This window comes from Exiguobacterium sp. GL_137 (assembly GCF_057834585.1).
In genome coordinates this window covers 1129983-1187653 of record NZ_CM174406.1, presented here as the reverse complement: position 1 = coordinate 1187653, position 57671 = coordinate 1129983, and the positions used below count along the sequence as shown (strand labels likewise).

Here is a 57671-nt window from a genome sequence, read left to right as displayed (position 1 = left end):
ATGTACAGCGTCGTCGACAACCAGCGCGGACTGTTGAACCAGACGAGTTTAAAGGTGATACCGAAGACCGCAATCAGCATGACGATACTGAACAATACCCAGCCGGTCGGTCCGTTCAGACTGATCAGACAAAACGGGGCATACGAGCCGGCAATCAGCAGATAAATCATCGAATGATCAAGACGTCTCCACGTCGCAATGGCCCGGTCACTCGCAAGTACCATATGATATGTCGCCGAGACTGCGTACAAGGCAATCATACTGACACCAAAGATGATTGCCGCGACAATCGGTAGTCCGGCTCCCCGCTCCAGTGCCGCTTTGATGACCAAGGCGAGCAATCCGATAAAGGCGAAGACGGCTCCGCCAAGGTGGGTCAGACCATTGATCGGTTCTCTCATATACGTTTTCATAATTTCCCTCCATTTTTATGTAGTTTTAAATACTACATGGCGTTATATGAACATTCTATCATACACTAGAGAAATAGGAAGTCATTCCGCATTATTTTTTTGGAGGTATTTTCATGACACAGTCAGAACACCCGAAACCATCACTCGATCGCCAGTTGGAGTTAACGGATATCCCGAACATCGATCTCTACATGGACCAAGTCATTCAATTGTTTGAACGGACGTTTGAAGAGACGACGCGAACCGAAGGCGAAACGATTTTAACGAAGACGATGATTAACAACTACGCCAAGAAAAAATTGTTTTTCCCGGTCACGAATAAAAAATATACGAAAAACCATCTGATCTTAATCAGTTTGATCTACCAGTTGAAAGGAACGTTCTCCATCAATGACATCAAAACGATTTTGACGGACTTGAATACCGGTGTTACGGAACAAACGATTGATTTGGAAGATTTTTATCAAACGTATCTCGATGCGACAGCGGTCAATCAGACCTTGTTCGAGGAGCAGCAGCCTCCGACGGATGACTTGGATCATCTCGAACAGTTGCAACTGATTTTATCGCTCGCCCATATGAGCAACTTGTACCGCCGGGCAGCCGAACGATTGATTGACCGATTAGAAAAGTAACCGTCTTTCTTTTGTGTGTCATGGTAAAATAGGGGAAAAAGGATGAGGTGCAGGAAATGGAACTCGAACAACGTTTTTTACAACGTTTAGATGAAACAGGACATTATTTCGTCACTTACCAGGATGGTATTTTAATCGAACTTGCTTTTGATGCTGTCGTTGGCCGACATCCCGCACCTTTTCCGGAGTTGGAGAAGACAGCTCGGTTTTTGGAAGAGCATCTCCGCTCCCACCAGACACAAGCGTTATTGCTTGCTTCAAAAATTCAGGCATACGACATGGAACCGGCTGAACGGATTGCTCCGATGATGTCAATCTATAGTTTTTTTGCAACACATCGGCTCGTCCATCCGCTCAATGCTTATTCCACCGCTTTATTGATCAGCCGCTTACAGCCGACGGATGTCCAACTTGAGCGGACCGTCTCGTTATACCGCCTTTGCAAAACCTCACACCGGTTCATCGTCTCTCCCCTGCTGATCTCGTTTCTGTTTTTAAACAGTCTCCGCCGGGGCGAGTTATCAACAATCCATGATCAGATCGAATCGCTGTATGACATGTTGAAAAAGCGGTTCGGGCGGTCTCAGCAAACGTATGTCACGGCACTCTTATTTGCCTTATTACCGGACGAGGACCATCACCTCTATCTCGATCAGCTCGTCCAGTCCCGGAACGCTTACCGTAAACACGGGATTCCACTTTCGTTTCATGCGTTGCTTGCGCTACTCGGTCAACCGGAAGTACACCGCGCAGCACTTGAACAGATATCAGACCGTTTGCGGCAAAATCCTCACTTTAAATACCGGAAGGATTTAATTTTCCTGACGGCGGTCCGGCTCTATCTTGCGGATCATCCGACGTTGCACCAATTGTTTGCTCCGTACAGCCCGGCTGACTGGACGAATTCGACTGATTTCATTCCCGTTTTCCTGTTCCCGGTCGACTTGACGGATACGTCCCATGCGACAGACGGCGGGATGGCGGACGGTGGATTTGACGGCGGCGATGGCGGTGGGGGTGGCGATTGAACTCGCCCATCCAGTGCCTGTTTCCGTATAAGATTTTCTAAAAAAATAAAACGGGGCTGACTCAAAAAAGAATCACTCGTTCTTTCATGCCCTTTCCTCAAGCGAGACACAAGCCAGTTTTCCTGCCTCATTTAGGCAGGAAATCGGGTCTTGTTTGTCTCTGACAGCGCAAAAATGCGCTTTTTCCTGTAGGAGTTGCGTGAAGCGAGTGATTCTTTTTTTTACGAGATCAGGGTGGCAGATTATCATTCCGCCACCCTGATCTTTGTAGAGAGTGACTTTTGAGTCAGACCCATTGGTATAAAAGCCGGCACAAGTGCCCGATTATTTTTGTTGATCGTCTGCATCAGACGGTGTCACATCGCCGTCTTCATCGGCTTCGTGAGACAAATCAGGTGCTTCGTCAGATGATGGTTCAGAATCCGGTTGATCTGTTGATTCTGAATCCGCTGACTTCTTGTCTTGATTGTCGGACTGCGGCTCTTTTTCGTGGTGCTCGGATTTTGAATCCGACTCGTTTTGTGCTGCTGTACCGGATTGATCACGACCTGCGATATCGTCGTTTGTCATGCGATTTCCCGATGTAATCGGATCCGTTTCTTTTTCGTGTTGCTCTGACATGGTAACATCCCCCTCGAATCATGATGATTAAAGTATTCCCTTACGAGAGACGGTTAAACATCCTGGGTATGCGTGATCTTTGAAAAATCGGCAATCAAGTTCGTGATCGGTTGCGGATGATGCAGATAATGTCCTTGTACATACAGGGGATTTCCCACCGCAACGATATGCTGGAACTGAGCGCTTGTTTCGACTTCCTGAATGACAAGCGAAATTCCAAGTGCCTGTGTCAACGAATAAACAGACTGGACCATCGACTGTTCGAGCTGGTTTTGAACGAGACGCCGTGTAAAGATTGGATCCAACTTAACGGATTGGACCGGTAAACGGAGTAAGGAGTTGAGCGAAGCATAATGACTCCCGAAATGGTCGACACTCAGTCGATAACCTGCCCGGCGTAACATTTCCAGACGCTCGATGGCTTTCCGTTTTCCGATTTGTAAGACTTCTTCCCGGATTTCAAGCACAATCCGCTCTTTCTTGAACGACGCACAGTTTGCGAACTGTAACAGATCGGCAAGCATCGCATCCGATTTGAATTGACTGGCGGAGAGATTAATTGAAATTGTCACGGGACGTCCCAATTCTGTCTCTAACCGGACACTATCCGAAATCGCCTGTGCAATCGTAAAGTGACCGATTTGACTAAACTTCCCTGTCCGTTCCGCAATCGGAATGAAATCGGCTGGACTGACGAATCCTAAGACCGGATGATTCCAGCGGAGTAGTGCTTCGACGGCAACCGTCTGTCCCAGTTTGGCATTTAAAATCCGTTGATAATACAATTCGAACTGACCACGTTCCAATGCTTGCTCCAATTCCTGTTCCAATACACGGTTAAACGGATGTTGTTCGACCTCGCGTTGCTGATCGACAAATGATATACCCGCTTTTCCGTCCAGTTTGACCTGTTGCATCAGGGCTTCTGCTGCATAGACCTGTGTCTGGCGGTTCATGTGATCGCCCGTTAACAGACTGACACCTGACGAAGCCGTCAAACGAATCGGTTCGTCCGCAAGGTTATTGATTGGCTCCTCAATCGTCTGAATGATGGATTCAGCGAATGTCCGGCCTTGATCTGTAAAATCAGCTTGTTCCAGAGGTGCGAGAACAATGAACTCGTTCCCCTCCATCCGTCCGACGACGTGTTCCGGAATCGCGACATACTTTAAGCGTGACGCAATTTCCTGAAGCACCTGATTTCCAATCCGGTATCCGTACTTCGCATTAATCGCATGAAAGTTATCGAGATTGAGGACCATCAAAAAGGTCGGCTGGCTCGAGACACTCGAAATCAATCGGTTCATATATCGTTCGTTATAGACATCTGTCAATGCATCTTTGATGACGTAGGTCTCGACGCTGATTGATTTACTGATGATGTTCGCGTAATTTTCAATCATCTCTAATTCGGTTTTACTGAATTCGTACGGTTGATCATCAAAAGCGCATAACGTCCCGATTTTCTCGTTATTGGCATTTTTAATCGCGACGCCAAGAAAACTGCCGTTACCCAGTGTTTGGGTGACCGGATGATGACTTGTCATTGGATTCGTCAATAATTCATTAATTTGAATCTTACCGTCTGTTTCATCGATGACGAGTTTACAGAGGACATGTTGGAAGATGTGTGTCGTTCCCTCTTCAATCAGTTCCTTTCCATGATTGATTGCCTTGACGATAAAGTTACTGTTTGAGTCATTTAATGCGAAAAACAGTGTATTGACTCCGATTTTTTCACTCAATTGATTTAAGATATCTTCGACAAGCGGGTGTAAGGCTTCATATCGCATTTGCGAGTTATCCACGGTCCCGTCCCTCCTTTCTTCGTTAGTCCTCTGTCATTTCAGTCGAAAATTGAAGCGTAAACGTACTGCCTTTTCCTTCTTCTGACTGCACGGCAATCGATCCGCCATGATCCATGACAATCATCCGGCAGATCGCTAAACCAAGACCGGTTCCGCCAATTTTTCGCGTGTCCGAGTTATCAGCCCGGTAAAATTTATCAAATACAAACGGTAGTGCTTTTTCCGGAATTCCGATTCCTTCATCTTCAACCGTCAAGACCATGTGTGATCCCTTCATGTGCCCCCGAACTTGAATCGTTCCTCCGTCCGGTGAATATTTGATGGCATTCATGATCAAGTTCGTGAAGAGCTGTTTCATCTTCTCTTCGCTCGCCGTCATCTGATAATCGCCCGCTTCAAACAGAACCCGAATCCGGTGTTTACTGCTCGCAAGCTCGAACATCGGTCGCATCTCATATACCAATCGTTTAAGGTCCAGCCGTTTTTTGACGGTGCCTTGTGAGACATCCTCACCTTTTTGGATTTCTAAAATATCATCAATCAGCTCTGCCAAACGAACGGTCTCGGAGTGGATCGTCTCGAGGTATTTTTTTTGACGCGGACCATCGAGTGAACGACGCATCAACAGTTCCGTAAAGCCCATAATCGACGAGAGCGGTGTTCTTAATTCATGCGAAACAATCGAGACGAACTCCGACTGTTTCAAATCCAGTTCTTTTTCTTTCGTGACATCTCGCAAGACGAGCATCATTCCCCACTCGACATTGGCGATGGCGATTCGTTCGGCATAGGCATTCAGCAACAGATTCCCGCGAAAAGCCGATAGTTCAATCGTCTCTCCGGGAATCTCCCCGTTCATCAATTGACCGATATAGTCATGCAGCGCATCCGGCTGATCAACGTGTTCGAATAAGGAAGTCGCCCGTTCGTACGCATGGCGGAAGCCTTGAGATTGACTGACGAGCTTTGGCGGGAACATGTTCAACAATGCCTGATTGGCATAAATCTGTTCCCCGCTGCTTTCGATATATAAGACCGCTTCCCGAATCGAATCGAGTAATTGATACGTTTTGATTTTTTCATGCTCCATTTGATGGAACAACAGGTGACGTTCAAGCGTCATCCCGAGTTTACGTGACAAATCCAAAATATCCCCGACCTGTTCCAAGTTGAACTGCTCGAATGGATGTTTGAGATAGATGACACCGACGACACCGCCATTGCTTGGTGACTGGACAGGAATCGCCGATTCATACATGTTTTCTGCTACAGGGAGCTGAACCGATTTTCGCATGACAAAAGCACGGCGTAACACAGAATATTGATCCAAATCTTTTTCGATCAATTCAATGTCTTCCACCCCTTGCGTCACAAGGTGACTCAATTGTTCACGGCGATATAACAGGATGGCCCCCGCCTCAAGATTGATGAGTTTCAGCAACTTAACGAGTAATGTCTCACATGCTGACTCGACGTTTTGGGTTGCCAATGCTTCCATGATTTCGTTGCGGTGTTTCAATTTATGTTCAACTTCCGCCAAATCCTGTGTCAGTTGACCGATCCGTTGACGGTCGGTCGTCTGTAACGTCTTGACTGGAAATGGACTGGTCTTCAGACGATACGGTCTCGTCTTCTTTTCAGGACGATATCGTACGATTTTTTTCAATGGGCTTCCTCCTTCCGATTCATGCATTCATGTTTAAAATTATAACACGAGATTTTAATTTTTCGTCGCTCATTCGACTTAAGAACGTGCTGCCGTTTCTGCCAACAAACGTTTAAATGCCTGTTCGAACGCAACATCTTCCTGACGCGTCCGTTTTTTGGGTCCCTTCGTCCGTCCACCTGCCCGCCGGATTTCTTGACCGACATGTCGTGTATGTAGAAGAAAATCTATGTTTTCGTTTGTAAAAATCCGACCATTCTGATCGACGGCTCGTCCATTGCGTGCGAGGGCGAGGGCAGCCAGACCGTAATCCTGGGTCACAACGATGTCTCCCGGCGCCATCCGGTTGACGATGGCAAAGTCGACGGCGTCCGCTCCTTGACCAATCGTGATCGTCGTCGCCCCTTCCCGATTAAACTGATGTGCTGTATCACAGACTAAAAAAACCTCGTATCCTTTGCTCAATCGAATCGTCAAATCGACGACCGGACAACCGTCTGCATCAATCCATATTTTCATATCACGTCACTCCTTCCTTTACTTCGCTTTCATTAAGTGTCCGTGACGACCGGAATCACTGTCAAGTCCATCACTCGAAGTTGACCGTAACTGCCGTAGAACCGACAATAGAAAGGAAAGGATGTGCCGAATTGAAACCTGCAACATTTACCTCATTTTTATCCTTACTAAAGAAAAGTGAACCACCGGTCGGACTGCTGTCAGCTGCCGTGACGGTTTCAATCATTCAGGCACTCGCTGCTTTGATGATTCCCTGGTTTTTGAAATCCCTGATCGACAACTTCTCCATCGATCAGGTCACACCGGGCTTGGTCGCCCTCTTCATCACGGTCTTCATCGTCCAGATGATCAGCAATGCTTTTTCCATCTACTGGCTGCAAGTCGCCGGGCAACGGATTGTCGCCAACTTGCGGACGATGTTGTGGAAACACTTGCTAGCTTTACCCATTCCGTTCTATGACGAAACGAAGTCAGGCGAACTCGTCTCACGTCTCAACAACGATGCGACGACCTTACAACAATTATTATCGGAGCAACTCGTTCGTCTGTTGACCTCAATCGTCTCGATTGTCGGTGCGATTACGATTTTATTTTTCCTCGACTGGCAAATGACGCTCGTCATGGTCATCGCCGTCCCGTTGACATTATTGATCATCATTCCGCTCGTTCGGAAACTGCATCAGATTTCACGGGAGACGCAAAAAGAGCTCGCCGGCTTATCGGGATTTTTTGCAGAGATGCTCGGTGAAGTCCGCTTGGTCAAATCACAGGCGACAGAAACCTATGAAATGGAACGCGGAAAAACGCGGATTGAACATCTGTTTGGCTTCGGTGTCAAAGAAGGGAAGATTCAGGCAATCTTACTGCCCGTCTTCAACGTCGCCCTGACCTCGATGTTGATTGTCATCATCAGTTTCGGTGCTTACCGCGTCTCGACGAATCAGATTACAGCGGGCGAACTCGTCGCCTTTTCGTTATATCTGTTTCAAATCATGACGCCGCTCGTGACGATGACCGAGTTCGTCTCGAAATTACAAAAAGCGCGCGGGGCAACGGAACGGATTTCGGAACTGCTCGAAGAACGACCGGAACAGGACGGTACCCGACAGGTTGAGCGTCCGTTCGCAGCCGTTCACTTTAATCATTTGTCGTTCGGCTATGACGACACGACACTGTTGCACGACGTCACCTTCTCCTTGCCGCGTGGTCAAACCACGGCAATCGTCGGTCCGAGCGGCTCCGGTAAATCGACCTTGTTCGCTCTACTCGAACGCTTTTATCTGCCGACGAACGGTCAAATCGAGCTCGGTCCTCATGCAATTGATCAGTTTGAACTGGCCAGCTGGCGTAATACGATCGGTTATGTCGCCCAGGACTCACCCGTCTTGTCGGGAACAATCCGCGACAATCTGTTATACGGCTTGACGCAAGATGTCACGGAACAACAAATCCGCGACGCCGCCGAGATGGCGAATGCCGATGAATTCATTTCTTCGTTTACACTCGGATATGACACGGAAATTGGCGAACGCGGTGTTAAACTGTCCGGCGGTCAACGGCAACGGATTGCGATTGCCCGCGCCCTCCTGCGGGATCCGGAATTGTTATTGCTCGACGAAGCAACTTCGAGCCTTGACTCGGAATCGGAACGGGTCGTCCAGGAAGCGCTCGAACGCCTGATGGAAGGACGGACGACATTCGTCATTGCCCATCGCTTAGCGACGGTCCGTCACGCCGATCAAATCGTCGTCCTCGAACAGGGACGTGTTTCCGGTATCGGGACACATGATACCCTCGTTGAGACAAATGTTTTGTATAATAAACTCGTAACGCAACAATTCATCGGTCACACCGAAACGACCAGGGGGAGTAACACATGACAAAAACAATTGGTTTCATCGGACTCGGCGTCATGGGGCAAGGCATGGTCCGCAACTTACTAAAAGCCGGTTTTTCCGTCAAAGGTTATAACCGGACGAAAGAAAAAGGCTTGCCGCTCGAACAGGACGGCGCTGTGATCGTCGATACGATTCAGGAAGCCGTGACGGATGTCGATGTCGTCATCTCGATTGTCGGCTATCCGCAGGACGTCGAACAGATTTACTTGGCGGAGGACGGGATTTTAGCATCCGCTAACCCAGGGACAATCGTCATCGACATGACGACATCGAGTCCTGCGCTCGCCATCCGGATTGCCGAACAGGCTGCTCAAAACGGTCTTTCTGCGCTTGATGCACCGGTCACGGGCGGCGATCTCGGAGCAAAAAACGGTACGCTCGCGATTCTCGCCGGTGGCGACGAAAAAGCATTTAACACGGTTCAACCGTTATTTGAAGCAATGGGAAAATCAATCGCCCGTTTCGGAGGTCCGGGACAAGGACAATCGGCCAAGCTCGCCAATCAGATTGCGATTGCCGGATCGATGATCGGGACAGCCGAGATGTTGCTGTTCGTCACGAAATCGGGAATCGATCCGACACAGTTCGTCGAGACGATCAAAAGCGGCTCCGCCGGCAGCTGGTCACTTGAAAACCTGATTCCGCGTGTCATTGCGGAAAACTATTCGCCGGGCTTCTTCGTCAAACATTTCATCAAAGACATGAACCTTGCGCTCGAACGGGCCGAAGAGATGGGGATTGCAACACCGGGACTTGCGCTCGTCAAAGACTTATATGACGAGCTGGCAGCATCCGGTCATGCCGAATCCGGGACACAGGCCCTCTACTTGTTGTTAAAAGAGAAAACACCGTCCCGTTAAAGGATTAAAAACAACAAAAACGAGTCTGACGCTTCCGCACAGGGGGAAGTCAGACTCGTTTTTTTACGCTGAACGCGTTGCTGTCTGTTGCTCTTTTTTTAATTGTTCATAGAAGTGCGCCATCGTCGTATCAAAATACGGCGTCAGCAGAACAACTCCGACGGTACTGAGCAGCGCAAGAATCCCCCAAAGGATGAAACTGAGATAAAGTTTCGCCAGCCGCCACTTATGCCCATGCATCATCCGGCGGCTTTCACCAAGGACCTGTATAAACGACAGATCCGGTCGGTCGACCAATAAAAACGGCACCAATCGGTACATCAGATAAAAGTAAATTGCCGGAAGGATCAAAAAAGAACCGATGTAAACGAGTAACGTTACCAGTGTATAGGCTGCCATCGTCTTCAGGTAGAAACGGATCGACGCAAACCCTTCAAATAACGTCCCGATACCGGCTGATTCTCCGCGGACGAATCGTAAGTAGGCAATTGTCCGTCCAAGCGTGACGGGGGACAGCACAATCGTCACGACGATGTTCAAGGCGACGAACCGTAACATGCTGTCGAGATTATCCTGGTCAAACGACATCCGGCTGGCAGCAAGTGCAAAGATGACGAAGTAGATGATTGAGATGCTGAGCGCTGTCAGCCACTTCCCTTTTAATGTCGCAAGTGCAGCTTGTTTGTACTGTAAATTTGTCATAATGAACTCCTTTATCTTTCAACATTCCTGTTTTAGTGTACCGTAGTCTGCTTTGAAAAAATAGCAATCATCTCCTCACAAGGCTGAAGATGTGACGATTTTTGGACAGCTTTGACGATTGGTTTCTCCAAAATAAAAAAAGAGGAACAGATTCAAATCTGCCCTCTTTTCTCATAAGGTTAACTGTTACGCCAACGAATAACTTTGATTAACGTGCCAGCAATTGTTTTAACGCTTTGACCTTCTCCGGATCGACTTGACCGTCGACGAGGACAGCGGATCCGACATGTAACTCGGTTGCGTTCGTTGCATTAAGTAATTCTTCCGCCCGCTCGACTGTGATACCGGAACCCGGCAAGACAATCAGGTCCGGATGCTGTTCGATCAGTTCGGCGATGACAGCCTGACCTTCCAGTGCCGTCGGTTGTGCCCCGGACGTCAAAATCCGGTCGACTTCCGGAAAATCAGCCAGGACTTCCGCTGCTTCCAGGATGTCCCGACTGCTGTCGATGGCCCGGTGGAACGTCAACGACAAGTCGCCTTTATGTTTAATAATCCGTCCGAGGAATCCTTCATCGACACGACCGTCCGGCGTCAAGGATCCGACGACGATGCCTGCTGCTCCGAGTTCCCGGACTAAATCGATATCGGTGATAATCGTTTCCTGATCGGCTTTCGAATAGACAAACGATTTGCTGTGCGGACGCACGAGGACGTGGACCGGAATCTCGACCGACGACAAAACTTGCCGGATCAAGCCGTAACTCGGTGTCAGCCCGCCTTCCGATAAGGCGGATACGAGTTCCAACCGGTCAGCTCCCGCCCGCTCGGCTGCTGTTGCTTCTTCGACTGTTGCTGCAATGATTTCTAACATGATACATCCCTCCCGCCCTAGTGTATCACGAGACGACTGTCCAATTCACCCGTTCGTTGAACAGTTTCATTTCCCATGACGGCGGATAGGTCGAGGGACTGAGGACGATTTTAGCCCGCCGGAATTCGGCGACTTTGTACTTCCGGTTTCCTTCAAACTCGTCACACGCCAAAAAGGCATACACGTCCTTCGTCCGTCCGATGATCGCTTTTTGAATCAGGGACGATTCGATGTCATCGCTGACGAATCCCCGCTCGATTTCGGCGCCGTCAAATGTCAAAAACGATGCATCAAAGGCGTAAGCATCAAGCGCTTGTAACACTTCGACACCGACCGTCTGTCCGAATGAATCGACGGTTCCGCCGAGCAAGCGAATTTCACCATGAAACGGTCCGGTTTCCCGGCATTGTTCCAGATGACTGGCAATCGATAAAGAATTCGTCACGATGGTCGCTCCCCCACTGAGGTACGGCAACAGATGTTCGACCGGTTCCCCTTTTCCTAAAAAGATGCAGGAATAGTCACTGAGCCAACCTTTGGCATACCGGGCCAGGCGCCGTGATAATTGGTCCGTCCGTCGTGAAATCGACGACTCTTGTTTTCCGCCGTGATAGATTGCCCCACCATACACCCGCTTCAGTTGCCGTTCCCGTTCGAGTTCCTCAAGATAGCGCCGGACCGTCTCACCGGAGACGTCTAAACGATCGATCAAATCTTTCGTCATGACTTTCCCTTCTTCTTCGAGCCATTGCATGATTTGTGATTTCCGTTCCTCTCCTAATAACGACACATGACCTTCCCCCTTCACAGACAAGTACTACTTCTAGTGTAGCGAACGTCTGTAAAGGTCTTGTAAATCCGGTGTAAAAAAACGTGTAATTCCTATGAAATGTTGTTGAATTCGTTCATTTTTCAGATTAACAAGATATTCACAAAAAAACCGGATCCTCCTGTCCTTCTTTTATAGAAGAACAACAGCATCCGGTTGAAATCAGTCGGTGTCTTTTTTATCTTTCACAAACATACCAATCTTTGATTCCGTCCCTTGACGGATCCGGCTGATGTTTTCGCGGTGTTTAAAGATAACGAACAGTGCAAGAATCGTAAAGAACGTCGGGACGATCCAGTCCTGCTCGATGATGCCGATCGTAATCGAAACAACGATGCCGATGCTTGCCGCAACGATTGAGCTGAGTGAAACCATCCGGCTCAGTCGTAATGTCGTTAAAAACGAGACGAGCAAAAAGAGGAACAAAATCGGACTCGTCACGAGCAGCATCCCGCCGGAAGTCGCGACCGCTTTTCCGCCTTTGAACTTGGCAAAGACCGGATAAATATGTCCGATGACGGCCGCTAGACCAGCAAACAGCGGATGCAGTTCGGAAGCGAGCAGGATCGGGACGAGACTGGCGACTGCGCCTTTACCGAGATCACCAATCAAGACGATAATCCCTGCCTTTTTTCCTAAAACCCGGAACGTATTCGTCGTCCCGAGATTCCCACTGCCGTGCTGCCGAATATCAATGCCATGTCCCCATTTTCCGACAAGCAGAGCAAACGGAATCGAGCCGAGTAAATAGCCTAAAATTAAAATCCCGATGATTTCAATCATGGTCAACCTCCAACGTATTAGTGACCGACCTTCATATATTCTTCGAGAGTCTGTCCATTATTTTTAATTTGTGTGGCTGGACCGACACCAACATACCGGATGTGCCATGGCTCATACGTGTACCCAGTCCGTGACTGGAACCCACGGTCGTACCGGACGATAAATCCATACTTCGCTGCGTTGTTCGCAATCCATTTTCCTTCTTTTGTATCTCCAAGTTCTGCCGTCAATCCATTCCCGACACTCGGTGCCGAGATATCAAACACAAGTCCGGTCTGGTGCTCACTGTGACCAGGACGGGCAGAATATTGATCGGCTGCCACTTTTCCGTCACGGGCGACGTAGTTGTTATAAAGGACCGTCTGACGTGAACCAGAACGGAATCCACTGACGGCATTTAGTGTCACGCCGTCGGCTTTCGCATCAGCAAACATTTTTTCCATCTGTTTCGCTGCCGGTGCCCGCATATAACTTTGTTCAAGGACACCTGAATACGAGAAGCTGACGTTTGGTACGACTAAGTCCGACGGTTTGTAATCAATCGGTAAGCTGTATTTTTTATTGACGACGACTAACTCACCCAGTGATAAATCGGCTTTTGTATCCGATTTATCGACGTCCGGTGTTTCGGACTCCGGTTTAGACGGTTTGGCAGGTTCCGGATCCTGAGCGGAATCGGTTTTCCCATCGTCTTTTTTATCGGCCGATTTGTCTTCTGTCGAAGATTCGTCCGATGACTTCTCTTCCGTCGTTTTCTCTTCAGCTGCTTTATCGGCCGCTGTTTTCTCTTCGGCCGCTTTTTCATCGGCTGCTTTTTGATCGGCCGCTGCCTGTTCTTCTGCTTTTTTCTCAGCTTCCGCTTTCGCATCGGCTTCTTTTTTCGCTTCTGCTGTTTCTTTTTCTTTTGCTACTTCGGCATCACTTTTTTCAGAATCTGAAGTGGCCTTTTCGTCTGCGCTTTTATTCGCCTGTTCGGTTTTTGAGTTGTCTTCCGCTTCCTGATCCCCAGGGTTACATCCTGCAAGGAGGAGCGCCAATGTACTGACTGCTACGATTTTTTTCATTTTTAATTCCCCGCTTCCTTGGTGCTATTCTATGTTACCTCTAATCGACTGATTAGAAAAGCCCTCACGCAAGAAATCCTGCTGAGGGCGGAGGCTTAATTTGAGATGAGTGCAGCATCTTCGGTACGCATTTGTTCGTAAATCGCGTGCCAGTTCGGAAAGACTTTTGGTAAACGGATCGGACGGAAGTTCTCTTTTTTGACGACGACATGCGACGTTTTTCCTGCGACCGCCAGTTGACCGTCGGCATTCTTGACTTCATAACCGTAAATCGTCCGCAGACCGTCGTAATGATCAACCCAGACGGAAACCTGTGCCACGTCACCGTATGTTAACGACCGTTTGTAATCGAGATTCACATTCGTGACCGGCGAAACATATCCGGCTTCTTCCATTTCCTTGTAATCAAGTCCAAGTGACTTGATCAGTTCCGTCCGTGCAATCTCAAAATAAACGAGATAATTCGAATGATAAACGATGCCCATCATATCGGTTTCAGCGTAACGGACTGGTATTTCAATCGTGTACATGAAGCTTCCCCCTTAAAAATCCTCTTTTTCAAGATAGGACCATTCTGAACCGCTTAAGCTAAGTTTGTCAATTAATCTGACGGATTGCTTCGCGATTGCCCGTTCGACAATCGTAATCGCGGCACGGGCATTGCCGTTCGGAACCGTCTCAATCATCTGCTCAAGCGTCTGTTTCGCTTCATCCGTCAATTGATACCCGTATTGGGCAGCATAATTGATGATGATTTCAATCAGTTCTTCCTTCACATAGTTCGGGAAATGGAACTCCCGTTTAAAACGTGACTTCAGTCCGGGATTGCTTGCAAGCAAGGCCTGCATCGGCTGTTCGTAACCGGCGAGGACAACGACGAGATTATCGGCATGTTTCGTCATCTCGTCGACCAGCGTATCGATTGCTTCTTTCCCGAAGTCGTTGGCACCCCCGTTCAGCGCATAGGCCTCGTCGATGAACAAGACACCGCCGAGGGCATCCCGGATCACGTCGCGGGTCTGTTGCGCCGTTTGTCCGACGTATCCGGACACGAGATCGGCCCGGCTGACGACTTTTAAGTGCCCCCGCTTCAAGTAACCGCACTGACGGAGGACATCCGCATAGAGAGCTGCGACCGTCGTTTTTCCGGTCCCGCTGTTCCCGCTGAAGACAGCATGCAGTTCAACCGGCAAGACTTTAAAGCCTGCCTCCTGTCGACGCTTCTGCATCGATAATAATGCCTGGATTTGTTTGATTTCCGCTTTCAACGGCTGTAATCCGACAAGCTGTTCAAGTCGTTCTTCGACAGTATTATCGTCTGAAGCGACGAGTTCAAAATCCGTTTGTTCGAGCAACGCAAAATCTTCGTGACTGGCACTTTCCCCGAGACTCGCCCCTTTTTTAAAGATCGCATCGAGAACGATATTGCGGACGGCGCGCCCGTTCCCGAAACTCGCGTCGACCCGTTCCCGTTCGAGCCGGGACAACAACGCCCGCTCTGCCTGCTCCGTCAGGACATAATCGTTGACGGTCGCAATCGAACGGCCGATTTCAAGCAGTTCCGTATCCGTATAGTCCGCAAGCAGGTAATGATTCGATTCCGGGAAACGGCTCCGCAGTCCGGGATTCGCTTTCAGGAAATCACGCATTTCTTCCGGATAACCGGCAAGCACGACGGCAAACCGACCGGCGTATTCTCCGCTCGTCATCGCTGCAACGAGGGTATCAATCGCGGCTTGACCGTAATCATTGCCGCTTTGACCGGCCCGTTTTAAGGCGTAGGCCTCGTCGATGAACAGGACACCTCCGACCGCTTCGCGGACTTTACTCATGACCTGTTCTTCCGTCTGACCGACAAACGCACCGACGAGCGACGAGCGGTCCGTCTCGACGACTTCCGGCCGTTCCAACAGACCGAGTTCGTGATAGATTTTCGCCATCAACCGGGCAAGTGTCGTTTTACCGGTCCCGGGATTCCCCATAAAAATCATGTGGAGGGACGGCTGATCACTCGAGCGATAGCCGTCCGACGTCCGTTTTTGCTGATACTTCAAGAACCGGTACATCTGATGGACACGCAACTTAATGTCTTCCAGTCCGATCATCGCATCGAGTTCCTCGAGCGCCGACCGTTCGACCTGTTTGATTTCTGCCGGAAGCAGCGCAACGACCCGGCGTAAATCCTGCAGTGCCGTCGCTTTCAGTTCCGTCATCTCCCGGAACGCGTCACGCGAATAAAATCGTTCCTGCAGACTGTTAAGGAACTCCGTCGCAATCTGCTCAAGCGTCGCACTCGACAACAATAAGGCTTTTCCGGCTTCGAACAATTCCGACCAGCGCGCAGCATCCAGCCGGCGCAACCGTTCCGTCTGTTCGACGACCTGTTCCGTCTCGTGCAGGATTTGACCCGCTTGTTGAATCAGTTCCTTTGTCGCTGACCGTTTGGCATTGGCATTGTCCGTCTCGCGGATCGTCGGAAAAGTGTTAGCGACGAGCAATTGGTAACTGCTCTGGAGCTGCTGTTCGATCAGCAACTGTTCAAGCCGTTCCGGCAGCCGGTCGTGCTGGCGGATTTCCTGCATCCAGCTTTCGGCCAGGGCATCGATCCGTCCCGTCATGATGTAACGGTGTTCGACGAGTAAAGCTAAAATCCGGACTAATGCTTCTGTTTCCTGTAATAGGCGACTGCTTTGGGCATAACGTAAGGCGAGAACTTCTTCGACCTTCGCCCCGTTTTCCCAAGCCGTAATTTGTTTGAACATCTCCTCTTTTGAGAACGTCTCCATGTTATCTTGATTCCTCCCGCTTCTCGAAAAAACCGACTGTGGTCGTCACGGTGTGACGCTCCAGTCGGTCTGTCCTCATTTAGCTTTTAACCAGTTTGGATCGAATGTATCCAGTGTCTCGATTTTTTTCATCTTGACCGAATAAAATAGTTTTCCATTGTTACGTGACTCGGCTCCAAGTACTTTCGACCGGTCGGACGCGACATAGTAGGTCGCTTCTTCCGCATTGTCGTCCTTATCGAAGAACGATGGATACTGTTTAATCCATTCTTTCGGGACTGTGCTTGCCGGCTCTTTTTTGACGTAAACGTCAGCCGCATTTCCGGCGATATCGGCTTCGCCTTCGACTTGACCAAAATCACCATTTTCGATGAACTTGATGATCTGTTCGTTAAAGCCGCGTGACAAGAACGGACGCGGTGCACTGACACTCTTCGACGCTTTCGTCTCATTCAACAATTTTCCGTCGGCAGCGTATTCGCGGAACATCTTCCCGTCCCAAATCGCCATCGTTCCTTTAGATGGTCCGTCGATGACTTCTGTCCGGAAGTGGCCTTTATCATCAAAAACGACTTCATATGTCCGCGTCTCGAGAGCGTCTTCCGTCGTCGACAGTTTCTTTTCGACGTACTGAATCCGCGACATCGTGTAAAACGGTTTGACCGGAGCAGCTTTATCTTCATTAGCGGTCTGTGTCTTATTCAAAAGGTAAAAATTATAGGCAAGGAGTATCGCCATTGCCACGATTGCGACTGCAATCCATGTGCTCGTTCGTTTCGTCATGCCATGTACACCATCCTAAATTTGTCTCGTTTCATGTTAATGGTATCGGTTTTAGGCATAGAATACAAAGGGTTTGTCCAAGATTCCCGCATTTCTGAAGAAATGCGTCAGACTTTTGAACAATTGATTCTGTTTCGAATCGTTCTGATCCCTTCCTTGACGAAACACAAAAGGTGAACTGCCCGTCGATCCGGCAGCCCACCTTGATTTAATCTGTTTTCGGTTCGAGTGAGACAATCATCGACTCATCGACGAGGTAATACGTTTGATGGGGCAACTCCCGTAAATAGCCTTGCTCAAACAGCTTCGCACAATCGACCTGGAACGTCTTCGAGTACGGTTTGAGGGGTAATTTCCGTTCTTTGTCAAAATACCGGTCGACCGCGACCTGAACATGATCCATTTCATAGACCGTCAAATGATCTTTCGCTTCCATGATCGTAAACGTTTCCCGTGACATATAGAAGACCTGCGTCGAGCGGGCACCGAGATAGGGCGCAAGTTGCGTTAAATCAATCCGTTGTTCTTCATCGAGCAGAATCGTCCGGTTCGTCCCTTTCGGCAACGCCAGTTCAAAATCGTGCGTCGCCCGTTTGACTTCATCGAGCGTGACGTCGCGAACCGGCAGCTCGGGTTCTTCTTTTGCTTGAAACCATTTCTTGAATCGGTTCACGGTCTCGCCCCTTTCTGCATCAAAAAAGGTGGGGTTTACCCCCACCTCAAACGTTAATGTAAACGGTTTAGTTTTGCAAGCGTTCGCGGAGAACCATTGGTAAGATTCCGCCGTGACGGTAGTAATCGATATCGACTTCCGAATCAAAACGAGCGATTGCTTCGAACTTCGTGACTTTTCCGTCTGCAGCTGTCGCTGTAACTTCGACGACGTCACGTGGACGAACCGACTCGTCGATCGCGATACTGATTGATTCCTCACCTGTTAAGCCGAGCGATTCAGCTGATGTGCCGGCTGCGTATTGAAGCGGCAGGACACCCATCATGACGAGGTTCGAACGGTGAATCCGCTCAAAGCTCTCTGCGATGACGGCTTTGACACCAAGAAGGTTTGTCCCTTTCGCTGCCCAGTCACGTGATGAACCCATCCCGTAATCTTTACCGGCGAGGATGACAAGACCTGTACCATCTTCTTTGTACTTCATCGCAGCGTCGTACATCGCCATCGTTTCGCCTGTCGGCCAGTACGTCGTGAAGCCGCCTTCTGTACCCGGAGCGACCTGGTTACGGATCCGGATGTTCGCGAATGTTCCGCGCATCATGATCTCGTGGTTACCACGGCGTGAACCGTATGAGTTGAAGTCTTTTGGTGCGACACCTTTGCTGACAAGGTATTGTCCGGCTGGTGTCGTTTTCGAGAATGAACCGGCTGGTGAGATGTGGTCTGTCGTGACAGAATCCGCAAACTTACCGAAGACACGGAGATCGTTCAATGCTTCGACGTGACCGGCTTCTTTCGCCAAGTTCTCGAAGAACGGCGGGTTTTGGATGTATGTCGACTCTTCGTCGAAGTCATACTGATCGCCCGTCGGCACATCAAGGTTGTTCCAACGTTCGTTTCCTGTGAAGACCGAATCGTACTCGGCACGGAAGCTTTCCGGTGTGACGACCGTGTTGATGATCGTTTGGATTTCGTCACGTGACGGCCAGATGTCCGCGAAGAAGACTTCTTGTCCGTCTTTGCCTGTTCCGAGTGACGCGTTCATGATGTCGACGTCGACCGTTCCGGCAATCGCGTACGCGACGACGAGTGGTGGTGATGCCAGGTAGTTGGCTTTGACGAGCGGATGAACCCGTCCTTCGAAGTTCCGGTTTCCTGAGAGGACAGACGAGACGAGCAGGTCTGATCCGAGGATTGCGTTTTCGACGGCAAGGTCAAGCGGACCTGAGTTTCCGATACATGTCGTACAACCGTAACCGACTGTGTTGAAGCCGAGTTGATCGAGGTACGGTTGAAGTCCTGATTTCTCAAGGTAATCCGTTACGACTTTCGATCCCGGCGCAAGTGATGTCTTGACGTATTTCGGAACCGTCAATCCGAGATCGATTGCTTTTTTCGCAACGAGTCCGGCACCGATCATGACGTACGGGTTTGATGTATTCGTACAGCTCGTGATCGCTGCGATCGCAAGGTCTCCCGTACGCATCTCAACCGCTTCGTCTTCGTATTGTACGACAGCGACTTTGCTAGCTTCTTCTTCAGCAAGACCAAAACCGGCGTTTCCTTGTGGTGCTGTCAACGCTTTTTGGAACGACGTGTGCACGTCCGTCAAATCAATCCGGTCTTGTGGACGTTTCGGTCCGGCAAGTGCAGGAACGATTGTCGACAGATCAAGTTCAACCGTCTTCGTGAACGTAGGATCTTCGTTTTGCGGCGTGTAGAACAAGCCGTTTGCTTTTGAGTAATTTTCGACTTTTTCGATCAATGCTTCGTCGCGGCCTGTCAAACGGAGGTACGTCAACGTTTCCGTATCAACCGGGAAGAATCCGCATGTCGCACCGTATTCAGGCGCCATGTTGGCGATTGTCGCGCGGTCAGACAATGACATCAAGTGAAGTGATGGTCCGAAGAACTCAACGAATTTACCGACAACGTTTTGTTGACGTAACATTTCCGTCACGCGGAGCGCAACGTCCGTTGCTGTTGTTCCAGGGTGCATTTCACCTGTGATGCGGACACCGATAACTTCAGGAACCGGGAAGAATGAAGGTTGTCCGAGCATTCCTGCTTCTGCTTCGATTCCACCGACACCCCAACCAAGGACACCGAGTCCGTTGATCATCGTTGTGTGCGAATCTGTTCCGACGAGTGTATCCGGGTAGACATCAACCGAACCGTCTGCTGTTTCTTTTTCAAGAACGACAGATGCCAAGTACTCGAGGTTTACTTGGTGGACGATTCCTGTTGCAGGCGGGACAGCACGGTAGTTATCGAAAGCGGTTGTTGCCCAGCGCAACAATTTGTAACGCTCTTCGTTCCGTTCGAACTCAAGGTCCATGTTTTCAGCAAGTGCTCCGGCAAATCCGTAAGAATCGACTTGAACCGAGTGGTCGACGACGAGATCAACCGGAACTTCCGGATTGATGACCGACGGATCTCCACCGAGGTCCTGCATCGCTTTACGGAGTGACGCGAGATCGACGACGGTCGGAACACCCGTGAAATCCTGTAAGATGACGCGTGACGGTTTGAACGGCACATCGATATCATTCGATACTTGGGCAGTTCCCCATTTCGCCAAGTTTTCGACATGCTCTTGTGTAATCGAACGACCGTCTTGTTGACGAAGGACGGATTCAAGCAGCACACGGATTGAATACGGAAGGCGTTTGACTTCCGTCAGACCGAGTTCTTCCAATTTTTCAAGGCTGTAATAGTTGTAATTTTTACCGTTAGCTTCAAACGAACGGCGTGCACCAAACACGTCTTGCGTTGGTTGCGTTTGCTTCATGCTGATTCCCCCTTTAAGTGTTGACGACATCAAGCCCCTGATACCGCTTACTTGTACAGCTCTATCATAGTATAATATGAGCCCCGTTACAATTTGAAAGAACAAAAGACCTTCAATAAGTTTTACTTATCACCTAATTGAGAAACTATATCAATCATATGCTTATGATGACACGCGCTTTCTAGTTTTTAATGGTTCTGTTACGGGTACAAGTAAATTGTAGAACGACATCAGAACTTTCTGGAGGCGGAAATTATGGCACAATATAAAAACAACGAGGCAACGCACGTCGTCACGACGATTATTTTCAACGATCTGGAAAAAGCCAAAACCGGTTTTGAGATGATCAAGGATCTCGAAGCAATCAAAGAGATTGAAATGGAACAGATGGTACTCGCCGAGCGCAACGAAACGGACGGCTTCTCGTTCATCGATGCGATCGACTTCACGCAACAGGATCAATCGTTTAAAGGCTCGTTGATCGGAATGGCGGTCGGCGTTGTCGGCGGACCGTTCGGCATGCTCGTCGGTTCCGTCGCCGGATACCTGATTGGGGCAAACCGTGACGAAAAAAACGAACGCGATTCGTTTGATTTGTTTAACCGGACACTCAACCAGATCAATCCCGACCACTACGGCGTCATCATCATCAGCGAAGTCAACGAGGATTCGGAAGCGATCAATGCGATTGCCGCGGAACTCGGAGCGACCGTGCGCCGGACAGGTGAAACGTTTACGGATGAGACGGTGTGAACTAACAATATAAGGTGTACGTTTCGTCCCCGCTTTTTCGGGGACGTTTTTGATTTCAAAGATTTTAATAGATACATATTTTCTACATTCATCGGCAAACATATCGAATGGTGCCACATCCTAAATAGTCCAAATCCATCTCATTTTCATTATTCTGCTCCTGTGTTATAATTTACTTAGCTTGCTAAATAAATAACTCGTAAATACTGATTCTTGGATGATTATTTATTCGATTAGTTTTTTTATTAATTTAAATCATACAAGTTTCTTTATAGGTGGTGAAGAAGGCCATGTAAATGCACTTAGTACAAAAGGACATTTAACGAAAGTTTGTATAGATTGGATTTAATAAAGATTTTATTAACTAAAGAAAAAAATATGTATGCGATTGCCTTAACCCAAAACATTCTATCAGAGCGTTGAAAATATTTTATTCTTTGTTATTTAAAAGATATGAGACGCTGTTTTCCGGATATTAAACATTATCTGGAAGGAATTTCTTAAGGTTCCCTCACTAACCAACTTCAGAAGTCGGAACAAGACGGAGTACTCCATCGGAAAGTATATCCAACCGTTCCACCTAAAGTAGAGTACGGCCTTACTGAAAAAGGTATAAAGTTACTTTCTGTATTAGAAATGATGAAAGCTTTCGGTAAAGAACATATAGAAAAAACGGAAGTGGAGAAATTTCAACTATAGAACGACTACTATATATGAAATCACATTAGGAGGAGAAATTATGAAATTTGGAATTATAGGTGCGGGCCCTATCGGGGCAAGTATTTCTAGAAAGTTAGTTGAACAAGGACACGATGTTAAAATTGCCGATGCTCGAGACATAAAACATTTGGAAGGAAAGGATCTTGCAGGAGTGCCTGTAAATATACAAGAGGTCATCACCAATATTGATGTTCTTTTACTTGCTCTCCCTCTCCATGTTGTTCCAAGCATTCGTTCCATCATCGATCAAGTTAGGGAGGAAGTCATCATAGTAGATACGTCCAATTACTATCCCTTTAGAGATAATGCAATTGGAGAAATTGAGAATGGAATGGTTGAGAGCGTTTGGGTTTCGAAGCAATTAGGAAGACCCATAGTCAAAGCTTTCAGCAATCAGTTAGCATATACTTTAGAAAATAAAGGAACACCTGAAGGAACTAATGGTCGCATTGCTATGGCAATTGCCGGTGATAATCTAGAACAAAAGCAATTGATTTTTGACGTAGTGAATGAACTTGGTTTTGACACAGTCGATGCCGGCTCCTTAAATGAGTCTTGGAGAGAGCAACCGGGAACTCCTGCCTATTGCACCGAATTAACAAAAGAAGAATTAACAGAAGCATTGAAAAAAGCTGATAAAGAACTAGCAGCTATTCAACGAGATAAAGTAATGGAGAAATTCTCAATGGGGATGACACATGAGGACATTGTGAGGATGAATCGCGAAACATATACCCTCTAATTCAAGTACCCTTAATTGTCCTTTCAATTAAATCAAAGTCATCGTGTGCTAACTAATGAATGAATCTAAGGTTTTTTCAACTGACCTTAACACCCTTAGTTGATCACGTTTCATTTATTCCTCAATATGAGTGGAAAATGAAGGTCTGTAGCTTAAACGACAGCTACAGACCTTCATTTTTTGTATTTTCCTTTTTTTAAAGTGAATTTCTCACTAAAAATCAATTACTTAAATGCTTGACTGAATAAAATCAATTTGCTGTAACTTAACACTTTTCTTAAGCACAATTTAATATTCCATATTCCGAGCCCTTACATTCTCCTCTATCAATGTGACGAATTTGTTAATTGACGTCGAATTACGACACGACGGATAAAGAATCCTAAAAGCAGACCCACCAATGCAACTACTGTCGCAAATATAAAGACATTGTGCAATCCTGAAACCATCGCATTGGCGATTTCTACTGGATGAGTTGGTTCTGAAGAACTGTGTAGATAATTATCCATACCACCTGTCAAAATACTAACGGCTACTGCCGTACCTACTGCCCCAATAACTTGTTGGAGCGTATTCATAATTGCTGTACCGTGAGCATATAATTCCGGTGGCAATTGATTTAATCCGTTCGTTTGAGAAGGCATCCAGATCATTGCAATCCCAACCATTAAACCGACATGTAAAGCTACAATAAATATTACGGATGAAGCAATGGTTAACGTAGTAAAAAACCATAACATCGTCGTGACAAGAAGAAGCCCTGGGATGACGAGCCATTTCGGTCCGAATTTATCAAACAACCGACCGATAAATGGGGAAAGTAGCCCGTTTAACGCACTGCCAGGTAGTAGCATAAGCCCCGCAATAAAAACAGAAAGTCCAGCTCCTGTTTGCAGGAACATAGGCAGAATAATCATGCTAGACATAATAATCAACATACTCATCATTACCAGAAGTAGTCCTAACACATACATTGGATACTTGAAAACTTTCAAATTCAGCATCGGTTCTTTCATCGAGTTCTGGCGTAGCACAAAGAAGAATAAGGAAATAAGCCCAATGACGATAGATGTGACAACGATCATACTGCTCCATCCTTCTTCCCCTTCCCCAGCTTTACTGAAACCAAAAACCACTCCTCCAAAACCTACCGTTGATAATAAAACAGATAGCAAATCGATGTGCGGTTTCGTTACTTCAGTCACATTTTCTAAAAACTTAAGGCCGATTAAAAGCCCAACGACTAGGAAGGGAAGGGATATCCAGAAGATGTAATTCCAAGCTAAGTATTCGATTAAAAGTCCACCAATAGTAGGTCCCGTTGCCGGTGCAAACATGATGACTAGTCCGACAAACCCCATAGCCGCTCCCCGTTTTTCAGGTGGATAGATGACCAAAATAGTATTAAACATAAGTGGGAGAAGCATGCCCATACCCACAGCCTGTAGGACGCGGGCAATCATAAGCATTTCAAAACTGAAAGCAAGGGCCCCAATCAATGTGCCTGCTATTAAACTGATCAATGAATATACGAATAGTTGTCTTGTCGTAAACATTTGTAATAACAAGCCGCTGATTGGCATCAAAATACCGAGTGTTAGCAAGAATCCAGTCGTAAGCCACTGTGCCGTTGCCGCTGAAATTTGAAAGACGTCCATTAAATTTACCATTGCGATATTTAAGGCGGTTTCACTGAACATACCCACAAAACCGACCATGAGAAGCGATGCCATGATGGCACGCGTATTGTATTGTTTCTTCATTTTTATCTCCTATTAATTTAATATTTTTTACAACTCATTCTTCATTAGAAATAGAAAATCTTAATCAGCTAGTTATTAATTTTCATGTATTTTCAATACCTGAAACAACTATCAAGAAGGATTTCTTAGAACTTTCTTCTTTACTAAATTATTTATTTTCCATACTTCCATACTGATAAGGGACACCCATATTTTCGCGCAATGTATTTCCTTCGTAATCCTTATGGAACAATCCTCGTTCCTGTAAGATTGGTACAACCTGCTCCACGAAATCCGCTACGCCATCGTGAGCGATATCTGGAACAATCGAGAATCCGTCACAAGCACCGGCCAAGAACCATTCTTCTAAGAAATCAGCCACTTGTAACGCTGTACCTGCTACTACCGGATGATAATTGATGACACCATGTGCCAAAACATCTCGAATGGACAATCCTTGTTTCAGCAACTGCACAGCTCTAGGAGATCTTGGATCCTGTGGGTTAGCATAGGCTCGATGTAGCAAGTCAATTGGCAAGGGTTGGTCGATATCTATTGTATCTACCGATAGTCGCAACCCCACCATGGAGCCTAGATAGCTCACCCGGCTTGGAATTTCCTCCGGATTAAAACTCATCAATTGTCTTCGGCGTTCTAATCCTTCTTCTTCCGTGGCGCCTAAAGAGAACATAAAACCGGTATACATTTTAACGTCATCCGGGTTTCTACCAAAACGAACCGCACTTTGTCGAAGGGCTTGTCTGTGTTGCCGTGCCGACTCGATATCATAAGGGTTCGCATAGACACCGGATGCATATTTCCCCGCTAACTCCAAGCCTTCAGTTCCACCACCGGCTTGGAAAATCACTGGCTGTCCCTGTTCCGATGGCGGAATGGGTAATGGACCACGAGAGGCATAATACTGACCTTTGAGATTAATTGGCTGAATCTTATCCATGTTAGCAAATTCGCCACCTTTTGGATCCAATGTCCAAGCGTCTGGTTGCCAACTTCCCCAGAGTGCCTGGACAATTTGAATCGATTCATGCGCTTTGTCATATCGTTCTTTTCGATTGGCAACCTGCATACCAAAGTTCGCTGCCGCTGCGGGAGTGGATGATGTCACAGCATTCCAACCTACGCGTCCATGACTAATGACATCCAGTGCCTTGAACTGGCGAGCTATATTATAGGGATAATTGAACGTCGTGGAATAGGTTGCCACAAGTCCGATATGCGTTGTTTCCCTTGCTACAGCCATGAGGGCCAGCATGGGGTCCATCGGGAAACTGGGTGTCTGTGGACCCAAATCAACAGTCAAGGCAGGTGTATCTGCTATGAAAATCATCTGAAATTTTCCTTTTTCAGCTATCTTCGCCCGCTCTACATAATTGTCCAGATTGGTATAGGCTGCCGGATCCGTTCCTGGTGTTCTCCAGGCACTAAATTCAGCCCCATAACCAGAAACCATTTGTAGTGCTAATTGCATTTCTTTATGTTTTGTCATACTGGTATTCTCCTTTGTTTTTTGATTATCTTTAATTATCCTGCACTTAAATCTTACGTTCATTTCTTTCTGTATAAGCTAGTTGAATAAGCTTTATCGGACAAAATATTCCGTTAATTATGCCCTCTGCCATTTCGTTTCGAGGTCTGAAGTTGCTGATAGATACAAACTTCTGAAGTAAGTTCTACCGCAGGTAATCGGGTACTCTTTTTGAGTGTATATACCTTAAATTTTTTTTCGGACTTACTCTTAAACTACCCCGAATTTATTTAGTCTGCTAAATAAATGTTTTCTAGTCATTCAAAATAATGGTTCTACATGACTAATACTAACTGTTTTTATTTAGCTTACTAAACAAATAACTAGAGAGAACTTAAAATAAATTTCTCTCCATCCGTTTCATTAAATCTCTTAATATCAGCCTTTCTTCCTTGGAAATTCCATTAAGTAATTTTTCTTGTTGTTGCTTCCATTTGAAATCCACCGGTTTTTCTAACTTTTTTCCTTCGTCCGTTAAATAAATCCTCATAACCCTGCCATCTTTTTCATCCCGTTTACGCATTATAAAGCCATTTTGTTCAAGCGATTTAACCATATTGGTGACCGTAGGTGGTTCGCATTTTAAATGATCACACAATTGCATTTGAGTAATTCCATCTCCTGTCCATAAACGGGCGAGCAGGTTGTCCTGCCCAACGTAGAGATTAATTTCTCTTAAGCTTTCACTATAATCCCGACGCATCTTGGATGATACTTTATCTAATGACTCACGGATATCACAATCTACGGAGACCTTCATATATTTACCCTCCACTAGTGATGATATATTTAGCTTACTAAACATATCATCATAAAAATCTACTGTCAAACAATATTTATCGACCGTTTTATATAATGATTTTTTAATTTTCAGTTCTAGAGAAAATCAGTGTTTAACTTTTTAAAATTGATTTTGAAAAATTGAAAGGGAGAGATTGCTTTTTTAGCGTTCTCTCCCTTCGAGGTGAAGTGTTAGTTCATCTTTTTGTCATATAGGTAATAGTTTCAATAACTGTATATTTTTTTCTTAATTATTAATTTAATCATTTTTGCTCTCTTAGGAAGTAATCAATATTTCTTTTGATTCACAAAAATAGAAACCACCAGTATAGAAATAAGTGTAAATAACGTCATGAACCAAATTTTGCTAGAAAACTCATTAGTAGTCGAGAGAATTAAAGATAAGCCGATCGGCCCTCCGATTTGATGCATGGTATTTGTAACACCACTCGCAATACCAGCCAGTTCAGTTGGCGCTTCATGAACGCCTGCTGAGGTGACCGGTGCTAAAATCAGTCCTTGCCCCAATCCCAGTATCAGCATAGGAATGAGAATAGTACGCCAATAACCATTGGCTGGATTAGAGAAAGCAAGTAAAATCAACCCAGTTACTAATATCACCTCACCGATAAGCAAAACTTTCCCATTCCCGAATTTTGAGATTAATCGTGGTAATTGCATGGCTATGATAAAATTGACGATTGTCAGAGGTAAAAATGCCAAACCCGACTGTAAGGCCGAAAAGCCATATTGATTCTGCATCATTTGCGGCAAAAAGAACCAGAATGGCAACATTGCCATCATAAATAGAAGTCGTGTGACATAGGCACCAGATCGTATCTTATTTTTAAAGAGAGATAATGGCAAAATGGGATATGGAGTGTTTCTTTCCCATAAGATGAATAAGCCTAAGATAAGCATACCGCCAATGACGAATAAACCTTTGCTTTCTGCCAATCCATATATGATACCAATTAGCCCTGTGATTGATAATAAACTACCTAAATAATCAATGCGTTCTTTTCGTCGTTCTGAATTTTCTACGTACCTTACAGTTAAGAAAAACAGAAGAAGCGTGAACGGTACATTGATCAGGAAACCGGCCCGCCAAGAAATCAAACTAGTCAATCCACCGCCAACTAATAAACCGACACTCGAACCAATTCCTGCTGTTGCGCCATAATAAGAAATAGCACGCTGTCTCATCTTGTTCTGATACGCATCCATGATCAAGGCAAGGGTTGTAGGTGCAATAATCGAGCTACCAATCCCTTGAATCGCACGCATCGCAATCACCATCTCAGGTGTTCTTGATAGACCTATGATTAGTGAACTGAATCCAAAGATGAACAGCCCAAACAAAAAAACACGTTTTCTTCCAAACAAATCAGAAAGCCGCCCATTTAGAAGTAAGAAGCCTCCGAATGTGAGCGTATATGCACTCGATACCCAGGAAAGTGATGCGGCAGACAAGCCCAAGATTTCTCCCATCTCAACTGAACTAGTAAAAATAATCGAGTTATCCATTAATATTAAAAAGTAAGATAGTAATGTAATTGGTAAGATGGCTCCAAATTTTTCTGTATTCAACTTTTCTAACTTCTTTCTATCTTTTTAATTGTTTGATTCTCTCTAGCCAAACATCGATTTCCTTTGATACCTTTGCTTTATTTTCACCTTTAATTGCAAGCATGATCCCGTTGGTTTCTTCTCCCCCTTTTACAGTATATCCGTCTAGAACTTTCGCTCCTTGAGTACCGGCATTTATCTGTCTAAAAGTTGAGCCAGGACCGTAACCGCCATTCGTGTTAAATGGAATCACTGTTTTCCCTTTGAAATTATAACTATCTAAAAATGAAACTACTGATTGAGGTAAAGCCATGTTCCATGTGGGCGTTCCGATAAAAATACGATCATAGTTCTCAAAGTTAGGAATGGTTGTTTTTAATCCTGGTAGGGTGTCAACCTCTTGTTCTTGTGCATTCTGTTCTACTTCCATTCTGTAATCCGTTGGTCTTGCGTCCTTTGTTTCAATCTGTACGAGATCTCCACCCACTTTTTCTTTGATAAGTTCAGCAACTGCCTTAGTATTCCCCGTCCTTGAATAATAGACAATCAATGTTTTGGAATTTTTTATAGTTGTTCCTTCCTTTTCCTTCTCATTTATTGTTTTTGATAGAAGAATGAACCCAAAGATAATGACGCATACAACTGTTATTAGCAAGAAAATGTATTGTTTCTTAATTATCTAAATCGCCACCTTTGTACCGTATTTCCACCTCTATAAAAAGGCTGTGACATAGTCACAATAATGGACTATGTCACAGTTTTTTCTATTCATCTTACTGATTATTTTACATCCATCAATAAAAATCAGGTTTCGGTTTATTTTCTGAACCAGGTTCCCATAATCCGATACTTGCTCGGACATCGTTTCGTTCACCTATAATATTATCGATAATAAATTGAGCAATCGCCTGTCTTGTAATTTGAGCGCCTAAAAATGGTTCACCTTTGGGACTTGCGACATAATCCTTTAGTTTGCCGTTATATAACCAAGTCATCCGCATATACGTATAATCTAAATCACTTGCTTCAAGTGCTTATACTCCACGGTTATGAGCAACCGATCCACCCATCATTCGACTATTCCATGTGGCAAAAGGTTCCGCAACTTCGCCGTACACGCTTAATACACCGGCTTGAATAATACGCTTAACACCAGTTTGATGCATGGCTTCAATGACTGCTCTTGTTATTTTTTTATTATCAAAATTCATATAGATAACCTCTTGGTTTTTCATGGCATTCACCAACTCTGATACATTCCCTGCATCACCAGAAATCTTTGTTACGTCCGGATAGGATAGACTAGTTGCCCGCCGACCAAACAATGTTACGTTTAGATCAGCTTGTTCTAGCAATAGTGGTATCAATACTTCTGGAATTTGTCCACCTGCGCCAATGATTAGGATATTTTTCATCATTTTTCTGTTTCCACCATACGATTCATGAACCATTCAACTTGTTGTGGCGCATCATGATCAAAGAAAGCTGATTCTTTCATATCTAAGGCAGCTATTTTTTCAATATCTTCTTTTGAAAGTTCAAAATCAAAGATGTTAATGTTTTCAGCCATTCGTTCCGGACGAACAGATTTAGCCAGTGCGACAATTCCTCGTTGCATTAACCAGCGAAGCACAACTTGTCCAATAGTTTTGCCATACTGTTCTCCGATTTCTGCTAATACAGGATTTGTGAATAGATCGTGAAGTCCTTCTGCAAAAGGAGCCCAAGCCTCTACTTGTACATCAAATTTTTCATGCCATTCTTGATCTTCCATTCTTTGATTCCAAGGATTCACTTCAATTTGATTGATTTGAGGCTTCACTTCATTCAGCCCAATGAATTCAATCATCTTAGCTGCTTTGAAATTTGAAACACCAATCGCACGCAATTTACCTACTTTTTGTGCTGCAACCATTGCTCTCCATGCTCCATAAACATCACCGTACGGTTGGTGAATAAGATAAAGATCAAGATAGTCTAACCCCATAGTATGAATAGAGTGTTCGATCGTTTCAGTTGCTTTAGATTCCGGTGCTTGTAAAATAAATAACTTAGAGGTAATGAAAAGTTCTTCGCGTGTAACAAGCCCTTCGTCAATTGCTCGTTTAATTCCCTCGCCCGTCTCTTTTTCATTTCCATAAATAGAAGCCGTATCGATTAAACGATATCCTACTTTGATTGCTTGATAAACTGCTTCAGCTGTTTCATTCAATGGAATTTGATAAACGCCAAACCCTAATTGTGGTATTTCCACGCCGTTATTTAATTTGATAGTTTGCATGTTGATTTCCTCCTCTAGTTTCGATTACATTATTTATCCTAAACCTTGTAGTTAAGTCCATAGCAAGGGAAACGTTTTATTTTTTCCACTCCCACAATTTTTCGGCTTGATCTGCTGACATTTCACCCGTCTTGAATTTTGCAATATGCTCATCATACGTTTCAATTTTATAAACGAGTAACTCCCTCACTTCTTGCATTACAGATAACTTTTTATCCAGCTCCTCCAACTGATCAAATAAAATCTGTTTCTGAGCTTCTTCTACATTTTGCGTTTTTCTTAATTCGGCCAACTGGGCAAACTCAATTAAGGATTCAACCGTTAATCCGGCACTACGCAAATTCTTAGCTAAATAAATCCAATTTAAATCGTTTGTCTTATAGTCACGATATCCACTAGCATTTCGGTGAACAGGTGGGATAACACCTACTCGTTCATAATAACGAAGTGTATCCACACTTAAACCAAACATTTTAGCTGCCTTTTGGATATTCATCGATTATTCCTCCTTGCTTTTCATAAACCATAATAAACCTTTGACCTAACTCCAATGCAAGACCATAGTTGTAATTAAAAACCGCATTCTTATAAGGTCGATTTCTTTATTCATACGCCCATTTAGAGAATGTTTTATATCTTTCAAAGAATAGAAAGTTGTATGATCTTTTATCTTTTTAAACATCAAACCACCGTTTTATATAATTACAATACAAGATAATAAAGGATTAGTTTGCTTTTGCTCTTTTATTATCAAGAGAAATTATTCTCCTTAAAATTCCTTATAACTATCTATCTTCACCTTTTTTTATCCCCCCAAAAAAGAGTACCGTTTTGAAAACGGCACTCTTTTCAGATTGTAGACAAACCCTCATTTCAACGTTGAAATGAGGGTTTGTCTACAATCTGATACACCTTTTAAAAGGTGTATGATTACGATTCTGCAAATCTGTAAATGGACAAATGTAAAGAAGTACAAATATGTAATCCGTCAAAAATGCATGTACGGAGGCAGAATCCCCCTTGTTTTCAATGAATGAGGTTTAAAGCGTAGTAGGCTGCACCTAAGAAATGATGAAGAAATGTTACCAGAGCCATTAACCCGGTTAGCAGTACAGAGAATATCTTCACCATCCGCTTAAAGAAATTTAGTTTCTCCATAAGGGAATCACTTTCCTTTCAGTAGTTTCGCAATATCCTACTAAAATCAAATGGAGAATAATCGGACTAGAGCTCCTTAAACCGTTCTATATATCGTTTACGCATAGTATGAATAGGCACAGTTTAACATTCTACACGAGGCGTTATGCGTTTTTTTGTGTTTCAGTTAGGTGTTGCACTTAATATTACAATTCATCTTATAATAAATAATAAAAACTATGAAATGAGGAATTCCTTTCCATGAAACTATTGCCCCCAAAATCTTTCTATTACGAAAGCGGCGAACGAGCTGTTCTGCTCTTGCATTCCTTCACCAGTAATCCGAACGACATGAAAAAGCTTGGCCGCTACTTGCAACAAAATCAGTATTCCTGCTACGCTCCGATACTGAGTGGACACGGTTTATCGGCAGAAGAACTTCTGAACTACGGACCAGCCGACTGGTGGCAAGATGTTCTCGACGGTTATCAGCTGTTGAAAGACAAAGAATTTAAACATATAGCGGTCGTCGGTCTCTCACTGGGTGGTGTTCTTGCTTTAAAAACGGCACAGGAGTTGCAGATAAAAGGTGTTGTCACTCTGTCCGTACCGATGGATAAAGAAGCAGCCGTCCTAAAGAAACGAATCGTTTATTACGCCAAGCGCTATAAACAGATCGAAGGAAAAGAGGACCCACAGATTGCCTCTGAAATGGCTGAACTGGATCTCCTGCCTTTTGAATCGCTGACCGACTTCGAACAACTCATTAACCGGACGCGAGACCATTTAGCCTCCGTAGTATCTCCTGTTTGCGTGATGTACGGGGAAATGGATGATTCCTCATACAAGACGAGTGCCGAAACGATTTTCGAAAGCGTAGCTTCGGATCAAAAGACGATAAAAGGATATGCGAATTCAAAACATTTAATGACGTTAGGAAAAGACATGAACGCAGTCAATCAAGACATTCTTGCGTTTTTAAATAAACTGAACTGGTAAAATGTTTACCCACTCTAAAGGCAGCCCGGACTTTGCGGGTTGCCTCTTTTCATACTGCTGCATTAATCCAATCCATATCAGGCATTAGACAAATGAACTGCCTGCAATCAGAAACCAATCAAAACGATTGACGTACCAAAATATAGATGGTATATTTATCTCGAATTAAAGATATATGAATTGAAGATAAAAAGAGGTGAACGAAATGAAACAGCCGAATCCGAACCTAAAAGCATTGACTGTCATGGTACGTGCAGTCGACGCGCTTCATGAAGTCATTAAACAGGATGTTGCGAAGTCCGGACTAAATCCGACAGATTTTTCCGTACTCGAGTTGCTGTATCACAAAGGAAGGCAGCCAATTCAACTAATCGGGAAAAAAGTATTGATTACGAGCGGCAGCATCACCTATGTCATCGATAAGCTTGAAAAAAAAAATTACGTCGCCCGCAAAGCATGTCCGGAGGATCGGCGTGTGACATTTGCGGAACTCACCACAGAAGGTCAAAGCTTAATGGATACGATTTTTCCGGAACATGAAAAAGCCATTAATCAGGTTTTCCAAGGTATTGATCCATCGGAAATCGAATCGTTTATTAAGACCGCTAAAAAAATAGGCTATCAGGCACAAAACCATTAAAAAATTTTAACGATATATCTCGAATTCGAGATAAAAAAAGACTAAGGGAGAGATTTATATGAACGAATTAAAAGGAATCCACCACGTAACAGCCATCACGAGCAGTGCAGAGAAAAATTATGCATTCTTCACAAACGTATTAGGCATGCGTTTAGTCAAGAAAACAGTTAATCAGGATGACATTCAGACGTACCATTTATTCTTCGCCGACGACAAAGGATCTGCCGGTACCGATATGACATTCTTTGATTTCCCGGGCATCCCGAGAGGAACCCACGGCACAAACGAAATCTACAAAACCGCTTTCCGCGTGCCGACGGACGAAGCACTTGCCTACTGGATCAAACGTTTTGACAAATATGACGTTAAGCATCGCGGCATTAAAGAACAATTCGGTAAAAAGACCCTCTCGTTCGTTGATTTTGATGATCAACAGTACATGCTGATTTCGGATGAACACAACGAAGGCATTGCATCCGGCATTCCGTGGCAAAACGGTCCGGTTCCATTAGAATTTGCGATCACCGGCTTAGGTCCGATTCACATCCGGATTGCCGAATTTGACCGGTTAAAAGAAGTGTTGGAAAAAGCGATGCTGATGCGGGAAATCGATAAAGCCGGATCCCTGCATCTGTTTGAAATGGGCGAAGGCGGAAACGGCGCGCAAGTCATCGTCGAACATAACCTCCTCCTTCCAAGTGGACAGCAAGGATTTGGTACCGTTCACCATGTTGCGTTCCGAGTCGAAGATACAGCCGCTTTAAATGAATGGATCAGCCGCATGCAAAACTTACGATTCAACACATCCGGCTACGTGGACCGCTTCTTCTTCGAGTCGTTGTATGCACGCGTCGCCCAAGGTATTCTGTTCGAATGGGCAACGGATGGTCCCGGCTTCCTGGGCGATGAACCGTATGAAACAGTCGGAGAGAAATTGTCCTTGCCACCGTTCCTCGAGTCGCAACGCCAGCAAATCGAACAAACGGTCCGTCCGATTGATACCGTCCGCAGCACGCGGACCATCGAAAAAGAATACCTATAAAACGGAGGAATTCACTTGAGTCTATTCAGTAAATTATTTGGTTCAAAGGAAACACCACAACAAGAGGAGGAAACGAACATGACAAAGTTAAACATTGGAATCATTTTGGGATCAACACGTGAAGGCCGCTTAAGCCCACAAGTCGGAAATTGGGTGAAAGAGCTCGCGGACAAACGCGGAGATGCCAACTATACGATCATTGACATCGCCGACTACAAATTGCCACTGCTCGGCGAAAAAGACGGCGATGCATCCGGTGCAGCTGCCTGGTCTGAAGCGATTGCCGCTCAGGATGGATTTGTGTTCATCACACAGGAATACAACCACTCGATTTCTGCTTCGTTAAAAAACGCCCTCGATTATCTCCGTGTCGAATGGAACAATAAAGCGGCCGGTATCGTCTCGTACGGTTCGGTCGGCGGTGCCCGGGCAGCAGAACATTTACGCGGGATTTTGGGCGAATTGTTGATTGCAGACGTCCGCGTCCACCCTGCCCTCTCGCTGTTCACTGACTTTGAGAATGGAGCTGTATTAAAAGCAGCACCCGTTCAGGCAGATTCCGTCAACCAAATGCTCGACCAGGTCATTCCTTGGGCCGGTGCTTTAAAAACGATCCGCTGATTATTCCATTTCCCTTAAAAAACGTTTGAAATAGAGATTAAAAATGAGAGAACTCCTTCATTCGGGAGTTCTCTCATTGGTTTTATTCGTTATCTTCCGTCCACGTATCAACATACGAAACGACGTACTCTTTTTTCGTTTGACTGTACTTTGTCTCGAAGTAATACAGGACATTCTCTTTCTGATTCAAAATGGAATACGAGTACGTCTTGTACGCCTTTGGAAAAACAGGTTGTTGTTTACCGGATTGCTTCCCGACTTTCGAATAGTCGATATACGAGACTCTTTCATGTTTCCCGATTCCTGTTCCCGTCATCACCGCATCCAACTGTTTTTTCGTCATGCCTTTTTTAATCTTTTGATCGTTATAGACACGTTTGGAATTGACAGCGGATGAGTCAAACCAATTTTTTTCAACGAGCTTTAACTGCTTACTTTGCTCTTTCGACTTAAATACAAGCAACATGCGAACGGTTTGGAACGTCATTTCATCCGGATTGTCCGATTCATTCGGTACCTTTGAATCTGGGTAAAGATAAAATTCATACTTCAAATATTTTAGCTTCCCGCTTTTATCGTATGTATTGGAATCGTTCAATTCACCACTGCATAAAAGATTAACTTTCACCTCATCCTCCGAGCGGTCACACAGATGTTTTTTATAGTTCTTGCCATACATGACTTCCGCAACACTCGTCATCGAGGCATTCAATTTCAGCTTTTTAAAGATATCGTGCTGCGTTTCTTTTTTAGTTTTTGCCGCGACTTCATTTGGTGGATAACTTGTCAATAACAGACATAACGATACAGATAACACAGTCAATACTTTAACTACGTTTCTCATGTTAAAAACCTCCTTTACTTTGCTATGCACACCTCTAGCTTATTGCTTCACGCTGATAAAAAAGTCCATGAACGTAACGAGTAACCCAACAAACGATACTGTCATTCCAATTTTAATACCCAACACGTCATTTAATCCTATCGAGCTAAAGCCGACCATCAGCGCAATTCCAAACAAAATAATGCTGATTCCCATCAAAATTAATTTCACGTTACTCCATTCCTCTCAAGCTGATTCATGATGCTTTCTGTTCAAAAGTACCAGTCAATTACGAGCTAAGTCATTGAATTGAACAATGTCACTGCCCTTTTTCGCGTAGTATTCAATCATTTCCGGCAGTTTCTTTTTGTCATAACTTGTGATGCCGTCCGTGATCACCGTCACGTCATAATCCAGTTTACGTAAATTAAAGCACGTCGATTTGACGCAAGCCGTCGCATCTCCGCCGGTCAGATAAAAGCCGGTGATGTCATGTTGCGCAATGAATGCTGCGAAATCTTCGCTTGTTAAGGCGTTCCCCTTATATTTTGTAAAAATGTGATCCGACACAATCTTTAAATCAGGTGCCAACTCGGCACCGCGTGTTCCGGTCTTAAACGTTCTGGTTCCAGCCGATAAATTCTCATGCCGGATATAGACCACATGCATATTTTGTTCGACTGCCCAGTCAATCGACTGATTAATGGTCCCGATGACTTCTTTGTAGTTTTTTGTCATGTCATTTTGAATATCGATGACGACTAAAGCTTTTTTGGACATGTGAGTTCCTCCTGATGAATAAACGGATTTTTCGTTCTGATGAATGTTTCCGGTTCCAATCGAATAACGTACACTTGAGATAAGAAACAAATTAAAGGAGGCATGCCCCGTGAAAGAAAAATACTATTTTGACGTCTTTCCTGAACTGACGAGCGAACGGCTCCTGTTAAGGGAAATCCGGTTAAGCGAAGCAAACCAAATGATTGAGATTACGGCCTATGACGGGCAACAGGCAGAAAATAGTCGCGACGTCGTCCGGATTTTGAGTCAAATTGCTCTTAATTACCTCAACGGGGATGGCATCACGTGGGGACTGTATTTAAAGTCGACCGGCGAATTCATCGGCAATTGTTGTTTTTGCAGAGGCTACCAAAACAACATCGCCGAGATTGGTTATGTACTCAAAGCGGACTTTCGGGGCCACGGCTACATGACGGAAGCCGTCAAAACAGTTACCCGCTTTGGACTGCAGGACATGAAGGTCAGACAGGTCTGTGCCTATACCGCACCTGATAACCTTGCCTCACAGTCCGTTCTCTTAACAGCCGGGTTCACGACAGGGATTTGCGACCAAGACAGTCATCAGTTCATCTGCCAGTAATATTATTCGTACTTCGTCCCATCATTTCGCTTTAAAATTATAAAGCGGCTTGATGACTTTTAATAACTCAACCGTGTCCTCTGTGTTTCGGATGATTTCTTCCATCGGTTTGTAGACAAACGGTGACTCATCGCGCGTCGATTCGACGACCGAACTCGACCAGACCTCCTGCATCGTCTCCTCAAATTCCTTCAAGTCCACTGATTTGAAGGCTTTTGAGCGGGACATGATACGTCCTGCTCCGTGTGGCGCCGAATAGTTCCAGTCCGGATTGCCTTTTCCTTTGACAATCAGTGAACCGTCGCGCATGTTCATCGGAATGATGGCGACTTCACCGGCTTGCGCTGAAATCGCACCTTTCCGGAGAATCATCTGCTCGAGATCGATGTAGTTATGGATCGTATCGAACTGTTCCGTGACCGACCAGCCCATCGCTTCAACAATGACGTCGGTCATCGCTTGACGGTTCAATGCCGCGTAGCGTTGGGCGATTTTTAAGTCATGCAGGTAGTTGTCCATATCGGAACCGGACACGTACGCCAAATCTTTATTTGTTTCATTGAACTGACTCTTCAACTCGACCAAAGTCGATTGGATATCTTGTTCACGTCCCTGTTCTTTCAGCGATGTGACGATTGTTTCTGTATCGACAGTGAATTGTGAGCTTTCCGCCAGCTTTTGATAATGCTCGGCAATCGTTTTCCCGAGGTTCCGGCTGCCGGAATGAATGACGAGATACAGATTGTTTTCCTCGTCCGTATTTAGCTCGATAAAGTGATTTCCTCCGCCTAACGTGCCGATCGATAACCGGGCGCGTGTTTCGTTAAACGGTGCCAATACTTGATCAAATGGAATCTGTTCCGACAAGCGGTGCGGCTGATTACGGACCGACATGCCACTCGGCACCAGTTCCTGAATCGTCGCATCCAGTTTGTCATAGTCGATGCCGGCTGTGTCGTTTCGTGTAATCTGTGTACATAACATCCCGCAACCGATATCCACACCGACGAGATTCGGGACAACTTTATCGTGAATCCGCATCGTTGTTCCAATGACCGACCCCTTGCCGGCGTGACAATCGGGCATAATCCGGACATTCCCGTCGACGGCAATATTTTCATTCAGCATGCCTGTCACCTGCTCAATCGTCATGTCATCGACGTTGTGGGTAAAAATCTTCGCTTCACCGTATTTTCCGCGAATCGTCTTCATATCGTCATCCCCCTATGTGTTCCTTTTTAATTATCCTACAAAATCCCTTTTTTAACAATTTATTCTCGTTCGTGAACAATCTTCAGGAACTGTTGCATCAGTGCCGACTGACCATCTTCCGTCAACCAGACAATAGCCGTCGTACTCGTCGCGTCCGGTAACCGTTCTTGAACCAGTCCTGTCATATCAAGCTCGCGAAGTGTACTTTCCGGCAACAGCGTCACCGCCTGCCCGCAACGAACAAGTCCAATCAAGGTCAAGACGTCGGAACAGGTTTCCTGCGAGACGACTCCGAACTGCTGGCTGAGCGTCTGAAAGACACCAAGTCCTTCCTGACTCGGAATGATGATGTCGGCGTCCGCAAATTCCGGATGACGAACTTGATAAAACGGTTCTTCCTCCATCCATTCGATCGTGACGCCTTGTGCATCGATCGGCAGTCGGACAAGTGCCACGTCAATCGCATGATCCTTCAGACGGTCAATTAATACACCCGACTCTCCCTGATGAATTTGAAGCGTAATCCGGGGATGCCGTCGTTTCATCTCTTGAACCCAGCCAGTCAGTCGACCGGCAGACAACGTATTGACCCCAATCCGTAAAATCCCGGCTCGTCCTTCCTTAATGTCACTGACTTCAATCCGGGTTTCCGCTTCGTAACGCAACAAGGAGACGGCCCGTTCATACAGCCGCTCGCCGCTTGCCGTGATCCGAATGCCGCGTCCTGCCCGTTCAATCAATCGGACTCCTAGTAACTCTTCCATCTTCCGAATTTGTTGCGTCAAAGCGGGCTGGGCCATCCGCAGTCGTTCCGCCGCCCGTGTGACGGATTGTTCTTCGACAACTGCACAAAAATACCGATATTGGCGTAAATCCATCTTCATCATCTCTTTCATATGTTTTCAGTCATAAATATGTATTAATCATAACATCAATCATATGATATGATGCTGAAATCAGCGATTTTCAAAGGAGACGATTTTTGTGAAACGTACGACGTCCACGGTCCAGTGGATCATTTTTTTATTAGCCAACACGATTGCCTTGCCAATCGTCGTCGCGAGTCTGTTTGACCTCTCAAGCGTCGAGACGGCCGCACTTGTTCAACGATCCTTCTTTGTTGGAGGAATCGCCTGTTTCCTTCACGGAACGTTTGGTCACCGGTTACCGATCGTATCCGGTCCGGCCGGTTCATGGGTCAGTATCTTTGTTGTCATCGCCGCGTTGCCGGTCGATTCAAAGACCGCCTTCACGATTGCGATGGCCGCGGTCGTCATTGCCGGCGTTGTCTTGATTTTCCTCGGGTTGACGGGATGGACCCGCTTTTTATTACCGGTCTTTACGCCGCTCGTCAGCGGAACGTTTTTGCTTTTATTATGTATTCAACTGACCGGCGTCATGCTCGGTGCCGTTCTCGCCGTTGAAGCAACACGCTTCGCCGGAATGCTGACGTTCCTGCTTGTGCTCGGACTCAGCCAGTTTGGTCCGGCACGTCTCCGGCCATTCGCCTTGATGATCGGAATTGTCGTCGGCTGGTTGGTCAGCCGTCCGTCGTTACCGGCAGCGTACGGTATCTTCGCCGTTCCGACGGCTTTACCGTTCGGGATGCCGCAATTTGACGGCAGTGCTTTTTTGGTTGCGATTCCATTTGCGATTCTTTTAATCGTCAACTTAATTGCTGCGCTCAGCGCCGTCGAAGCGACGATTCAGAAAAAAGGGGCCTTGAATCAGGGGCTGACGGTCGAAGGGATCATTCACTTGATTGCGGCGACGTTCTCGACGCTCGTCCCGGTTCCATTGCCGATTACGAGTGGTTTCATCGCTCAGACGGGAAGTAAGGAACGCCGACCGTTTTTGATTGCCTCCCTTGTCATTGCCCTGATCGGCTTTTTCCCGAGTATCATCGGGATTATCGCGACGTTGCCGCGCAGTGTGGCCAGCGCCGCTCTGCTTGCGACGTTACCGCACATGTTCCTGATTGCCTGGCAGTCCGCTGAAAGCAGCATGACGACGAGCCGCCGGAAACATGCTTTTGCGATTTGTGCCGTCATCGGAATCAGTATTTTGTTACAATCAACGGTCCTGGCGGAAATCCTGCCGTTGACGTTACGTCCGTTCTTCAGTAACGGCTTATTGATCGGCACGATGCTTGTGCTCGGTTTTGAAGTCATCGAACGTTTGCGTTCACGACGTGATGCTAAATCAGAACGGCTTGCCAGTTAATCTATATCTCAAAGTAAAATCCCCACTTTCTCGCAAAATGCGACAAAGTGGGGATTTTTTCTTCCTGATCATTTCAGAACACGGTAATTTATTTTTTCAGACACGATCTATCTCTTTTAGCACCGGCTTTTTCACGTGACTCCTATGGGAAAGAGCGCTTGCTTTTTGCGCTGTCAGAGACAAACCAAACTGAGGAAAGCACGGGAAAATAAGACGAGTTTCACTTAACTTAACTTCACCGTACCTCACGCCACCATCTGCGGGTCTCACTTGCAGCGGTGACACTTTCGCCGATCATCGGTGTTACGACCGGCACGTCGTGTTTTTTCGCTTCCTTCAACACCCGTTCGACCGGTTCAAACCACGGATGAAACGCCAGCGTAAACGCCGACCAGTGGACGGGAATCATCACGTCCCCTTTGACATCGAGATGCGCGGCAAGTGTCTGCTCCGGCAACATATGTGAGTTCGACCAACGGGTATCGTATTGCCCGCATTCCATGATCGTTAAATCAAACGGACCATATTGTTCTCCGATTGCCTTGAAATGGGGCCCGTAACCGCTGTCTCCGCTGAAAAAGACTTTCTTCGACCCTTCAAGCACCCATGATGCCCAAAGTGTCGAAAATTGATCGAGACCGTTTCGTCCCGAATAGTGCCGGGCCGGTGTTGCCGTTAAGCGAAGACCGTTCATCTCAATGGATTCATGCCAATCGAGTTCGGTAATCCGGTCCGGATCCACACCCCATCCTTTTAAACGGCTTGCGACACCAAGCGGGACGATAAATTGCCCGACCCGGTCTTTTAACGCCAGGACCGAATGATAGTCCAAGTGGTCATAATGGTCATGCGAATAGATGACGAGATCGATCGGCGGTAAGGCATCGAGATCGACCGGAGCCGTCGTCTGGAACCGTCCACCTCCGAATTTCGGGAACGGTGACGGGGCGCGACCGAGCATCGGATCAAAGAAAATCGTCTGCTGATCCAGCTCCAGTAAAAAGGCCGAGTGACCAAACCACGTCACGCGCGGTTCGGTTCCGTCCGTCCGGCGTTCAAACGGAACGACCGGCAACGGTTTGACCGGTTTTAACGACGGCAATTCCCGTCCGTAATCTTTTAAAATACTTTTCATCGTCTCCCATTCCATTTTTAATTGGAACGGCAGTTCATTTTGAAATTTTCCGTTCGAAAACTGAGTCGAACGGGCATAACGCTGTTGATCTGTTTTCGATGGTCGGCGGCCGAACAACGGATAACGGGTCATGAAGACCGCTCCGAGAACGCCGAGACCGGCTAGTGCTGCTACTGTTTTTTTCATTTTTCTTCACCTCTTTGATACGTTCAGTATAGCACCGGTGATTTTCAAAACGGTAATGAACAAACTTCACTTTCACAAAAAAGGACGCAAAGCTGAAAAACTCAGCTTCACGTCCAGTTCGATTAATCTACATCGTCAGCCTTCCATTTTGAACGGTCACTCTTGTCATGATCATCTGTACGATCTGATTCATAATCATTGATGCCCGGATTTGCGACTTTCCCGCCGTGACGGTCGTTCTCATCGTTAGAATTATCATGTAAATGGTCGTGATCATGTAAATGGTCGTGATCATGGTCGTGATTGTGATCATGTGTATGGTCATGTTCATCGTGCCGGTCTTTTGCGAACAATGCGATTCCTCCCCGCTCGACTTCCTGGTAATGGCGTTCCGCTTCATCATCGGAATGACCGACCCGCTTTAGTGTTTCCCGAAGCGGCGGCTCATGGCTGAACTTCGATTTGACTTGATCGATCCAGGACGCACCAGATGTCTCATCTGTTGCATCGTCCCGTCCCACTACTGAAAAATCAGAATCCTTATGTCCTTGCTGTTTTAGTGCTTGCATTTTTTGATGTAAACTCGATTCATCATGAAAAATACCAACAAATTTTTTCGCCATCGTCAACACCATTCCTCTCACAGAGATATGAATTCACAGACCTCCATTTTTACCCTTCTTTTTGCATCTCCAAACGAAAAAAACGTATCTTCCAGTGAACCGGAAGATACGTTTTAACAGATTAGTCTTTGAGTAATTGTGGTGAGTCGACGAGTGTGATGACACCGTCGTTTTTCTGAACGAACCGTTCGTAGACGAAATCGTTGGCAAACAAGAGAACCGGGTTTTCCCAACGGTCATAGACAAGCACCGTCCGCGAATCCGTCAACTTCTTGACTTCACTGATTTCCGTTACCTTGACCCATTTCGCAACTTGGAAGTTTGCCGCATCTTTTAAGATGTCTACGCCGTATTCCCCTTTGAGACGGTGTTCGAAGACTTCGAATTGAAGTTGTCCGATCGCGCCGAGGATGATTTCGTTGTATTCCGTCTTATAGACTTGAATGGCTCCTTCTTGTGCGAGCTGTTCGACACCTTTTTGGAACTGTTTGGACTTTAGTGCGTTTTTCGTAAAGACTTTCAGGAACAGTTCCGGTGCGAACGTCGGCAAGGCCTCGTACTGCAGGCTCGGATCACCGTTCGTGATCGTATCACCGATTTGATAGTTACCGGAATCGTACAATCCGATGACATCGCCGGCAAACGCTTCGTTGACCGTTTCCCGCTCATCCGCCATAAACTGTGTCGATTGCGACAGCTTCATCTTTTTGCCGGTCCGCGTCAGGACGACTTCCATCCCGCGGTCGAATTTTCCGGTACAAATCCGGACGAACGCGATCCGGTCACGGTGATTCGGGTTCATGTTTGCTTGGATTTTGAAGACAAAACCGCTGAAGAAATCTTGTGCCGGCTCGATTTGTCCTTTGTTCGACTCACGCGGAGTCGGTGACGGTGACAGGTTGAGGTAATGCTCAAGCAACGGTGTAATCCCGAAATCAACCAAGGCAGAACCGAAGAAGACCGGTGTCAATTCACCTTTCGCAATCAATTCTTCATTGTATTCATTGCCGGCTCCGTCGAGTAAATCAACTTCGTCGACTAACGTGTCATACATTTCATTGTTGATCGTTGAAGCCAACTGATCGTTTGCGAGTCCTTCTTCGCCGAGATCAATCGTCAGACGATCGTTTTTAAAGCAGTGGAACTTCTCGTTGACACGGTCGTAGACGCCCTCGAACTGTTGTCCCGATCCCGCAGGCCATGTGACGGCAACCGATGGAATGCCGAGGACTTCTTCGAGTTCTTCCATTAATTCAAGCGGATCACGTGCTTGACGGTCCATCTTGTTGATAAACGTAAAGATCGGAATTCCGCGCATCCGGCAGACTTGGAACAGTTTTTTCGTTTGGGACTCAATCCCTTTCGCGGCATCGATGACCATGATCGCCGAGTCGACGGCTGTCAGGATCCGGTACGTATCTTCCCCGAAATCGGAGTGACCCGGTGTATCCATGATCGAGACGATTTTTTTATCGTATTCGAACTGCATGACCGAGGACGTAACGGAGATTCCCCGTTGTTTTTCGATCTCCATCCAGTCGGATTTCGCAAATTTCGAGTTTTTCCGTGCCTTGACGGATCCTGCTTCCCGGATTGCTCCACCGTGGAGCAAGAATTTTTCAGTTAATGTCGTTTTCCCGGCATCCGGGTGGGAGATGATGCCGAAGATCCGGCGTTTCTCGACTTCGGTTTGAAGTAGTTTTGTCATGTACATTAATTCCTTTCACCTATATATTCAACCTCGATACAGATACTTTTTCGCAACTAGTCTATCATACCGAATTTTCGCAGTCTCGTCCATTTCACTTTGTTGACTTAATTTTCAGATTTCATATTGACAATCCTGCCTCATGTTCTATACGATGACGAGGAAGTTACTATTACAAAAAGGAGGAGACGTACAATGTCACAATCATTTAATCAGCAACCATCGATTCACGTATTGGCTACAACTGTACGTCACCCAATCGTTTAATTTCTAATTAAGCAGGGTGTACGTATGCGTATACGTACATGCTGCCCTCTTATATCAGGACGGGTATGCCCATATTTGTGCGTATCCGTCTTTTTCATGGTCTAAAAACGGAAATATAAGGGGTTTTGTTTATGTTTACTGCACTAAAACAGCTTGACCGTAACATTTGGATCCGGTTCGTCGGGGAAACGATTACCGGAGTCATGATGTTCATGATTGCACCATTTCTTGTTCTTTATTACTCGGAACAGCTCGATTCGTATTTTTTAGTCGGTCTCATCATGGCGACCGGCCCAATCACGTCCCTGTTCGGTTCGTTCCTCGGCGGCTATCTCGCCGACCTGTACGGACGTAAACCGCTGATGGTCATTTCGATCGTCGGCGATGTCATCGCGTTGATCGGCTTCTCGTTCGCCGATTCGTTTTGGCCGTTACTACTGATGAACGCCTTGCTCGGTCTGACGAACTCCTTGTTCCACCCGGCAGCGAGCGCGATGGTCGCCGATGTCACGCCGCCGGAGCGGCTCAACGAATCATTCGGACTACTCCGGATGGGACATAATGTCGGGGCAGCGTTTGGTCCGTTGATCGGAAGTGCTGTCCTGTTCGTCGACCGGTCGCTGATCTTTTATGCCGCTGCCGCCGTCTTTTTCCTGTATGCACTCGTCTTGTTGATCTTCATCCAGGAAACAAAGCCGGATCAGATCGAACATACGCAGGATGAGCCGAAACTGTCAGCCTTCACCGTCCTGCGCAAAGATCATGTTTTCGTGATTTTCATCGCAGCCGGCGTTTTCATCTCGATGGGCTTCGCTCTCGTCGAAAGCATGTTGCCGGTTTTCCTGAAGGAAGCGTTACCGGGACTGCCGAACGATAAAAATCCGTTCCCGTACCTGATGGGACTGAACGGCATCATGGTCGTCCTGTTCCAGTTCCCGGTCGCTGCCCGCCTGTCCGGTAAAGCATTCGGTAAAGTCATGCTGCTCGGGGCGAGCATCTTCGGACTCGGGATGATTTTACTCGCGTTCATTCCGTCTTATCTGTTTTCACTCGGAACCGGCTATATCGTGCTCGTCACGATTTTACTGTTCATCTACGCACTCTATACACTCGGTGAGATGATCATGTCACCGGTCCAGATGACATTCATCGCATTGATTGCACCGGAACATTTGCGCGGAACGTATAACGGTGCCGCCAGTATCCAGTGGCTAATCGGTGGTGTGACGGCGCCGCTCCTCGGATCCCTGTTCCTTGACTCCGGAAACGGACAATATGCACTTGCCGGTGTCGGACTCGCCTGTTGTCTGTCCGGACTTGTTTATCTCGCGCTTGATCGCTCGATCCAACGCGCGAAACGGTTGTCTCAATCCGCATAAATTAAAGTAGATTTTTTTTACTCATTTAATATAGAAACCCCAAACCAGACACTCGTCAAAAGTATCCGGTTTGGGGTTTTCGTATGTATATGATTTAATAAGGAATTTCGTCCTATATGATATTCGAGGAGGAGAAAGGGTATTGATGATTAAATAGTAGTATTTATTTTACAAGTTTTCCGTGGAGATATTTACTCTCCACAGCAGGAAATGAACTCCTTTACAGAATTTAAGGCCAGAAAGCCCACTACTTCCGTGGTGGGAGTGGGAGTGTCAGGATCGGGACATTAACGTAGGAATCTCGATGCTTCAGTTCCGGTTTAAGGGAGAGACGATGCATATGATTACCCATAAAAGAGCGCTATCCGTTCGCCAGTGCATCTTCGATTACTATCAACGAGTCGGGATCCGCTGTCAGGTGACGATTTTTACGGAGCAGCCGCTCCAACTGTTATTAGACTTCGATTCCAATCGGGACGAATTGATTACACCACAACGACGAAGCCATTCTTGTCGCCATATCCGGGCTCATCTTGTCTCTGCCTTGATCACGTTTGATGACTCCTATACGCATGTTTATATGACAAAAGCCCCGTTCACTTCCCTGACACGTTATTGCCTTCTGATCGTTTGACAAAATATGTGGTCTGTTCCTATCTGAGAAAAAATTGATTATACATTCAAAGCATTCCGGAACCCGAAACAGCTCATGTAGGAAATGGCTTCTGCTTCGAATGTTCCAAAAGACAGACTTGATTTTCGAACACCATCAAGATGGCAACACACCGTCCGCAACAAATGGACCAAATATAACGGGCAGAGGTTCTAACGTTCGTTGTACTTCGGCAATGAATCGACTCGAGCCGCTCACGAAAACGATTGGATCGTCTATTGAAATGAGTTCCAGGAAACTTTCAATTTCTTCGTCCCATCCCTCATTCTGAATGCTATGAAAAATTAAGCCCTGTTTTGTGAGTGAATTAAGATCTGACAACATCTTCTTTGAAGACGGTTTTGTTGTCCGGACATGTAAAATCGTCGTTGTCCGTCCACTCATCAGCGCATATTGCGCCTCATCGATGATAGCACCCAGATGATGCCCTTCCGCGACGAGCAGGACACCAAGACGAGACCAGTCACCTTGTTGCTTATATTTGCAAAAATGGCGACACGTCTCGACTAATTGATGATGGACAATCTGCCAGGCTTCAAGCACCGGGTCCGTCGATGACAATCCAAGCTCCACTCTGACCGCATCGACAATCTCGGTACTGACGATATCCGGATAGGTCAGGATAAAAGATTTGGTTTGCCTGATTTCATTTAATAAGACCATTTTAAACAGTTCACTGGATTCATGTTGATGCGTGACATGTTTTAAAAGTTGAGCCAATCGGAGGATCCGGAGCTCAAAACTTTGCGATGGAAGCTCGAGACTTCCTATTTCCTGCAGTTCTGCGCTATACTTATTTTCCAACTGTTTATAAAAACGGCTGGCAATTCGTAAGCCGTTTTGATCCACTTGTGGTCCAATCGATTGTAATAAATGTAATGCCTGATCAAAATGCATGACATGACCTACCTTTCCTCGTATATTATGCCCGACCTTTTCTTTAAATTCAATCTCTAAAATGCATCTTTAGATATGCACATTCAAACTTGTACTTCCTATTAAACTTCTCTAACATGTGTAGGTAAGTAGGTGATGAAAATGCGCATGACACGTTATACGGATTATGCAATCAGATCCCTGTTATTTGCCGGGGCAAACTCTGATCGATTGGTCCGAATTCAGGAAGTAGCGGACTGTTACGACATTTCAAAAAATCATCTGATGAAAGTCGTCTATCGGTTAGGACAAAATGGATTGATTCATTCTGTTCGAGGTCGAGGTGGCGGATTCCGTTTGGCAAGCCCGCCGGATGAAATTTATATCGGTGACGTAGTGCAATTGTTTGAACCAACAACTCACTTTTTAGATCCACTCGAGGGGATGTCCGAGCTCCCTTCTTTAGACCCTGCACGCGACGCTTTTGATGACGCGATTGCTGCGTTTCATCAAGTCTTGAACAGTTACACGATAAATGATTTACTTCATCCAACGAGTTCCACACATCGACAAATCCTTGAAATGATTCCGAGCCGCGACTAATCGTGGGCGGAATCATTTTTTTGTCGACAGACATCCGTGACGTCATCTGAATCCGTGCGTGGTATACTCATATAAGAAAGGAGGGGTACAGATGAACCCTCACGAAGAACTCAACACTTTATATCTCCGTTTAAAAGAGGCAGATCCGTCACTCGAACGTGGTGAATCACTTTGGACCATTTTTGAAGACACGACTGATGCGACACTCCGTCCCCTTGCCTTATGGACGTTTTCTCAAAACCAATTCGATTTGGGTCACTTCCGCTCTTTTTTAGTTTCCTTTTCCCTTTTGATGGATTGGGTCCGAAAAGACGAATTGACATTAACCCCTAAACAGGAACTTGACCTGTACTGGAATTATAAATCCTATTTAATTTATGCAGCCGAACAGGAGGATATGCCTGTTGCCTTGTTAGAAGAAGACTTTGACCGGTTCGTTGATTTTTGTGACACTCACGGCTTTGCCCGGACACGGGATTATATCGGCTTTATGATTTACAGCAAACTCGGTGACGAAGAACAGGCGGACCACTATCTTTCCGAATGGATTGACGCTCCGTCCGATGAATTAAGTGACTGCCCGTCTTGCGAAGGTTTCAGCCGGATGACGTATGCGATTGAACGCGGTTACGAAGACCGGGCCTTGTTACTGTATGCCGCAATCCGCCATGAGCATGGCTGTTCGCGTATGCCCGATCAAGCCCATCCGTTTATCCTTCCGTTATTCATCAGTCGGAAGAAAGACCGGTTTGATTGGACGGAACGATTGATCCAAGAAGTCAAACGGGTTAAACCGCTCTTTACGGGCGGCGATGAACCGTACCACCTCTATGCCGCAATGTATTACGACGACAAGTACGTCTGGTCGATGGAAGAGAAAAAACAGTTGATTCCATTATTGACGGACCGTGGTTACCTGCAATTCCTGCTCGCCCACTATGCAGCGTCCTACCGTGCTGCGCGTCATGCCGAAGTTGCCTATCTCGGAGTACTGCGCTCCAATATTTACGAAGTCGCCCAGGAACTGGATCGACGGATTGACGGACATTTTTATTTGAATTTCGTCGAACGGGAACTCAAACGGGTCACAGAATTCATCGTTTAATTTTCTTGAGAGGACGTGTCAGAATGTTAGATCATGTACAGTTAGCTGCCCCAAGAAACTCGGAAGAACAGGCTCGGGCTTTTTATGCCGGGCTTTTACATATGAAGGAAGTTGACAAACCGTCCGGTGTCAAAGCAAGCGGTGGTGTCTGGTTTGAATCGCACGCTGCCTTGCTTCACCTCGGTATCGAAGAGCCGTTTCATCCTGCCACAAAAGCGCATCCGGGTCTGACCTTTTCGCATCTGGATGACTTGGCAAACCGGTTACAGACTGACGGATACCCTGTTCAGTTTGATGACCGCCTGGCACCACGCCGACGTTTGTTTACAAATGACCCGTTCGGTAACCGGATTGAATGCATTGAACAGCAAATTCCCGTTATCGTCCCGAAACGGCTGACGAACGGTTCCCACGTTCGTTTGCTCGCACCGGCCTCAAGTCTCGCGACAGTCGAGTCAAATATCCTCGATCAGGCAATTACGGTTTTGGAATCGTTTGGCTTACGGGTTTCGATCAGTCAACATGCCCGGGCCTTGAATCCGTTTGGTTCGAGTGATCCTGCATGCCGCCTGGACGATCTCCACACCGCGTTCGCCGATCCATCGATTGATGCGATTTTATGTGTCCGCGGTGGATTTAGTTCCAATGAATTGCTGGACGGGCTGGACTACGATTTAATCCGGAACAATCCGAAGATTCTCTGCGGTTTTTCCGACATTACGGCGCTTAGTCAGGCACTCCTGACGCAAAGCGGACTCGTTACCTATTCCGGACCGATGTTACGCGCACTCGCCTCCCGCGATGCCTATACGTTACAGTCGTTCGTGAAGGTTTTATTCGAAAGCGGAACGACGCTGATTGAGCCGAGTGTCAATTGGCATGATCAACACGAAGGAAAAAATGTAACGCTTTCGAATCCGGGACCTGTCGTCCTGTCGTCCGGTTCTGCGACAGGACGTCTGCTTGGCGGAAACCTCTGTACGTTAAATCTGTTACAAGGTACATCGTACTTCCCGGACTTACGTGACAGTATCCTGTTCCTTGAAGATGATTACGAAGTCCATCCGGCGACATTTGCCCGTGATTTTGCTTCTTTGATGGCACAGCCCGGGGCAGATCAAATTCGAGGAATCGTCTTTGGTCGTTTTCAGCTCGCAACTCAGATGACAGATGAACACCTGCGTTATCTGGTCAGCCTGTACCCTGCTCTCTCATCGATTCCGGTCATCTCCGGAGCAGACTTCGGTCATACGATGCCGCTCTTCACCTTCCCGATCGGCGGGAAGGTCTCGATGGAAGACGGCATGATTTCGATTCAACATTAAAAAAGGGAGGAGTCGCGGCGATCCGCGTCTCCTCCTTCTTTAATAGTCGAGCAATCTCGAAGCATCAATTTGACGCTTCGATCCATCGGCAAACATCTCGAGTGTCGCGAGGATTTTATGGTCCGTCAAGTCGTATCGTACCAATGTAAAGTCCTCGAGCGTCGAAATCGTCTTAAACGTTTTTCCGACCGTGAACGCCCGCTTCCGGCTCGTATCCTGAACCGGAATCGTCACGAATACGACCGTGATGTCCGTTCCGTTCGTATCGTAATAAAATTCGACGACACGACCGTCCGCTGTCTCCGGCAACAGACCTTTTTGAGGTCGTCCGGACTCATCCAATTGTACATAAGGTTGTAACATCGTTCCGCCTCACTTTCTCCGTCATTTATCATAGCATGACAAAAAAAATTATGCTAATGTATAAGTGATGTTGAAAGGGGGATGAGTCACGGATGGCATGGTTCATGAATGGAATTTTGCTCTGGGGCTTTATCATGATCACATTGATGGCGATTGGCGGTTTCTTCATGTTCCGGAAGTTCCTAAAGAAACTTCCGAAAGAAGACGGCAAATCGATGATGGACTGGGAAGATGAATACATCGATCAGACCCGCCATTTATGGACGGATGAAACACTTGATTTATTAAATGCACTGGTTATGCCTGTTCCGGCTGCTTTTCGGGATGTGGCACGCCGAAAGATCGCGGGACGGATCGGTCAGTTCGCACTGGAAGAACGCGCATCTGTAATGACGTCCGAACTGGTCGTCAAAGGCTATATTTCTGCGACACCGAAACGGGATCATAAATTCTTGAAAAAAGCCTTACGCGAACACGCCATCGATTGGCGGGATTACGAACTTTATTTCCAAAACTAAAAGGAAGGACTCTCTCGCGAGAATCCTTCCTTTTAGTTTTGCGGTAAATGTTTGACCGGAACGATTCCCGACTTAACCTGCTTATACTTCAGGTACATCGCAATCCGCCAAGGCACAATCATCCCAAAGGCGACGAGATAAAAAATTCCGCCCGTCTCAAAAATATCAATTTGCCCGCCGATGACAAACTTCGCGACGGTCCGGACAATCAGAATCCCGAACAGGACGATGAAAAAGGCTTTCGACCGTTGCAAATAAATTTGTCCTTCGGCTTCGTAAAAATTAGACGTCTTGATCAAAAAAATACTGAAGATCATCCCGATCAATAACGCTTCTGCCACTTCCGTCCAGGTCAGACGTGATGCCGGATATAAAAACTGCAGCATCCCGGTCGACATGGCGAAGGGCGGGATTAAGATTTTTTTAGCGTTCGTCGGTTTAGCCGAAGCTTTGACACGAATGAAGCTGATCAGTAAACCCATGACGAGCGCAACCCCTGTTGATACCCAAATCATCCCATCACTTCCTTGTTAAAATCCAGTGAATCCTACGATATCACTCATCCATGCAGCAAATGCGCTGAGTCCGTCAAAATACAGGACGATTCCGAACAACATCATCAATGCTCCACCGAATTTTGTCATCTTTAAACTGTATTGAACGAATAATCTCGAACGACCGACGAAAAAGGCCATCAATAAAAATGGAATCGAGAATCCGAGCACATAAAACAGCATATACAACATGCCTTGACTCGGGTTCGTCGCTGCCAGTCCGATGACACCTGCCAAAATCGGACCCGTACATGGTGTCCATCCGGCAGCAAAACCGATTCCGACAAGGATCGTACCGATGTACCCGCCCTTTCGTTCACCTAAATTGAGTTTTTTCTCACGCATCAAGAATGTCGGTTGCCACAATCCAAGCAATACCACACCAAATACGAAAATCACGAGCGCGCCGACCATCCGCAATGTGTCACGGTAGGTAATGAAAACATCCGCTAATAAGGAAGTCGATAGGCCAAGAACAGCAAAGACCATTGCAAATCCAACCAAAAACGCTACTGTATGCAACAGTGACCGTTTTTCTCTGACCCCTTTTTCTTTTAAGTCCGTTACAGAAACACCGGTAATGTATGAGAGGAACACCGGATATAACGGAAGCGTACAAGGTGAGACAAATGACAATAACCCTGCACCAAACGCTAACCAAAGCGAGAGCTCCATTTCAGCAGCTCCTTTCTAATTAAGAAGAAGTTCCTTCTCTATTTTGCCAAACTAATCGACATTTAGCACCTATTATCTTCCGAAAGATTAAAAAGATTCATGACAACTGAAATTACAAAAAAATTACATTTCCTCAAAACAGATGAAATGTCGTTGCACTGCCAGAAACCACTTGCTAGAATATGGATATGACATCAATGTAAGGGAGGATCCTATGACAAGCCAACATCTATTGACTTTAGCAATCGAGGCAAAACGAAGTGAACTGTATCATCAAGCGGATCGGTCTAGTTTCACCTCCCCTCATGTGTTGAAACTGAGTCATGAACTGGATTTATTATTACTGGAATACTCCCGTTTCGTTCAGAAGTACACGTATCCTTCCCGTACGAACGAATCTGTTTTAGGATAAAACATTGTTTTGTTGTCGCAACAACACGACAGTCGTCCATATAGCCTGATGTAAAAGCCGTTGACGTATGGTATTCGTCAGCGGCTTTTTCGTGTTTCTTCTATATAATGCGTTTTTTTGTTTTATGTTTTAAAAAATCTTTAATTCTTTCTTTACTTTCTTCATCCGATTCTTTTTTTGAGTCTTTAGTTAGGTGAATAATTAGAATATTTCCTCTTTACCATGCCTAAAGTCCTACTTCCCCTTTAATTTTCCAAGCATTATGACCTAGACGTGACAAAACATGCATTTTTGCAATCTGTTTGTCATACTAGCCCGGTTTGTAACTTGAATGACTCTGACCTGTAAACGCACAACCCTGAATTGCCGTGTAAAGTAGGAACAGTAAACACAGCATATGTCAGGAGGACATCAATAATGAAAAAAGCAGTTTTCGCTGCAGGTCTTGCAGCAACGGCTCTATCAGTAGGATTCGCCCAAGAGACAGAGGCTGCCTCAGAGACGGTAACAGTAAATACAGCGGTATTAAATGTACGGACAGCACCTACTACGGCATCAGCGGATGTAGGTAACGTATATAAAGGTCAAAAATTAAATGTCGAAGGACGTTCTGGTGCATGGATTCAAACAAACATCAATGGCCAAAAACGTTATGTACACGGTGCTTACACTTCAGCCGGTTCTTCATTCGACTTTAAAAAAGCTACAGTCACTACGGCAGTATTAAACGTTCGTACGCAACCTACTACAAACTCTAAAGACGTTGGCAACTTGTATAAAGGCCAGTCCGTTAACGTAGAAAGCAAAGTCGGTGCTTGGATCAAAACAACAATCGACGGAAAAACTCGTTACGTACACAGCGATTATACAACTTTAGCAGGTTCAACAGCAAAAGCTCCAGCTGTTAAAGCTCCAGCAGCTCCAGCAGCACCTGTTGCTAAAGCAGCTCCAAAAGCAGCAGCTCAACCAGCTGTAGCAACAAAACAAACAACAGCAGCAAAATCAGGTACGAAAGTAACAATGAACGTTACAGCGTACACAACTGATCCATCAAATAACGGTAGCCGCCTTTACAACGGTCGCGCATTGACTGCCAGCGGTTATGATGTTACAAACACGATCACGTACAATGGTATGCGTATCGTTGCAGCATCAGCTCAATACCCAATTGGTACACGCATGCACATCTCTGGTATCGGTGAAGCCATCGTACTTGACCGTGGCGGCGCTATCCAAGGTAACAAACTTGACCTTCTCGTTGGTTCACAACAAGAAGCACTCAACTGGGGACGTCAAAACGTCACTGTTACTGTCTACTAATTTTAAACACAAACAACCTGCCGGGCGAGATCGCCTGGCAGGCTTTTTTATGTCTTAAGAAACGGATGAAACGTGTCCGGATTGTAATTCATACATTTTTTTATACAATCCGTTCTTTTCAATCAACGTCTGATGATTCCCTTGTTCCACGACTTCCCCTTGATGCAGGACTAAAATCAAATCCGCATCCTGGATTGTCGACAACCGGTGGGCAATCGCAATCGTCGTTCGCCCTTGTCGCATGCGTTTTAAGGCGACTTGAACTTTTTCTTCCGTTTCCGTATCGATTGAACTTGTCGCTTCGTCGAGAATCAGGACTTTCGGATCCCGCGCCATCGTCCGGGCAAACGAGACCAACTGGCGTTCCCCGGCAGAAAACGTCGCTCCCCGCTCTGCGACCGGACTGTCATATTGCTCGTCCAACTGATTGATGAAGCCATCTGCTTGGACAAAACGGGCTGCTTCCTCGACTTTTTGGAATGGAATCGAGGAATCGAATAACCGGATGTTATCGGCGACACTTCCAGTAAACAGGAATGAATCCTGTAACACCAGTCCGACATGGCGCCGCAGTTCGTCTTCCGGCAATTGTTCGAGCGGTTGCCCGTCAATCAAGATTCGACCCGACTGATAGGAATAAAAACGCATCAGGATATTGATGATCGAACTCTTCCCGCTGCCCGTCTGACCGACCAGGGCAATCGTCTGACCCTTCTTCGCTTCAAACGAAATTCCTTTTAAAACTTCCTTCTCTCCGTCATAACTGAAGCGGACGTTATCAAAGACGATATGTCCTTCTGTAATATCAGCGTCACCCGCAATCGTCTTCGCAGGTTCCGGCTCATCCGTATCGAGTACTTTAAAGACACGGTCCGCCGAGACGACAGCCTGTTGGAATTCAGACAGACGTTGCATGATTTGCTGAACCGGTTGGAAAATCCGCTCCATGTAACTGATAAAGGCATATACGACCCCGACCTGGACCGTTTGTGAAAATGACAGGACACCGAAGTACGTAATCAAGGACGCAATCGTCAGCGCTAACATCAACTCGATGATTGGCCGAAGCAGCCAGCTGTCGAGCTTCAAGTTCTTGTAACGGCCGTTCTGATGGGCGATGTTCGTCTCTTCAAATTCCGCCATCAACCGTTTTTCCTGGCGAAATTGTTGAATGATTGCCATCCCGTTGATCGATTCATTCAGCTGTCCGTTAATCTTCGACAACAAATCCCGGACTTCAGCGTAATATTTCGTTGAATAACGGCGGTAAATCCAGATGATGAAATAAAACAGCGGTAACAGGACTAACGCAATCGTCGCGAGGCGCGGTTCCAGTAAGTAAAGGAACAGATAGGTTCCAATCAGTTGCACCCCGCTTTGGACGAACGTCGACAAGACACCGATATACAGTTCTTTGATGGCTTCCGTATCGTTTGTGATCCGTGAAACAAGTACGCCAGCCGGTGTCCGGTCAAAATAACCGAGCCGTAAGTGCATGACGTGGCGAAACACATCGATCCGAAGCCGTTGAATGACTTTCAAGGCGATTTTTTGGAACTCAAACGCCTGCAGATAATCGACGACGATCCCTGTCGTATGCAACAGTAAGTACACGCCGAACAATAACGCCACTTCCTGCACCGGATAGTTGCCGACCGCGACATAATCATCGATGAAGATTTTAACGAGATAGGGACCTCCGAGCTTTGCTCCGGTCGTCACAAGCAACAGTAAAAAGGCGACTAACACCTGTTTTTTAAACGGTTTGACGAATCCCAGCAATCGTCGTAAGACCGCTTTTTCATTAATATCATGATTCAAGCGTTCCACCTCCCTGTTCGACGAGTGATTCGAGTTGCTGACGGTCGTAGGTTTCTTTATACCAACCGTCACGGGCAAGCAGTTCATCGTGTGTTCCCCGTTCAATGATTCGACCCGCATCGAGGACGATGATCTCATCGGTATGCGAAACCGCCGACAGACGGTGGGCGACAATGATTTGTGACTGTTCGTTATCCGCTGTCCGGAAGTGTTCGATGATCGCTTCCTCCGTCTTGGCATCAACCGCCGACAAGGCATCATCCAATACCAGAATCGGACAATCCGCGAGTAACGCCCTGGCAATCGAAATCCGTTGTTTCTGACCGCCGGATAATGTGACACCCCGTTCCCCGACCATCGTCGCATAGCCTTCCGTAAAGCCGAGAATATCCTCGTGAACGGCAGCAATCCGTGCAGCTTCCATGATTTCTTCCATCGATGCATCCGGTTTCGCAAAGGCGATATTATCAGCAATCGAAGCAGAGAACAGGAAATGATCCTGCGGAACGATTGCAACCTGCTTGCGGACCGTTTCACGCGTCAATTGTTTGACGTCCTGTCCGCCAATCGCAATCGAACCGTATTTGACATCGTATTCGCGTGATAACAGACGAACGAACGTCGATTTTCCGGCACCGGTCCGACCAACGATTCCAAGTGTCCGTCCGGGTGTCAATGTCACGTGAATGTTCTCAAGCACAGGTTGTGTCTCATATACAAACCGATCAATCGCGACTTGTAAATCAGCGGACGAAACCGTCGTCGCCGCTTCTTTCGCATCCTTGATTTCCGGTTCGATTGCAAGCATCCGTTCAATCCGGTCGTACGAAGCCCGTCCCCGTTCGACGATATTAAACAACCAGCCGAACGCAAGCATCGGCCACGTCAGTAATCCCAAATATGTAGTGAAGGACACGATGTCCCCGATCCGAATTTCCCCTTGCTGTAATAAATACGCGCCGTATCCGACGGCAATGATATAAGATAAGCCGACCAAACCGAAAATCGTCGGATCAAATAAGGCATCGATTTTCGCGACCCGGCGGTTTTTTTGAACGACATCATCAGATAACGAAGTAAACGTTCCGACATCCGATTCAACTTCCCCTGTTGCTTTCAAGACGCGGACTCCGCTGACGCTTTCTGCGACCTTGTCATTCAAATCCGAAAAAGCTTCCTGCGCA

Annotated in this window: 56 protein-coding genes and 2 pseudogenes (2 of these 58 cut by a window edge); 21 read left to right on the top strand and 37 right to left on the bottom strand. The window is 46.2% G+C overall.

Going from position 1 to position 57671, the window contains the following annotated elements; translation table 11 throughout:
* A protein-coding gene (gene trhA, locus AC3IRK_RS06095; RefSeq protein ID WP_114596138.1) for a PAQR family membrane homeostasis protein TrhA crosses the window boundary here: on the bottom strand, positions 1 to 413 show its 5' portion. 235 nt of this gene lie to the left of the window's left edge; 413 of the gene's 648 nt are visible here — the first part of the coding sequence; it begins with the start codon at positions 411 to 413; the stop codon falls past the left edge of the window.
* Between the two features lie 113 nt (positions 414 to 526).
* Between trhA and AC3IRK_RS06090 the strand changes: the two genes are divergently transcribed.
* Complete coding sequence (locus AC3IRK_RS06090; RefSeq protein ID WP_131502927.1) at positions 527 to 1048, top strand: DUF1836 domain-containing protein; 522 nt, start codon at positions 527 to 529, stop codon at positions 1046 to 1048.
* 56 nt (positions 1049 to 1104) lie between these two features.
* Positions 1105 to 2076, top strand: a complete 972-nt coding sequence (locus AC3IRK_RS06085; RefSeq protein ID WP_131973063.1) for a DUF4003 family protein — start codon at positions 1105 to 1107, stop codon at positions 2074 to 2076.
* Positions 2077 to 2400: 324 nt separating this feature from the next.
* Here AC3IRK_RS06085 and AC3IRK_RS06080 read toward each other — a convergent pair whose 3' ends face one another.
* From AC3IRK_RS06080 to AC3IRK_RS06065, 4 genes are all read right to left on the bottom strand, one after another.
* On the bottom strand, positions 2401 to 2697 hold the full coding sequence (locus tag AC3IRK_RS06080) for a hypothetical protein (protein WP_131502929.1): 297 nt from the start codon (positions 2695 to 2697) through the stop codon (positions 2401 to 2403).
* Between the two features lie 53 nt (positions 2698 to 2750).
* Positions 2751 to 4505 (bottom strand): putative bifunctional diguanylate cyclase/phosphodiesterase, encoded by a 1755-nt coding sequence (locus AC3IRK_RS06075; protein ID WP_489170506.1) that lies wholly within the window; start codon positions 4503 to 4505, stop codon positions 2751 to 2753.
* Between the two features lie 22 nt (positions 4506 to 4527).
* Positions 4528 to 6171 (bottom strand): sensor histidine kinase, encoded by a 1644-nt coding sequence (locus AC3IRK_RS06070; RefSeq protein ID WP_255508432.1) that lies wholly within the window; start codon positions 6169 to 6171, stop codon positions 4528 to 4530.
* A 78-nt stretch (positions 6172 to 6249) separates the two neighbouring features.
* Positions 6250 to 6690 (bottom strand): YaiI/YqxD family protein, encoded by a 441-nt coding sequence (locus tag AC3IRK_RS06065; RefSeq protein ID WP_131973064.1) that lies wholly within the window; start codon positions 6688 to 6690, stop codon positions 6250 to 6252.
* Between the two features lie 131 nt (positions 6691 to 6821).
* Between AC3IRK_RS06065 and AC3IRK_RS06060 the strand changes: the two genes are divergently transcribed.
* Both AC3IRK_RS06060 and AC3IRK_RS06055 read left to right on the top strand, forming a co-directional pair.
* Positions 6822 to 8570 carry an ABC transporter ATP-binding protein gene (locus AC3IRK_RS06060; RefSeq protein ID WP_214853788.1) on the top strand — a complete coding sequence of 583 codons (1749 nt, stop codon included), beginning with the start codon at positions 6822 to 6824 and terminating at the stop codon, positions 8568 to 8570.
* A complete protein-coding gene (locus tag AC3IRK_RS06055; RefSeq protein WP_131502932.1) occupies positions 8567 to 9448 on the top strand; it encodes an NAD(P)-binding domain-containing protein in 882 nt (293 codons plus the stop codon). Before AC3IRK_RS06060 ends, AC3IRK_RS06055 begins: the two co-directional genes overlap by 4 nt.
* A 63-nt stretch (positions 9449 to 9511) precedes the next feature.
* On the opposite strand, the gene AC3IRK_RS06050 is transcribed toward AC3IRK_RS06055, so the two are convergent.
* From AC3IRK_RS06050 to acnA, 10 genes are all read right to left on the bottom strand, one after another.
* Positions 9512 to 10150, bottom strand: coding sequence for a DUF975 family protein (locus tag AC3IRK_RS06050; protein ID WP_114596145.1), 639 nt, complete (start codon positions 10148 to 10150; stop codon positions 9512 to 9514).
* Between the two features lie 208 nt (positions 10151 to 10358).
* Entirely contained in the window at positions 10359 to 11024 is a 666-nt protein-coding gene (locus AC3IRK_RS06045) for a copper homeostasis protein CutC (protein WP_131502934.1), read from the bottom strand.
* Between the two features lie 25 nt (positions 11025 to 11049).
* Positions 11050 to 11814, bottom strand: a complete 765-nt coding sequence (locus AC3IRK_RS06040; protein WP_114596147.1) for a DeoR/GlpR family DNA-binding transcription regulator — start codon at positions 11812 to 11814, stop codon at positions 11050 to 11052.
* Between the two features lie 201 nt (positions 11815 to 12015).
* Positions 12016 to 12636 (bottom strand): glycerol-3-phosphate 1-O-acyltransferase PlsY, encoded by a 621-nt coding sequence (gene plsY, locus AC3IRK_RS06035; RefSeq protein ID WP_131502935.1) that lies wholly within the window; start codon positions 12634 to 12636, stop codon positions 12016 to 12018.
* Between the two features lie 17 nt (positions 12637 to 12653).
* The gene (locus AC3IRK_RS06030; RefSeq protein ID WP_489170505.1) at positions 12654 to 13700 is read right to left on the bottom strand and encodes a M15 family metallopeptidase; all 1047 of its coding nucleotides are present in this window, start codon (positions 13698 to 13700) and stop codon (positions 12654 to 12656) included.
* Between the two features lie 95 nt (positions 13701 to 13795).
* A complete protein-coding gene (locus AC3IRK_RS06025; RefSeq protein ID WP_012370047.1) occupies positions 13796 to 14230 on the bottom strand; it encodes an acyl-CoA thioesterase in 435 nt (144 codons plus the stop codon).
* A gap of 12 nt (positions 14231 to 14242) precedes the next feature.
* Positions 14243 to 16486, bottom strand: a complete 2244-nt coding sequence (locus AC3IRK_RS06020; RefSeq protein ID WP_426355032.1) for an AAA family ATPase — start codon at positions 16484 to 16486, stop codon at positions 14243 to 14245.
* A gap of 75 nt (positions 16487 to 16561) precedes the next feature.
* A complete protein-coding gene (locus AC3IRK_RS06015; RefSeq protein WP_131973069.1) occupies positions 16562 to 17269 on the bottom strand; it encodes a hypothetical protein in 708 nt (235 codons plus the stop codon).
* Between the two features lie 208 nt (positions 17270 to 17477).
* The gene (locus AC3IRK_RS06010) at positions 17478 to 17942 is read right to left on the bottom strand and encodes a DUF3939 domain-containing protein (protein WP_131973070.1); all 465 of its coding nucleotides are present in this window, start codon (positions 17940 to 17942) and stop codon (positions 17478 to 17480) included.
* A gap of 67 nt (positions 17943 to 18009) precedes the next feature.
* Positions 18010 to 20733: an aconitate hydratase AcnA gene (gene acnA, locus AC3IRK_RS06005; RefSeq protein ID WP_188005338.1), complete on the bottom strand. Its 2724-nt coding sequence runs from the start codon at positions 20731 to 20733 to the stop codon at positions 18010 to 18012.
* A 255-nt stretch (positions 20734 to 20988) separates the two neighbouring features.
* Here acnA and AC3IRK_RS06000 point away from each other — a divergent pair, with 255 nt between their 5' ends.
* From AC3IRK_RS06000 to AC3IRK_RS05990, 3 genes and pseudogenes are all read left to right on the top strand, one after another.
* Positions 20989 to 21486: a hypothetical protein gene (locus tag AC3IRK_RS06000; protein WP_489170504.1), complete on the top strand. Its 498-nt coding sequence runs from the start codon at positions 20989 to 20991 to the stop codon at positions 21484 to 21486.
* Positions 21487 to 22056: 570 nt separating this feature from the next.
* A pseudogene (locus AC3IRK_RS05995) lies at positions 22057 to 22185 on the top strand (winged helix-turn-helix transcriptional regulator); the annotation flags it as partial.
* 40 nt (positions 22186 to 22225) lie between these two features.
* Positions 22226 to 22948, top strand: a complete 723-nt coding sequence (locus AC3IRK_RS05990) for an NADPH-dependent F420 reductase (protein ID WP_131973072.1) — start codon at positions 22226 to 22228, stop codon at positions 22946 to 22948.
* A 326-nt stretch (positions 22949 to 23274) separates the two neighbouring features.
* Here the strand turns inward: AC3IRK_RS05990 and AC3IRK_RS05985 are convergent, their stop codons facing one another.
* From AC3IRK_RS05985 to AC3IRK_RS05950, 8 genes and pseudogenes are all read right to left on the bottom strand, one after another.
* A complete protein-coding gene (locus AC3IRK_RS05985; RefSeq protein WP_188005337.1) occupies positions 23275 to 24711 on the bottom strand; it encodes a DHA2 family efflux MFS transporter permease subunit in 1437 nt (478 codons plus the stop codon).
* Between the two features lie 148 nt (positions 24712 to 24859).
* A complete protein-coding gene (locus AC3IRK_RS05980) occupies positions 24860 to 26197 on the bottom strand; it encodes an NtaA/DmoA family FMN-dependent monooxygenase (RefSeq protein WP_489170503.1) in 1338 nt (445 codons plus the stop codon).
* A 373-nt stretch (positions 26198 to 26570) separates the two neighbouring features.
* Positions 26571 to 26996: a MarR family winged helix-turn-helix transcriptional regulator gene (locus tag AC3IRK_RS05975; protein WP_489170502.1), complete on the bottom strand. Its 426-nt coding sequence runs from the start codon at positions 26994 to 26996 to the stop codon at positions 26571 to 26573.
* Positions 26997 to 27304: 308 nt separating this feature from the next.
* The gene (locus AC3IRK_RS05970) at positions 27305 to 28606 is read right to left on the bottom strand and encodes an MFS transporter (protein ID WP_489170501.1); all 1302 of its coding nucleotides are present in this window, start codon (positions 28604 to 28606) and stop codon (positions 27305 to 27307) included.
* A gap of 16 nt (positions 28607 to 28622) precedes the next feature.
* Complete coding sequence (locus AC3IRK_RS05965; RefSeq protein WP_489170500.1) at positions 28623 to 29240, bottom strand: flavodoxin family protein; 618 nt, start codon at positions 29238 to 29240, stop codon at positions 28623 to 28625.
* 139 nt (positions 29241 to 29379) lie between these two features.
* Positions 29380 to 30000, bottom strand: a pseudogene (locus AC3IRK_RS05960) (NAD(P)H-binding protein).
* A complete protein-coding gene (locus AC3IRK_RS05955) occupies positions 30000 to 30866 on the bottom strand; it encodes an aldo/keto reductase (RefSeq protein ID WP_489170499.1) in 867 nt (288 codons plus the stop codon). The pseudogene AC3IRK_RS05960 and the gene AC3IRK_RS05955 overlap by 1 nt, the downstream one beginning before the upstream one ends.
* 76 nt (positions 30867 to 30942) lie before the next feature.
* The gene (locus AC3IRK_RS05950; protein ID WP_489170498.1) at positions 30943 to 31362 is read right to left on the bottom strand and encodes a MerR family transcriptional regulator; all 420 of its coding nucleotides are present in this window, start codon (positions 31360 to 31362) and stop codon (positions 30943 to 30945) included.
* A 902-nt stretch (positions 31363 to 32264) separates the two neighbouring features.
* Here AC3IRK_RS05950 and AC3IRK_RS05945 point away from each other — a divergent pair.
* The 4 genes from AC3IRK_RS05945 (at position 32265) to AC3IRK_RS05930 (ending at position 35305) form a co-directional block, all read left to right on the top strand.
* Positions 32265 to 33002: an alpha/beta hydrolase gene (locus tag AC3IRK_RS05945; protein WP_489170497.1), complete on the top strand. Its 738-nt coding sequence runs from the start codon at positions 32265 to 32267 to the stop codon at positions 33000 to 33002.
* A gap of 205 nt (positions 33003 to 33207) precedes the next feature.
* Entirely contained in the window at positions 33208 to 33642 is a 435-nt protein-coding gene (locus tag AC3IRK_RS05940) for a MarR family winged helix-turn-helix transcriptional regulator (RefSeq protein WP_489170496.1), read from the top strand.
* Between the two features lie 58 nt (positions 33643 to 33700).
* The gene (locus AC3IRK_RS05935; RefSeq protein WP_131973091.1) at positions 33701 to 34684 is read left to right on the top strand and encodes a ring-cleaving dioxygenase; all 984 of its coding nucleotides are present in this window, start codon (positions 33701 to 33703) and stop codon (positions 34682 to 34684) included.
* A 78-nt stretch (positions 34685 to 34762) separates the two neighbouring features.
* Entirely contained in the window at positions 34763 to 35305 is a 543-nt protein-coding gene (locus tag AC3IRK_RS05930; RefSeq protein ID WP_131502952.1) for an NADPH-dependent FMN reductase, read from the top strand.
* Positions 35306 to 35387: 82 nt separating this feature from the next.
* Here AC3IRK_RS05930 and AC3IRK_RS05925 read toward each other — a convergent pair whose 3' ends face one another.
* The 3 genes from AC3IRK_RS05925 to AC3IRK_RS05915 are packed head-to-tail and all read right to left on the bottom strand — an operon-like array spanning position 35388 to position 36908.
* Positions 35388 to 36149 (bottom strand): hypothetical protein, encoded by a 762-nt coding sequence (locus AC3IRK_RS05925; protein WP_489170495.1) that lies wholly within the window; start codon positions 36147 to 36149, stop codon positions 35388 to 35390.
* A 39-nt stretch (positions 36150 to 36188) separates the two neighbouring features.
* A complete protein-coding gene (locus AC3IRK_RS05920; protein WP_160168617.1) occupies positions 36189 to 36359 on the bottom strand; it encodes a hypothetical protein in 171 nt (56 codons plus the stop codon).
* Between the two features lie 54 nt (positions 36360 to 36413).
* The gene (locus AC3IRK_RS05915; RefSeq protein ID WP_026828710.1) at positions 36414 to 36908 is read right to left on the bottom strand and encodes a cysteine hydrolase family protein; all 495 of its coding nucleotides are present in this window, start codon (positions 36906 to 36908) and stop codon (positions 36414 to 36416) included.
* A gap of 109 nt (positions 36909 to 37017) precedes the next feature.
* On the opposite strand from AC3IRK_RS05915, the gene AC3IRK_RS05910 reads away from it, so the two are divergent.
* Positions 37018 to 37509 carry a GNAT family N-acetyltransferase gene (locus tag AC3IRK_RS05910; RefSeq protein WP_131502954.1) on the top strand — a complete coding sequence of 164 codons (492 nt, stop codon included), beginning with the start codon at positions 37018 to 37020 and terminating at the stop codon, positions 37507 to 37509.
* Between the two features lie 21 nt (positions 37510 to 37530).
* Here AC3IRK_RS05910 and AC3IRK_RS05905 read toward each other — a convergent pair whose 3' ends face one another.
* Both AC3IRK_RS05905 and AC3IRK_RS05900 read right to left on the bottom strand, forming a co-directional pair.
* Positions 37531 to 38721, bottom strand: a complete 1191-nt coding sequence (locus AC3IRK_RS05905; protein ID WP_188005327.1) for an RtcB family protein — start codon at positions 38719 to 38721, stop codon at positions 37531 to 37533.
* Between the two features lie 59 nt (positions 38722 to 38780).
* On the bottom strand, positions 38781 to 39599 hold the full coding sequence (locus AC3IRK_RS05900; protein ID WP_131502956.1) for a LysR family transcriptional regulator: 819 nt from the start codon (positions 39597 to 39599) through the stop codon (positions 38781 to 38783).
* A 106-nt stretch (positions 39600 to 39705) separates the two neighbouring features.
* On the opposite strand from AC3IRK_RS05900, the gene AC3IRK_RS05895 reads away from it, so the two are divergent.
* Entirely contained in the window at positions 39706 to 40944 is a 1239-nt protein-coding gene (locus AC3IRK_RS05895) for a purine/pyrimidine permease (RefSeq protein ID WP_489170494.1), read from the top strand.
* 235 nt (positions 40945 to 41179) lie between these two features.
* Here the strand turns inward: AC3IRK_RS05895 and AC3IRK_RS05890 are convergent, their stop codons facing one another.
* The 3 genes from AC3IRK_RS05890 to AC3IRK_RS05880 form a co-directional block, all read right to left on the bottom strand.
* On the bottom strand, positions 41180 to 42265 hold the full coding sequence (locus AC3IRK_RS05890; RefSeq protein ID WP_131502958.1) for an MBL fold metallo-hydrolase: 1086 nt from the start codon (positions 42263 to 42265) through the stop codon (positions 41180 to 41182).
* A 122-nt stretch (positions 42266 to 42387) separates the two neighbouring features.
* Positions 42388 to 42888, bottom strand: coding sequence for a hypothetical protein (locus AC3IRK_RS05885; RefSeq protein WP_489170493.1), 501 nt, complete (start codon positions 42886 to 42888; stop codon positions 42388 to 42390).
* 121 nt (positions 42889 to 43009) lie between these two features.
* Positions 43010 to 44596 (bottom strand): peptide chain release factor 3, encoded by a 1587-nt coding sequence (locus AC3IRK_RS05880; protein WP_012370017.1) that lies wholly within the window; start codon positions 44594 to 44596, stop codon positions 43010 to 43012.
* A gap of 398 nt (positions 44597 to 44994) precedes the next feature.
* Here AC3IRK_RS05880 and AC3IRK_RS05875 point away from each other — a divergent pair, with 398 nt between their 5' ends.
* Together AC3IRK_RS05875 and AC3IRK_RS05870 are read left to right on the top strand one after the other, a co-directional pair.
* Positions 44995 to 46242, top strand: coding sequence for an MDR family MFS transporter (locus AC3IRK_RS05875; protein WP_131502961.1), 1248 nt, complete (start codon positions 44995 to 44997; stop codon positions 46240 to 46242).
* A 340-nt stretch (positions 46243 to 46582) separates the two neighbouring features.
* Entirely contained in the window at positions 46583 to 46876 is a 294-nt protein-coding gene (locus AC3IRK_RS05870) for a hypothetical protein (protein WP_131502962.1), read from the top strand.
* Between the two features lie 135 nt (positions 46877 to 47011).
* Here the strand turns inward: AC3IRK_RS05870 and AC3IRK_RS05865 are convergent, their stop codons facing one another.
* Positions 47012 to 47812 (bottom strand): hypothetical protein, encoded by an 801-nt coding sequence (locus AC3IRK_RS05865; RefSeq protein WP_131502963.1) that lies wholly within the window; start codon positions 47810 to 47812, stop codon positions 47012 to 47014.
* 141 nt (positions 47813 to 47953) lie between these two features.
* On the opposite strand from AC3IRK_RS05865, the gene AC3IRK_RS05860 reads away from it, so the two are divergent.
* The 3 genes from AC3IRK_RS05860 to AC3IRK_RS05850 all read left to right on the top strand — a co-directional run bounded on the left by AC3IRK_RS05860 (position 47954) and on the right by AC3IRK_RS05850 (position 50824).
* On the top strand, positions 47954 to 48394 hold the full coding sequence (locus AC3IRK_RS05860) for an RrF2 family transcriptional regulator (protein WP_131502964.1): 441 nt from the start codon (positions 47954 to 47956) through the stop codon (positions 48392 to 48394).
* A gap of 91 nt (positions 48395 to 48485) precedes the next feature.
* Positions 48486 to 49499, top strand: a complete 1014-nt coding sequence (locus tag AC3IRK_RS05855) for a hypothetical protein (RefSeq protein WP_426355011.1) — start codon at positions 48486 to 48488, stop codon at positions 49497 to 49499.
* 23 nt (positions 49500 to 49522) lie between these two features.
* The gene (locus tag AC3IRK_RS05850) at positions 49523 to 50824 is read left to right on the top strand and encodes a VOC family protein (RefSeq protein WP_426355009.1); all 1302 of its coding nucleotides are present in this window, start codon (positions 49523 to 49525) and stop codon (positions 50822 to 50824) included.
* 39 nt (positions 50825 to 50863) lie between these two features.
* On the opposite strand, the gene AC3IRK_RS05845 is transcribed toward AC3IRK_RS05850, so the two are convergent.
* Entirely contained in the window at positions 50864 to 51187 is a 324-nt protein-coding gene (locus AC3IRK_RS05845) for a hypothetical protein (RefSeq protein WP_114596175.1), read from the bottom strand.
* A 92-nt stretch (positions 51188 to 51279) separates the two neighbouring features.
* Here AC3IRK_RS05845 and AC3IRK_RS05840 point away from each other — a divergent pair, with 92 nt between their 5' ends.
* The gene (locus AC3IRK_RS05840; protein WP_026828725.1) at positions 51280 to 51705 is read left to right on the top strand and encodes a DUF2621 family protein; all 426 of its coding nucleotides are present in this window, start codon (positions 51280 to 51282) and stop codon (positions 51703 to 51705) included.
* 32 nt (positions 51706 to 51737) lie between these two features.
* Here AC3IRK_RS05840 and AC3IRK_RS05835 read toward each other — a convergent pair whose 3' ends face one another.
* A complete protein-coding gene (locus AC3IRK_RS05835; RefSeq protein WP_114596177.1) occupies positions 51738 to 52220 on the bottom strand; it encodes a CcdC family protein in 483 nt (160 codons plus the stop codon).
* 15 nt (positions 52221 to 52235) lie between these two features.
* The gene (locus AC3IRK_RS05830) at positions 52236 to 52934 is read right to left on the bottom strand and encodes a cytochrome c biogenesis CcdA family protein (RefSeq protein ID WP_026828727.1); all 699 of its coding nucleotides are present in this window, start codon (positions 52932 to 52934) and stop codon (positions 52236 to 52238) included.
* A gap of 214 nt (positions 52935 to 53148) precedes the next feature.
* Between AC3IRK_RS05830 and AC3IRK_RS05825 the strand changes: the two genes are divergently transcribed.
* Together AC3IRK_RS05825 and AC3IRK_RS05820 are read left to right on the top strand one after the other, a co-directional pair.
* The gene (locus AC3IRK_RS05825) at positions 53149 to 53346 is read left to right on the top strand and encodes an aspartyl-phosphate phosphatase Spo0E family protein (RefSeq protein ID WP_131502967.1); all 198 of its coding nucleotides are present in this window, start codon (positions 53149 to 53151) and stop codon (positions 53344 to 53346) included.
* Between the two features lie 417 nt (positions 53347 to 53763).
* A complete protein-coding gene (locus AC3IRK_RS05820) occupies positions 53764 to 54666 on the top strand; it encodes an SH3 domain-containing protein (protein WP_131502968.1) in 903 nt (300 codons plus the stop codon).
* A 54-nt stretch (positions 54667 to 54720) separates the two neighbouring features.
* Here AC3IRK_RS05820 and AC3IRK_RS05815 read toward each other — a convergent pair whose 3' ends face one another.
* On the bottom strand, positions 54721 to 56487 hold the full coding sequence (locus tag AC3IRK_RS05815; RefSeq protein WP_489170492.1) for an ABC transporter ATP-binding protein: 1767 nt from the start codon (positions 56485 to 56487) through the stop codon (positions 54721 to 54723).
* On the bottom strand, positions 56477 to 57671 hold the 3' portion of the coding sequence (locus tag AC3IRK_RS05810) for an ABC transporter transmembrane domain-containing protein (protein ID WP_131502970.1). It continues 563 nt past the right edge of the window; the window shows 1195 of its 1758 coding nt (coding positions 564–1758); the start codon falls outside the window, past its right edge; the stop codon is at positions 56477 to 56479. The genes AC3IRK_RS05815 and AC3IRK_RS05810 overlap by 11 nt, the downstream gene beginning before the upstream one ends.

What these genes read in the sequence shown, in the direction of transcription:
- AC3IRK_RS06090 (WP_131502927.1), top strand. Translation starts at nt 527, where the DNA reads ATGACACAGTCAGAACACCCGAAACCATCACTCGATCGCCAGTTGGAG.
- AC3IRK_RS05990 (WP_131973072.1), top strand. Translation starts at nt 22,226, where the DNA reads ATGAAATTTGGAATTATAGGTGCGGGCCCTATCGGGGCAAGTATTTCT.
- AC3IRK_RS05880 (WP_012370017.1), bottom strand. Translation starts at nt 44,596, where the DNA reads ATGACAAAACTACTTCAAACCGAAGTCGAGAAACGCCGGATCTTCGGC.
- AC3IRK_RS05950 (WP_489170498.1), bottom strand. Translation starts at nt 31,362, where the DNA reads ATGAATATCCAAAAGGCAGCTAAAATGTTTGGTTTAAGTGTGGATACA.
- AC3IRK_RS05845 (WP_114596175.1), bottom strand. Translation starts at nt 51,187, where the DNA reads ATGTTACAACCTTATGTACAATTGGATGAGTCCGGACGACCTCAAAAA.
- AC3IRK_RS06000 (WP_489170504.1), top strand. Translation starts at nt 20,989, where the DNA reads ATGGCACAATATAAAAACAACGAGGCAACGCACGTCGTCACGACGATT.
- AC3IRK_RS05980 (WP_489170503.1), bottom strand. Translation starts at nt 26,197, where the DNA reads ATGACAAAACATAAAGAAATGCAATTAGCACTACAAATGGTTTCTGGT.
- AC3IRK_RS06080 (WP_131502929.1), bottom strand. Translation starts at nt 2,697, where the DNA reads ATGTCAGAGCAACACGAAAAAGAAACGGATCCGATTACATCGGGAAAT.
- AC3IRK_RS05885 (WP_489170493.1), bottom strand. Translation starts at nt 42,888, where the DNA reads ATGGCGAAAAAATTTGTTGGTATTTTTCATGATGAATCGAGTTTACAT.
- AC3IRK_RS05945 (WP_489170497.1), top strand. Translation starts at nt 32,265, where the DNA reads ATGAAACTATTGCCCCCAAAATCTTTCTATTACGAAAGCGGCGAACGA.
- AC3IRK_RS06055 (WP_131502932.1), top strand. Translation starts at nt 8,567, where the DNA reads ATGACAAAAACAATTGGTTTCATCGGACTCGGCGTCATGGGGCAAGGC.
- AC3IRK_RS06065 (WP_131973064.1), bottom strand. Translation starts at nt 6,690, where the DNA reads ATGAAAATATGGATTGATGCAGACGGTTGTCCGGTCGTCGATTTGACG.
- AC3IRK_RS05900 (WP_131502956.1), bottom strand. Translation starts at nt 39,599, where the DNA reads ATGGATTTACGCCAATATCGGTATTTTTGTGCAGTTGTCGAAGAACAA.
- AC3IRK_RS05905 (WP_188005327.1), bottom strand. Translation starts at nt 38,721, where the DNA reads ATGAAGACGATTCGCGGAAAATACGGTGAAGCGAAGATTTTTACCCAC.
- AC3IRK_RS05820 (WP_131502968.1), top strand. Translation starts at nt 53,764, where the DNA reads ATGAAAAAAGCAGTTTTCGCTGCAGGTCTTGCAGCAACGGCTCTATCA.
- AC3IRK_RS06045 (WP_131502934.1), bottom strand. Translation starts at nt 11,024, where the DNA reads ATGTTAGAAATCATTGCAGCAACAGTCGAAGAAGCAACAGCAGCCGAG.
- AC3IRK_RS05870 (WP_131502962.1), top strand. Translation starts at nt 46,583, where the DNA reads ATGATTACCCATAAAAGAGCGCTATCCGTTCGCCAGTGCATCTTCGAT.
- AC3IRK_RS05890 (WP_131502958.1), bottom strand. Translation starts at nt 42,265, where the DNA reads ATGAAAAAAACAGTAGCAGCACTAGCCGGTCTCGGCGTTCTCGGAGCG.
- AC3IRK_RS05930 (WP_131502952.1), top strand. Translation starts at nt 34,763, where the DNA reads ATGACAAAGTTAAACATTGGAATCATTTTGGGATCAACACGTGAAGGC.
- AC3IRK_RS05975 (WP_489170502.1), bottom strand. Translation starts at nt 26,996, where the DNA reads ATGAAGGTCTCCGTAGATTGTGATATCCGTGAGTCATTAGATAAAGTA.
- AC3IRK_RS06020 (WP_426355032.1), bottom strand. Translation starts at nt 16,486, where the DNA reads ATGGAGACGTTCTCAAAAGAGGAGATGTTCAAACAAATTACGGCTTGG.
- AC3IRK_RS05940 (WP_489170496.1), top strand. Translation starts at nt 33,208, where the DNA reads ATGAAACAGCCGAATCCGAACCTAAAAGCATTGACTGTCATGGTACGT.
- AC3IRK_RS05875 (WP_131502961.1), top strand. Translation starts at nt 44,995, where the DNA reads ATGTTTACTGCACTAAAACAGCTTGACCGTAACATTTGGATCCGGTTC.
- AC3IRK_RS05830 (WP_026828727.1), bottom strand. Translation starts at nt 52,934, where the DNA reads ATGGAGCTCTCGCTTTGGTTAGCGTTTGGTGCAGGGTTATTGTCATTT.
- AC3IRK_RS06050 (WP_114596145.1), bottom strand. Translation starts at nt 10,150, where the DNA reads ATGACAAATTTACAGTACAAACAAGCTGCACTTGCGACATTAAAAGGG.
- AC3IRK_RS06025 (WP_012370047.1), bottom strand. Translation starts at nt 14,230, where the DNA reads ATGTACACGATTGAAATACCAGTCCGTTACGCTGAAACCGATATGATG.
- acnA (WP_188005338.1), bottom strand. Translation starts at nt 20,733, where the DNA reads ATGAAGCAAACGCAACCAACGCAAGACGTGTTTGGTGCACGCCGTTCG.
- AC3IRK_RS05850 (WP_426355009.1), top strand. Translation starts at nt 49,523, where the DNA reads ATGTTAGATCATGTACAGTTAGCTGCCCCAAGAAACTCGGAAGAACAG.
- AC3IRK_RS06030 (WP_489170505.1), bottom strand. Translation starts at nt 13,700, where the DNA reads ATGAAAAAAATCGTAGCAGTCAGTACATTGGCGCTCCTCCTTGCAGGA.
- AC3IRK_RS05860 (WP_131502964.1), top strand. Translation starts at nt 47,954, where the DNA reads ATGCGCATGACACGTTATACGGATTATGCAATCAGATCCCTGTTATTT.
- AC3IRK_RS05835 (WP_114596177.1), bottom strand. Translation starts at nt 52,220, where the DNA reads ATGATTTGGGTATCAACAGGGGTTGCGCTCGTCATGGGTTTACTGATC.
- AC3IRK_RS05855 (WP_426355011.1), top strand. Translation starts at nt 48,486, where the DNA reads ATGAACCCTCACGAAGAACTCAACACTTTATATCTCCGTTTAAAAGAG.
- AC3IRK_RS06085 (WP_131973063.1), top strand. Translation starts at nt 1,105, where the DNA reads ATGGAACTCGAACAACGTTTTTTACAACGTTTAGATGAAACAGGACAT.
- AC3IRK_RS05915 (WP_026828710.1), bottom strand. Translation starts at nt 36,908, where the DNA reads ATGTCCAAAAAAGCTTTAGTCGTCATCGATATTCAAAATGACATGACA.
- plsY (WP_131502935.1), bottom strand. Translation starts at nt 12,636, where the DNA reads ATGATTGAAATCATCGGGATTTTAATTTTAGGCTATTTACTCGGCTCG.
- AC3IRK_RS05925 (WP_489170495.1), bottom strand. Translation starts at nt 36,149, where the DNA reads ATGAGAAACGTAGTTAAAGTATTGACTGTGTTATCTGTATCGTTATGT.
- AC3IRK_RS05840 (WP_026828725.1), top strand. Translation starts at nt 51,280, where the DNA reads ATGGCATGGTTCATGAATGGAATTTTGCTCTGGGGCTTTATCATGATC.
- AC3IRK_RS05935 (WP_131973091.1), top strand. Translation starts at nt 33,701, where the DNA reads ATGAACGAATTAAAAGGAATCCACCACGTAACAGCCATCACGAGCAGT.
- AC3IRK_RS06015 (WP_131973069.1), bottom strand. Translation starts at nt 17,269, where the DNA reads ATGACGAAACGAACGAGCACATGGATTGCAGTCGCAATCGTGGCAATG.
- AC3IRK_RS05955 (WP_489170499.1), bottom strand. Translation starts at nt 30,866, where the DNA reads ATGCAAACTATCAAATTAAATAACGGCGTGGAAATACCACAATTAGGG.
- AC3IRK_RS05825 (WP_131502967.1), top strand. Translation starts at nt 53,149, where the DNA reads ATGACAAGCCAACATCTATTGACTTTAGCAATCGAGGCAAAACGAAGT.
- AC3IRK_RS05865 (WP_131502963.1), bottom strand. Translation starts at nt 47,812, where the DNA reads ATGCATTTTGATCAGGCATTACATTTATTACAATCGATTGGACCACAA.
- AC3IRK_RS05985 (WP_188005337.1), bottom strand. Translation starts at nt 24,711, where the DNA reads ATGAAGAAACAATACAATACGCGTGCCATCATGGCATCGCTTCTCATG.